The organism is Dyella solisilvae, from assembly GCF_003351225.1.
Classification (GTDB): domain Bacteria; phylum Pseudomonadota; class Gammaproteobacteria; order Xanthomonadales; family Rhodanobacteraceae; genus Dyella; species Dyella solisilvae.
On record NZ_QQSY01000002.1, the window covers coordinates 515,599 to 563,936 of the forward strand.

The 48,338-nt window shown below is 62.8% G+C and carries 47 protein-coding genes (1 of these 47 running past the window's edge); 26 read left to right on the plus strand and 21 right to left on the minus strand.

All coding sequences use genetic code 11. From position 1 onward, the window contains the following. Nucleotides 1–484: the 5' portion of a Vgb family protein gene (locus DVT68_RS09520; RefSeq protein ID WP_114824835.1), read on the minus strand. Its footprint begins 560 nt before the window's first position; the window shows 484 of its 1,044 coding nt (coding positions 1–484); its start codon is at nucleotides 482–484; its stop codon lies beyond the left edge, outside the window. 244 nt (nucleotides 485–728) lie between these two features. On the opposite strand from DVT68_RS09520, the gene DVT68_RS09525 reads away from it, so the two are divergent. From DVT68_RS09525 to DVT68_RS09545, 5 genes are all read left to right on the plus strand, one after another. Then, a complete protein-coding gene (locus DVT68_RS09525; RefSeq protein ID WP_114824836.1) occupies nucleotides 729–1,064 on the plus strand; it encodes an ArsR/SmtB family transcription factor in 336 nt (111 codons plus the stop codon). Further along, nucleotides 1,057–1,533, plus strand: coding sequence for an SRPBCC family protein (locus tag DVT68_RS09530; protein ID WP_114824837.1), 477 nt, complete (start codon nucleotides 1,057–1,059; stop codon nucleotides 1,531–1,533). The genes DVT68_RS09525 and DVT68_RS09530 overlap by 8 nt, the downstream gene beginning before the upstream one ends. Nucleotides 1,534–1,767: 234 nt before the next feature. Further along, nucleotides 1,768–2,343, plus strand: a complete 576-nt coding sequence (locus DVT68_RS09535) for a TetR/AcrR family transcriptional regulator (protein ID WP_114824838.1) — start codon at nucleotides 1,768–1,770, stop codon at nucleotides 2,341–2,343. A 6-nt stretch (nucleotides 2,344–2,349) separates the two neighbouring features. Then, entirely contained in the window at nucleotides 2,350–3,399 is a 1,050-nt protein-coding gene (locus DVT68_RS09540; protein WP_114824839.1) for an NAD-dependent epimerase/dehydratase family protein, read from the plus strand. A 407-nt stretch (nucleotides 3,400–3,806) separates the two neighbouring features. Continuing rightward, nucleotides 3,807–4,655 (plus strand): transporter, encoded by an 849-nt coding sequence (locus tag DVT68_RS09545; protein WP_114824840.1) that lies wholly within the window; start codon nucleotides 3,807–3,809, stop codon nucleotides 4,653–4,655. Between the two features lie 153 nt (nucleotides 4,656–4,808). On the opposite strand, the gene DVT68_RS09550 is transcribed toward DVT68_RS09545, so the two are convergent. Further along, nucleotides 4,809–5,375, minus strand: a complete 567-nt coding sequence (locus DVT68_RS09550) for an RDD family protein (RefSeq protein ID WP_114824841.1) — start codon at nucleotides 5,373–5,375, stop codon at nucleotides 4,809–4,811. Between the two features lie 159 nt (nucleotides 5,376–5,534). Then, nucleotides 5,535–6,404: an energy transducer TonB gene (locus tag DVT68_RS09555; RefSeq protein ID WP_114824842.1), complete on the minus strand. Its 870-nt coding sequence runs from the start codon at nucleotides 6,402–6,404 to the stop codon at nucleotides 5,535–5,537. A gap of 151 nt (nucleotides 6,405–6,555) precedes the next feature. Here DVT68_RS09555 and DVT68_RS09560 point away from each other — a divergent pair, with 151 nt between their 5' ends. Further along, the gene (locus tag DVT68_RS09560) at nucleotides 6,556–7,269 is read left to right on the plus strand and encodes a hypothetical protein (RefSeq protein ID WP_114824843.1); all 714 of its coding nucleotides are present in this window, start codon (nucleotides 6,556–6,558) and stop codon (nucleotides 7,267–7,269) included. Between the two features lie 248 nt (nucleotides 7,270–7,517). Here DVT68_RS09560 and DVT68_RS09565 read toward each other — a convergent pair whose 3' ends face one another. Further along, nucleotides 7,518–8,168, minus strand: coding sequence for a hypothetical protein (locus DVT68_RS09565; protein WP_147281698.1), 651 nt, complete (start codon nucleotides 8,166–8,168; stop codon nucleotides 7,518–7,520). Between the two features lie 363 nt (nucleotides 8,169–8,531). Here DVT68_RS09565 and DVT68_RS09570 point away from each other — a divergent pair, with 363 nt between their 5' ends. Next, on the plus strand, nucleotides 8,532–9,956 hold the full coding sequence (locus DVT68_RS09570) for a M20/M25/M40 family metallo-hydrolase (RefSeq protein WP_114824845.1): 1,425 nt from the start codon (nucleotides 8,532–8,534) through the stop codon (nucleotides 9,954–9,956). A gap of 229 nt (nucleotides 9,957–10,185) precedes the next feature. On the opposite strand, the gene DVT68_RS09575 is transcribed toward DVT68_RS09570, so the two are convergent. Continuing rightward, a complete protein-coding gene (locus DVT68_RS09575) occupies nucleotides 10,186–11,103 on the minus strand; it encodes an alpha/beta fold hydrolase (protein WP_114824846.1) in 918 nt (305 codons plus the stop codon). A gap of 378 nt (nucleotides 11,104–11,481) precedes the next feature. On the opposite strand from DVT68_RS09575, the gene DVT68_RS09580 reads away from it, so the two are divergent. Further along, nucleotides 11,482–12,990 (plus strand): M20/M25/M40 family metallo-hydrolase, encoded by a 1,509-nt coding sequence (locus tag DVT68_RS09580; RefSeq protein WP_158543482.1) that lies wholly within the window; start codon nucleotides 11,482–11,484, stop codon nucleotides 12,988–12,990. Nucleotides 12,991–13,294: 304 nt separating this feature from the next. Here the strand turns inward: DVT68_RS09580 and DVT68_RS09585 are convergent, their stop codons facing one another. Beyond that, the gene (locus DVT68_RS09585; protein WP_233523416.1) at nucleotides 13,295–13,825 is read right to left on the minus strand and encodes an SRPBCC family protein; all 531 of its coding nucleotides are present in this window, start codon (nucleotides 13,823–13,825) and stop codon (nucleotides 13,295–13,297) included. Nucleotides 13,826–13,924: 99 nt separating this feature from the next. On the opposite strand from DVT68_RS09585, the gene DVT68_RS09590 reads away from it, so the two are divergent. After that, nucleotides 13,925–14,200, plus strand: a complete 276-nt coding sequence (locus DVT68_RS09590; RefSeq protein WP_114825323.1) for a hypothetical protein — start codon at nucleotides 13,925–13,927, stop codon at nucleotides 14,198–14,200. A 448-nt stretch (nucleotides 14,201–14,648) separates the two neighbouring features. Here DVT68_RS09590 and DVT68_RS09595 read toward each other — a convergent pair whose 3' ends face one another. Together DVT68_RS09595 and DVT68_RS09600 are read right to left on the minus strand one after the other, a co-directional pair. Beyond that, on the minus strand, nucleotides 14,649–15,497 hold the full coding sequence (locus DVT68_RS09595) for a hypothetical protein (protein ID WP_114825324.1): 849 nt from the start codon (nucleotides 15,495–15,497) through the stop codon (nucleotides 14,649–14,651). A 968-nt stretch (nucleotides 15,498–16,465) separates the two neighbouring features. Further along, nucleotides 16,466–16,816 (minus strand): hypothetical protein, encoded by a 351-nt coding sequence (locus tag DVT68_RS09600; RefSeq protein WP_114824849.1) that lies wholly within the window; start codon nucleotides 16,814–16,816, stop codon nucleotides 16,466–16,468. A 215-nt stretch (nucleotides 16,817–17,031) separates the two neighbouring features. Here DVT68_RS09600 and DVT68_RS09605 point away from each other — a divergent pair, with 215 nt between their 5' ends. Then, nucleotides 17,032–17,340, plus strand: a complete 309-nt coding sequence (locus tag DVT68_RS09605; protein WP_147281699.1) for a hypothetical protein — start codon at nucleotides 17,032–17,034, stop codon at nucleotides 17,338–17,340. Nucleotides 17,341–17,557: 217 nt separating this feature from the next. Here DVT68_RS09605 and DVT68_RS09610 read toward each other — a convergent pair whose 3' ends face one another. Then, a complete protein-coding gene (locus DVT68_RS09610; RefSeq protein WP_114824851.1) occupies nucleotides 17,558–18,124 on the minus strand; it encodes a hypothetical protein in 567 nt (188 codons plus the stop codon). Nucleotides 18,125–18,289: 165 nt separating this feature from the next. Then, on the minus strand, nucleotides 18,290–18,859 hold the full coding sequence (locus tag DVT68_RS09615) for a hypothetical protein (protein ID WP_114824852.1): 570 nt from the start codon (nucleotides 18,857–18,859) through the stop codon (nucleotides 18,290–18,292). A gap of 485 nt (nucleotides 18,860–19,344) precedes the next feature. Here DVT68_RS09615 and DVT68_RS09620 point away from each other — a divergent pair, with 485 nt between their 5' ends. Further along, entirely contained in the window at nucleotides 19,345–19,710 is a 366-nt protein-coding gene (locus DVT68_RS09620) for a hypothetical protein (protein ID WP_114824853.1), read from the plus strand. Nucleotides 19,711–20,225: 515 nt separating this feature from the next. Here DVT68_RS09620 and DVT68_RS09625 read toward each other — a convergent pair. Together DVT68_RS09625 and DVT68_RS09630 are read right to left on the minus strand one after the other, a co-directional pair. Beyond that, nucleotides 20,226–20,840, minus strand: coding sequence for a peroxiredoxin (locus DVT68_RS09625; protein ID WP_114824854.1), 615 nt, complete (start codon nucleotides 20,838–20,840; stop codon nucleotides 20,226–20,228). Nucleotides 20,841–21,319: 479 nt separating this feature from the next. Then, nucleotides 21,320–21,553 carry a hypothetical protein gene (locus tag DVT68_RS09630; RefSeq protein ID WP_147281700.1) on the minus strand — a complete coding sequence of 78 codons (234 nt, stop codon included), beginning with the start codon at nucleotides 21,551–21,553 and terminating at the stop codon, nucleotides 21,320–21,322. 595 nt (nucleotides 21,554–22,148) lie between these two features. Here DVT68_RS09630 and DVT68_RS09635 point away from each other — a divergent pair. From DVT68_RS09635 to DVT68_RS09650, 4 genes are all read left to right on the plus strand, one after another. Then, a complete protein-coding gene (locus tag DVT68_RS09635) occupies nucleotides 22,149–22,598 on the plus strand; it encodes a hypothetical protein (RefSeq protein WP_199536017.1) in 450 nt (149 codons plus the stop codon). Nucleotides 22,599–22,983: 385 nt separating this feature from the next. Continuing rightward, on the plus strand, nucleotides 22,984–24,360 hold the full coding sequence (locus DVT68_RS09640) for an FAD-containing oxidoreductase (RefSeq protein WP_114824856.1): 1,377 nt from the start codon (nucleotides 22,984–22,986) through the stop codon (nucleotides 24,358–24,360). Nucleotides 24,361–24,589: 229 nt separating this feature from the next. After that, a complete protein-coding gene (locus tag DVT68_RS09645) occupies nucleotides 24,590–24,967 on the plus strand; it encodes a nuclear transport factor 2 family protein (protein ID WP_114824857.1) in 378 nt (125 codons plus the stop codon). A gap of 292 nt (nucleotides 24,968–25,259) precedes the next feature. Next, nucleotides 25,260–25,475 (plus strand): hypothetical protein, encoded by a 216-nt coding sequence (locus tag DVT68_RS09650; protein WP_199536018.1) that lies wholly within the window; start codon nucleotides 25,260–25,262, stop codon nucleotides 25,473–25,475. A 244-nt stretch (nucleotides 25,476–25,719) separates the two neighbouring features. Here the strand turns inward: DVT68_RS09650 and DVT68_RS09655 are convergent, their stop codons facing one another. Beyond that, complete coding sequence (locus tag DVT68_RS09655) at nucleotides 25,720–26,115, minus strand: DUF1801 domain-containing protein (protein WP_425477465.1); 396 nt, start codon at nucleotides 26,113–26,115, stop codon at nucleotides 25,720–25,722. 357 nt (nucleotides 26,116–26,472) lie between these two features. On the opposite strand from DVT68_RS09655, the gene DVT68_RS09660 reads away from it, so the two are divergent. Together DVT68_RS09660 and DVT68_RS09665 are read left to right on the plus strand one after the other, a co-directional pair. Continuing rightward, nucleotides 26,473–27,135 carry a methyltransferase domain-containing protein gene (locus tag DVT68_RS09660; protein ID WP_233523417.1) on the plus strand — a complete coding sequence of 221 codons (663 nt, stop codon included), beginning with the start codon at nucleotides 26,473–26,475 and terminating at the stop codon, nucleotides 27,133–27,135. A gap of 1 nt (nucleotide 27,136) precedes the next feature. Next, the gene (locus tag DVT68_RS09665; RefSeq protein WP_114824860.1) at nucleotides 27,137–28,060 is read left to right on the plus strand and encodes a PNPOx family protein; all 924 of its coding nucleotides are present in this window, start codon (nucleotides 27,137–27,139) and stop codon (nucleotides 28,058–28,060) included. Between the two features lie 49 nt (nucleotides 28,061–28,109). Here DVT68_RS09665 and DVT68_RS09670 read toward each other — a convergent pair whose 3' ends face one another. Together DVT68_RS09670 and DVT68_RS09675 are read right to left on the minus strand one after the other, a co-directional pair. After that, complete coding sequence (locus DVT68_RS09670) at nucleotides 28,110–28,595, minus strand: RidA family protein (RefSeq protein WP_114824861.1); 486 nt, start codon at nucleotides 28,593–28,595, stop codon at nucleotides 28,110–28,112. Nucleotides 28,596–28,706: 111 nt separating this feature from the next. After that, nucleotides 28,707–29,630 carry a Dyp-type peroxidase gene (locus DVT68_RS09675; protein WP_114824862.1) on the minus strand — a complete coding sequence of 308 codons (924 nt, stop codon included), beginning with the start codon at nucleotides 29,628–29,630 and terminating at the stop codon, nucleotides 28,707–28,709. A 303-nt stretch (nucleotides 29,631–29,933) separates the two neighbouring features. Between DVT68_RS09675 and DVT68_RS09680 the strand changes: the two genes are divergently transcribed. From DVT68_RS09680 to DVT68_RS09695, 4 genes are read left to right on the plus strand one after another with little or no spacing between them, the layout of a single operon-like run. After that, nucleotides 29,934–30,671 carry a DUF3348 domain-containing protein gene (locus DVT68_RS09680; protein ID WP_114824863.1) on the plus strand — a complete coding sequence of 246 codons (738 nt, stop codon included), beginning with the start codon at nucleotides 29,934–29,936 and terminating at the stop codon, nucleotides 30,669–30,671. Between the two features lie 10 nt (nucleotides 30,672–30,681). Further along, nucleotides 30,682–32,778: a DUF802 domain-containing protein gene (locus tag DVT68_RS09685; RefSeq protein WP_114824864.1), complete on the plus strand. Its 2,097-nt coding sequence runs from the start codon at nucleotides 30,682–30,684 to the stop codon at nucleotides 32,776–32,778. Continuing rightward, complete coding sequence (locus DVT68_RS09690; RefSeq protein WP_114824865.1) at nucleotides 32,775–33,422, plus strand: OmpA family protein; 648 nt, start codon at nucleotides 32,775–32,777, stop codon at nucleotides 33,420–33,422. The genes DVT68_RS09685 and DVT68_RS09690 overlap by 4 nt, the downstream gene beginning before the upstream one ends. Beyond that, nucleotides 33,415–34,047 carry a DUF2894 domain-containing protein gene (locus DVT68_RS09695; RefSeq protein ID WP_114824866.1) on the plus strand — a complete coding sequence of 211 codons (633 nt, stop codon included), beginning with the start codon at nucleotides 33,415–33,417 and terminating at the stop codon, nucleotides 34,045–34,047. The genes DVT68_RS09690 and DVT68_RS09695 overlap by 8 nt, the downstream gene beginning before the upstream one ends. Nucleotides 34,048–34,063: 16 nt before the next feature. Here DVT68_RS09695 and DVT68_RS09700 read toward each other — a convergent pair whose 3' ends face one another. The 3 genes from DVT68_RS09700 to DVT68_RS09710 all read right to left on the minus strand — a co-directional run bounded on the left by DVT68_RS09700 (nucleotide 34,064) and on the right by DVT68_RS09710 (nucleotide 37,889). Further along, on the minus strand, nucleotides 34,064–34,747 hold the full coding sequence (locus DVT68_RS09700; RefSeq protein ID WP_114824867.1) for a c-type cytochrome: 684 nt from the start codon (nucleotides 34,745–34,747) through the stop codon (nucleotides 34,064–34,066). 243 nt (nucleotides 34,748–34,990) lie between these two features. Beyond that, on the minus strand, nucleotides 34,991–37,234 hold the full coding sequence (locus DVT68_RS09705) for a nitric-oxide reductase large subunit (protein WP_199536019.1): 2,244 nt from the start codon (nucleotides 37,232–37,234) through the stop codon (nucleotides 34,991–34,993). Between the two features lie 220 nt (nucleotides 37,235–37,454). Then, nucleotides 37,455–37,889 (minus strand): RrF2 family transcriptional regulator, encoded by a 435-nt coding sequence (locus DVT68_RS09710; protein WP_114824869.1) that lies wholly within the window; start codon nucleotides 37,887–37,889, stop codon nucleotides 37,455–37,457. Between the two features lie 401 nt (nucleotides 37,890–38,290). On the opposite strand from DVT68_RS09710, the gene nadA reads away from it, so the two are divergent. Genes nadA through DVT68_RS09725 form a run of 3 tightly spaced genes read left to right on the plus strand, consistent with a single transcriptional unit; the run spans nucleotide 38,291 to nucleotide 41,476 of the window. After that, the gene (gene nadA / locus DVT68_RS09715; protein ID WP_114824870.1) at nucleotides 38,291–39,316 is read left to right on the plus strand and encodes a quinolinate synthase NadA; all 1,026 of its coding nucleotides are present in this window, start codon (nucleotides 38,291–38,293) and stop codon (nucleotides 39,314–39,316) included. After that, nucleotides 39,316–40,746 carry an L-aspartate oxidase gene (gene nadB, locus DVT68_RS09720; RefSeq protein ID WP_114824871.1) on the plus strand — a complete coding sequence of 477 codons (1,431 nt, stop codon included), beginning with the start codon at nucleotides 39,316–39,318 and terminating at the stop codon, nucleotides 40,744–40,746. The genes nadA and nadB overlap by 1 nt, the downstream gene beginning before the upstream one ends. Before the next feature lie 55 nt (nucleotides 40,747–40,801). Beyond that, a complete protein-coding gene (locus DVT68_RS09725; RefSeq protein ID WP_199536020.1) occupies nucleotides 40,802–41,476 on the plus strand; it encodes a cysteine hydrolase family protein in 675 nt (224 codons plus the stop codon). Between the two features lie 163 nt (nucleotides 41,477–41,639). On the opposite strand, the gene DVT68_RS20425 is transcribed toward DVT68_RS09725, so the two are convergent. Then, complete coding sequence (locus tag DVT68_RS20425; RefSeq protein WP_158543483.1) at nucleotides 41,640–41,798, minus strand: hypothetical protein; 159 nt, start codon at nucleotides 41,796–41,798, stop codon at nucleotides 41,640–41,642. 321 nt (nucleotides 41,799–42,119) lie between these two features. Beyond that, entirely contained in the window at nucleotides 42,120–43,526 is a 1,407-nt protein-coding gene (locus DVT68_RS09730; protein WP_114824872.1) for a MipA/OmpV family protein, read from the minus strand. Nucleotides 43,527–43,962: 436 nt separating this feature from the next. Between DVT68_RS09730 and DVT68_RS09735 the strand changes: the two genes are divergently transcribed. Both DVT68_RS09735 and DVT68_RS09740 read left to right on the plus strand, forming a co-directional pair. Beyond that, entirely contained in the window at nucleotides 43,963–44,400 is a 438-nt protein-coding gene (locus tag DVT68_RS09735; RefSeq protein WP_114824873.1) for an outer membrane lipoprotein, read from the plus strand. Between the two features lie 77 nt (nucleotides 44,401–44,477). Continuing rightward, on the plus strand, nucleotides 44,478–44,966 hold the full coding sequence (locus DVT68_RS09740; RefSeq protein WP_114824874.1) for a DUF6491 family protein: 489 nt from the start codon (nucleotides 44,478–44,480) through the stop codon (nucleotides 44,964–44,966). Between the two features lie 771 nt (nucleotides 44,967–45,737). On the opposite strand, the gene DVT68_RS09745 is transcribed toward DVT68_RS09740, so the two are convergent. Further along, nucleotides 45,738–48,338: TonB-dependent receptor plug domain-containing protein (locus DVT68_RS09745; RefSeq protein WP_114824875.1), on the minus strand; the 2,601-nt coding region annotated here is incomplete at its 5' end.

A 48,338-nucleotide genomic window follows, 5' to 3' on the forward strand; every position in this document is an offset into this window, starting at 1 on the left:
CGTTCTGCCCCGTAAACCACAGGTGTCCCCGCTTGTCGAACACCGCCGTGTTGAGATTCGCGTCCTTGCGGTCGCTCGGCAGCGGGAATCGCTTTACCGCGAGCGTCTTGGGATCGACGCGAACAATCGCGTTGTTGCCACCTTCCGTGATCCATGCTGCGCGATCGGGGCCAATGATCACGCCATGCGGCGCGGCGCCATCGCCGAGCGGAACCCAATCCATCTTGCCGGTGCCCGGATCCAGCCGTCCGATCGCGCCCTTCCTTTGCGCGGTGTACCACACGGTGCCGTCGGGTGATGTCGCAACGTCGTGCGGCCCACTGCCAGCGGGAACGGCAAACGTTTCGAAGGGTGGCGTTTGCGCCTGCACCGCACTGATGCCCAGCACGGCGCTCAGCAAGGCCATCGCCATCCATCGTGCAGGCCCGGATTCGAGAATCCTGGTCGCTATCGCAACAACCTGTTCTCTCGTCATCTTCAGCATGGCCGCCTCCTCGTCACAGGATGAGCCGCAAAGTGCGCAAGGACTTCATTTTGGCACTTATCCCGAGCGATGGACGGCGCCCAACCCACGGCGAATCAGGTTGCCATCCACCTACGTTCAGCCACAACGCGTTTCGCCGCAGCGAACGAGTGAAGTGATCGCGACGGCCGTGGTGGCCGGCACTTGACATGCAAGCTTGTTATTGCATATAAAATAGGCAACTTATCACTTGCCTTTGCGATACATGCCAGAGCGCCTCGACGACACCGACCTGCTCTTCAAGGCGCTCGCCGACCCCAGCCGGCGCAAGCTGCTCGACTTGCTGCACGCCCATGACGGGCAAACGCTCAATGACCTGTGCGAGCACCTCGACATGACCCGGCAGGGCGTGACGCAACACCTTGGCGTGCTGGAGGCGGCAGGCCTGGTGACCGTTGTATGGCGCGGCCGCGAAAAGTTGCACTTTCTCAATCCGGTCCCGCTGCAGGAGATCTACGAACGCTGGATCGCCAAGTTCGAAAAGCGTCGTCTCAAGGCGCTTTCCGATCTGAAGAAACGACTGGAGAAATCCAATGACTAGATCAACCTTTGTCTACGTCACCTACATCCGCACCACACCGGAGAAACTGTGGTCGGCGCTGACCGACCCGGAGTTCATGAAGCAGTACTGGTTCGGCATGCACTGCGAAAGCCAATGGACACCGGGATCCCCGTGGACGCTGGTGTCCGGAGACGGCGAGGTGTTCGACGCCGGCGAGATCGTCGAGGCCGATCCGCCGAGGCGCCTGGTGATTCGCTGGCAGCACCAGAACCGACCCGAGCTCAAGGCCGAAGGCCCCTCGCTATGCACCATGGAACTGGAGCCCAGCAACACAGCAGTGAAGCTCTCCATCACCCACACCATCGAACGCGAACCCTCGAAGCTGATCGAAGCCGTGTCCGGTGGCTGGCCCAAGGTCATCTCCAACCTCAAGTCGTTGCTTGAGACGGGCTCGCCCGCGTTGCAGGAGCCCTACCCCGCCGAGGGCGCCAAGGCTGGCGCGCGGTAACGACGTATAAAAGGGCTCCCGAGGCAACCATCGCGCGGCAAGGCTCTTTCCACATTGGGCTGCGGGGACGTGCCCTGAGGCTCGATGCTTTCGCCCAGCGCCATGACGGCCACCCGCCCGTTCATGGCGGTCGTGGGCCGTTGTCGGGGCCGTCCGTTCTCCTTGCAAACAACGCCCCAGCGTCCGGCTATATCACCGCTATACAAACGACTATATCAGCGCTATAGTCGAGGCATGGATACACGGGCCACCCTGCTTGCTGCGGCGCTGAAGGTTCTCGAGGAAGAAGGCGAGGCGCAGTTTTCTACGCGCGCGGTCTGCTCCCTTGCCGGAGTCACCGCGCCGACGCTTTATCACCACTACGGCAGCGCCGACGGCCTGCTGAGCGCCGCGATGGCGGAGGCGTTCGCGCAGTTCCTTGAAAGCAAGAATGCAGCCGCGCACTCGCCTGATCCCATTTCCGTCCTGCGCGATGGCTGGGACGACTACGTGCGCTTCGCGGCGGCACGACCCAGGCTCTATGCAGCGATGTTGGGACGCGTTCTCCAGGGGGCAGAGATACCGGCTGCCCAGCAAGGATTCGCTTTGCTCATCGAGCGCATTTCCGCCATCGCCGCCGAGGGGCGGCTTGCGCTAGCGGTCGAAGTCGCGGCGGATGTGATGTGGGCGTCGGCCAACGCGGCATCTCTGCTCCATGTCACGGCGCAACTGCGCCACGCGGCGGCGCCCTCGCCCGCCGTTCTCGAGGACATCCGCGAGAACGCCATGCGCGCCATCCTGACAACCCACACAACGGATACGAACGGCTGATCGGCCATGAAAATCCTCGTCACCGGAGGCTCCGGCCTTCTCGGCAGTCGCTTGATCCCCGCACTGACGGCAGCAGGTCATCAGGTCTTTGCGCTTGCGCGCTCGGCGTCGTCCCGTGAAAAGGTGCAGGAGCTGGGCGCCCAACCTGTCGCCGGCGATCTGGAAGACAGCGCGCCGCTGGCACTGCCCGCGCTCGATGCCGTGGTGCATGCGGCGGCCATGTTTCGCTTCTCTGGACCACGTGCGCCTTTCTTTCACGCCAATGTGGATGGCACAGCCAGGTTGCTCGCAGCGGCAGTGCACGCAGGCGCGGCGAGTTTCGTTCACATCAGCGCGGCGGGCATCATCATGGACGAACCCGGTTCGCCCATCCGCCATGCGGACGAAAGCGCTCCTACCTTTGCGCAGCACTTTTCGGCCTATCTGGCGAGCAAGGCGCAGTCCGAGCAAATCGTGCTGGCTGCCAACAACCCGGGGTTTCGCACCATCGCATTGCGCCCGCCGGCACTCTGGGGGCCGGGCGATCCATTCAGCCGCGCGCTACCGCGCGCAATCAACTCAGGCCAGTTCGCCTTCATCGACAGAGGCGACTATGCGTTCTCGACTTGCCATGTGGACAACGCAGTCGAAGCCGTCCAGTGCGCACTGACACGCGGCGCTGGCGGTCGCGCCTATTTCATCACTGATCAGCAGACGCCAACCTTCCGCGAGTTCATCGCATCAATTGCAGGTGTGCAGGGCCTTTCCATCAGCGAACTGCGCTCGATGCCTTATTGGCTGGCCTCAGCCTCAGGGCGATTGATGGATGTTGTATGGGCCACCCTTCGGAAAAACAGCGACCCACCACTGTCTCGCTCCATGGTGCGCATGATCGGGCGGGAGTTCACCGTCAGCGATGCTGCCGCACGCCGCGAGCTGGGCTATATCGGCATGACCTCGCGCGACGATGGCTTGCGGAGCTATGAGGTCGCGATGGAAGAAGACCTCAAAGTTGGTCACTCGCTACGCTGGAATTTCCGCCCCGGAGCAGACAGCTACACGCAAGGAATCGCCTGACTTTCTGCGGCGAACGCCCCAAAACAAAGCGCTTTTTAAATCTCGGATAAAGCATTTTTTTGCGGCCACCCCACCGTGGGTCCCGACGCTCTTTTCTTGCGCTTCATGCTCAGCCAATATCCGCGAGCGAGGCCATCCGGTGAGTTTCTTTTGTTGCATCACCACATGGCAGGTGCGGAGTTCATCTGGTCCCCAGGACGCCTCGACGGAACGTGATTGATCCATCTTCCAGGGGCCAACCATCAAGAAGCAGACGCAGGCGTTTTCCGCGCTGACCGTTGTCATCGGCGTGTGCGCGGGAAGTTAGTTCGTGCCCGTCACCGACGCGCCCGTTTCATCGTCCATTTGAAAAAAACTCGAGGAGGCCCGCAGAGGCTTCCCGCTTTGCCACGCCACAGGGGACCCAAATGATTCTCAGGAAAGCGAGCACGCTTTGCGCCTTCGGCGCCCTCGGCCTGATGGCCCAGTCGGCCCATGCCGATGGTGCGCCCGACAAGGAGGCCACTGGAACCTTCAGTCTGGATGCAGGCCTCTCGTACTCATCAGGCAAATACGGCGCATCGTCGAACACGGACATCGCCGAACTGCCGCTGACGCTTGGCTACGATGTCGGCGATTGGTCATTCAGCGTCGACCTGCCCTACATCTACGTCAGCGGTCCGGACAACGTGATTCCTGGCGTAGGTCAGGTCGAGAACAAGAACCCCAAGCGTCGTGGCCATAAAAAGAAGAATGTTCCGCCGTCGCAGACGCCGCCGGTTTCCGTTGCGTCGGCATCGGGCATGGGCGACATCGACACATCAGCCACCTACACGGCCTTCAGCAACAGCACTAGTGACTTCACCATCGATCTCACGGGTACCGTGAAATTCGGCACCGCCAACGCCAACGAGGGCCTCGGCACAGGGCAGAACGACTACAGCTTCAACGTCGACCTCTACAAGAACTTCGGCAAGCTCACGCTGACCGGCGGCGTGGGTTACACGTGGCTTGGCAGCTCGCCGAACATCCGACTCAATGACGTGTGGACCGCCACGGGTGGCGTCAATTACAGGCTCACCAACAAGAGCAGCTTCGGCGCGTACTACGACTATCAGGAGAAGGCTTCACGCACGAGCTTTGCTCAAAACGAAGTCACTGGTTACTACGCCTACAAGTTTGCGCGCGCGTGGAAGGCCAAGGCCTATGTGTCCAAGGGCTTCACTGCTGGTAGCCCAGACTGGGGTGTTGGTGCGACGGTGTTCTATTCGTTCTGAATGACTTGGAAGAGCTGCCTATTCCTGGGCTGGCGGGCCGCTGAAATATCAGCAATGGCCCGGCCATCTTCCCCTCGTCTGGCCATCCATCGACCTCCGACTTCCGCCACAACCGCTTCGGGCCGGAAGCGGACGTCTAAGGCGCAGTGAAATTCACGCAGTAACGTCCGTTGAAATGAATGGCTTATCTCGAACCCGTTTCACGACGGCCGTGCCCGCAAGGAAATCGTGGCTTGTGCGGCGCTTCTTGTTCGCCAACATGACGATGAGGAGGCTCAGATTCCAGATGCGAAACAGGGCGTCCGCCCAGACGTACCAACCGGGCGACAGACTCAATTGCTCCGCGAAGCGCTGCTGCCAGCCCAGCGAAAGATATTCGGCGTCGGTCATTCTCATCGCGCCGATACTCAACGCCGTCGAGACAAACACCGTAAGCGACAGCTCGACAATGTTACGCAGCACGGCTTCGCGATAGCTAAGTGGCGAACCATCCACCTTCACGATTTGGAGGCCCATCATCAGCTTCCCTGGCGTGCCGCCGAACCGCCTCACAAGGTAGATATAAAACCAGACGTTGATAAGCACTCCGAGCCCGGCGCAAGCGAGGTAGAGATGGCGCCCGTTGCTGCTGATAAGCATTGAGAGCAGCAGAATCGGTACATAGCAGACAGAGTCAAGGAGCAACGCCCCTAAGCGTTGCCAAAATGTCGCGTAGAGCATCTGTTTTCCCCTGTTGAAACCGGCTTCTTGCGCAAAGTGACACTAACGTAGACAGATGCTGACTATCCCCTTTGGGTCGGAGGCGGACCCCATGCGGCGGATGGGAGTCAGAGGTCACTACTGCGCACAGGCACAATTGAACTCTGTCCCCATCTTTGATCAGGCGCCACCGACCGGCGTGGCCAGTTGCATCCGCTGGTCACCTGTTTGGAGGTCGTCCCCGGACATCGCGTCCGGCGACTGGTTCGCCAGCGCCTTGCCGACCCACGGCGCCGTTTGGCGGGGCCCAGGAATATAGGTCTGCCATTTGCCGTACCCCTTCGGCTCCGACGTCCCAGTGCCGTACAGACTAAAAGTGCAAGGGATGCGGGCGACATAGTACGGATCGTCCATCTCCAGCCCCTTCGTCGGTACGTTGAAGGTCCAGTGATGTGCAGCTTGCAGCGACGCGTCAGCAAGCACTTTGCGGAAATGATCCATCTCCGCTTCGGTACCGTACTGGTCAAGATTCACCTGCTCCGCAATGGCTTCCTGCACCGTGCCGTCTCGGCCAATGCGCACCAGGAGATAGACCTTGCCGCTCACACGACCATTGATGGCTTCCCGGGGATACTTCGGCTGAATCTGGTGATTCTTGTAGGAGACCTGCTCGTCACGGTTCCCCGACTCGCCGAAAGATGCTCCTTCGACGGCAACGCTGAATCTGCCATCACCCAGAGGCCTGGCCACCATGCGAAGGCTGATCTTCGTCTTTACCACCTCGGTGGTAGGTGCAGACATGTTGAAGTGCCACGATGACAGTGTTTTGCCGATCACGTCGGTCACGACCGGCTGCAACCTCTCAGGTTGGTCCAGCGTGTAGCTGTGGAGGGACCCATCGGGATTAACCTCAATGGCGCCGGTGACCAGCATGCCACCCTGGGCGGTTTTTCGGACGGCTTCTGCCGTCTTCGCTTCCCCAGCGGTCACAAGCGTGGTCGCACAGACGAGCAACCAGCCGAACATCACGACAGCGAATTGGCGCTTCATGATCGAGTCTTACCCCTGGATTCCCCTGCGCACCGCGGCCGGCGGCGCCCGGACTGCCGGAAGGTAAGACAACTCGGCGAGCTGCGCTAGCATGGATACGGGAACGAGCGGTGGAGCGGTTCTCGCCGGGACCTCAGTGGAGAGGGGCTTCATGGGAATCGGGAAGATCGGGGTGGCCCTGTTGCTGGCATGGGCGAGCGTGCAAGCCGTGGCCCAACCGCCTCAAGCCGCGCCGGCAGGCGGCCTGAACTCGGTCCCCATCTACTTTCGCTCGTCCTGGACCTCCCCTTGCTCGGTTTCAGGAGGCCCCACCAGCATCACCTTTACGTCGGCCGGTGGCGATGCCACGGAGGACGACATGCTGGGGATGGCATCGTGGCCTGATGGTTCGTCGACCAACCTTGGATTGAAGCCGGGCCTCTTTCCGCAGTCCAAAGGATTTGCCAGCCCGGAGGGAGGTTGCGAGGGCCTCGGAGTGACTGTGCCCCGAGAGGGCCAACTGCTCCTTTGGATGGAGCGCGACGATCGACCCTCGGGGCCGCGCCTGGTGTTGGTGCTGCTCGACACGAAAGACCGCCAGGTGCTTGATGTCGTCAACGACGCAGGCAAAGAGATGTGGGGCTTCGAACTCTGCTGGACAAAGTCGCAGCCAGGTCTCTACGAAACAGTGCTGATCGGCGCCTACCAAGATCAGGGCCAGACGGCCGAGCCCCTGGACCTGCCGCGAGTCATGAGAATCCACGTCGTCGACGACCACCTTAAGCTGACATGGGGCGACTGGGTATCAAAGGTGCAGCAAAGAGGTAAGTGCTTTGATTCGGCGTGGTCCAACGATCAGGCTGAGGTGTCGCGGAGTTTGGAATAGAAGAGAACCTCCCATCCGAGTCCTCGGCCAGCACAATCGTTGTCTTCCCCGTAGCGTCCGCTCCGTGTCGGCAGCGGACATAGAAACGGCCGCAAACATCGAATCTTTCGGCCCGAAGTTTCACGAGCCTCGCTTCCGGTCGGCGAGAGGAGTTCATCAATGGCCGAGTCGAACGCTTTGACATATCGCAAGTCACCGCATTCGACTCGGCGCAACCTGATGAATGCCTATAGGACCAGGTAGCCGCCTTAGACTCTCAGAGCCTGCTGCTCCACGTCGCTGACGCAACTGTTGGCGGCCTTGTGAAGAAACTGCTTCAGCAGCGCCGCATGATCCGCGCGAAGGGCATCGTTCGTCGGCGGGTCATTGGGATCGGTGGGATCGATTTTGCACAATTGCTGTGCGACCAATGCACCGGTCTTGCCATCGATCAGGCGAACACGCGCCGCGTAATTGACGTGATACTTGCCCCAATTGGACGGGTAATAGTTGTACATCCAATTGATGGTCTTTACGTCCAGGATGACATCAGCGCCAGGATACATTTTGACCAAGGTAGCCGGATTGTCGTCGGTGGCGATTTGGTGCGACGCAGGAAGAACGGTAGCCGATCGTTTTGCCGCCATATCGTTGGCGAGGTGTTGACTGATCTCGATGGCCGGGTCTTCGATACTCTCCGACTTCACCAGTTCATTGCCTGCGCTGATCATCGCCATGGCTCCAAAGAGGCCAAACGCAGCCTTTCCGGGCGTCATCGCAGAAAAGTCCGGCTTTGCATATTCCGAAACAACAACGCGCTTGCCCTGCAGTGTTGATCCTGCATCCAGCGACTTGGTTGGCGCAGACACACAGCCACTCAAAACGACGGCAATGGCCGCCGCACAGCACACGTTCTTCATGTTTCCCCCAGTTGGAATCCCCCGGCCAAGCGGCCGAGAGAATCCTAGCAATGCGTGCGAATAGCGGTCCAGAGCATTAGCGGTGGCGTGAAAGCGGACATCGGGGAGCGCTCAAAATGGATGGCGGCGCCAAGGGTAGCCCCCTGCGCTACTGCGCCTGTAGCGGCGGCTGGAACCCGGCTTCTGTATCCGGCGCGTGGCATCCGCCTTCCGACCGCTTGCGAAGTTGAGCTCCATCAGCGAAACAATAGGGAAGCGGACGTGCCAGCCGGCAAAACGGGGGGCAGTCAGGCCGCTGCATCACCTGGCATGTCAGAAGCGCCCCATAGTGGCGCCACATTCATCCGAAGGGGGACTCGCTTCATGATCCGTCGCTTTCACGTGCCGCTCCTGGCGCTCGCGCTCAGCGTCACCGCTGCCCAGACTCTGGCGGCGGACGCGCCCGCGCTGCGCCCCGACCAGGTCCAGTTCCGCGCCCTGTACAAGGAGCTGGTTGAAACCAACACGACCTTGTCGTCGGGCAGTTGCACGCTCGCCGCCCAACGCATGGCGGCCAGGCTCAAGGCGGCCGGTTTCGCCGACAAGGAAGTGACGCTGTTCACCGCGCCTGACCACCCCAAGGAAGGCGGCCTGGTGGCCGTCCTCCCGGGCAAGAGCGCCACGGCCAAGCCGATGCTTCTGCTCGCCCATCTCGACGTGGTGGAGGCGAAGCGCGAGGACTGGACGCGCGATCCGTTCACGCTGGTGGAGGAAAACGGCTACTTCTACGCGCGCGGGGCCGCGGACGACAAATCCATGGCGGCGATCTGGACCGACATGCTGGCCCGTTTTCGCCAGAACCATTACCAGCCCAACCGCACGATCAAGATGGCGCTCACTTGCGGTGAGGAGACCACGTGGGCCTTCAACGGAGCTCAGTGGCTTACCAAGAACCGCCCCGACCTGATCTCGGCCGAGTTCGCCCTCAACGAGGGCGGCGGCGGCGACGCCGACGCGAAGGGCAAGCTGATCGACCAAACCATGCAAGTGGGCGAAAAGGTCTCCCAGAATTTCCGGATCGAGACCACCAACGCTGGCGGCCACAGCTCCATCCCCATCCGCGACAACGCCATCTACGAGTTGTCCGACGCGATCCACGCCGTGCGTGACTACGAGTTCCCGGTCCAGATGACCGACGTCACCCGGACCTTCTTCGCCAAGGTCGGCGCCAGCCGCAACGATGACATGGGCCGCGCCATGATGGCTCTCGCCAAGAACCCGACCGACAAGGCGGCCGAGGCGATCGTCAACACCGACCGCACCTATCACTCCATGCTGCGCACTACCTGTGTGGCGACCCTGCTCGAGGGTGGCCACGCCAACAACGCCCTGCCCCAGCGCGCGGCCGCCAACATCAACTGCCGCATTTTCCCCGGGAACACGGTGGACGCGACGCAGGCCGCGCTCACCAAAGCGATCAACGACCCCAAGGCCAAGATCACTCCCGTCCCGCCGATTCGTCCGGTGGCTGTCCCGCCACCGCTCGACGCCAAGGTCATGGGTCCGGCCGAGCAGCTATCGGCCAAGTATTTCCCGGGTGTGCCCGTGATCCCGACCATGTCCACCGGCGCCACGGATGGCCTCTTTCTGGAAGCAGCCGGCATTCCGACCTACGGTGTTCCCGGCCTGTGGGGTGGCCCTGATGGCGACGGCGTCCACGGCCTCAATGAGCGCATCTGGGTCAAGTCGCTCTACGTCGGTCGCGACTACCTGACTGATCTGGTCAAGGCCTACGCCGAGACAATGTAAGCGAGGCCGCAAGCCGGATATGCCCGGCTGACGTCACGATGGGTCTCTGATAACAGGCCGCTCCAAACGGGGCGGCCTTTTTTTGTTTCGACAACTAGCGTCGAAAGCGCGCCCGCCGCTCCTACTCGAAGCCTCGACCAAGCAGATGCCCATCGGCTTCCGAAGCGGAAGTCCAGGCTCACTTTCCTCCTCAAGACAAAGTCCACGCTGCTCCAGCCGTTTTGTTACCTCAGGTGGATGCGTTCCGTTCCACCCGATGGCGGAACGCCAAATACGCGGCCAAGACGGCGTCTGGCGCCTCGATTTGCGGGTAGTGGCCGACGTTCTCCAATAGCGTGACGTCAGGTTGCGGAATCAATTCCTCATAGCGGGCCGCCATGTGTTGGCCCGACACGGGGTCAGCCACGCCGTTGATGAGCTTGAGTGGAATTTGGGCATGCTGCATGGCGCCAACCCAACGCTCGCGATGCTCGCGACGTTCAACGATGTAGCGAATCAGCTTGGGTGCAACCGCAAGGCCATTGTTGTGTGTCATCAACTGCCAGAAAGCATCAATGAGTGCTTCATCCGGTTGAGTCATGGGCCCAAAGATCCTGCGCATGTTCTCGGCCACTTTCGCGCGCGTCGTCAGCCGGGTCACGAGGGGCCCAAGCGGGGAAAGCAACAGTTTCTGGACCAACACGGGCCGATGCGTCTCGGGGAATAGTCCGCCGTTCAAGAATGCGACGCTGAGCAGCGTGGGACGAGCGCCTGGCTCCTGCTGGCGCGCCAACAACTCTTGCGCCACCGTGTCGCCATAGTCATGGGCCAGCAAGTGGAACCTTGCCACGCCTTCGGCGGACAGGAACGACTCCACGAGCGTCGCTTGATCCATCAACGAGTACGTATAGCCCGCAGGTTTCGCCGAGAGGCCAAAACCGATCATGTCCAGCGTGTACACGCGAAATCGCTGGGTCAGCGCTGGCCACAGCGCCTCCCAATCCCAGGAGGCCGTGGGAAAGCCATGGATCAACACGAGAGGCTCAGCCCCTGGCGCTCCGGCATCCCGTACGAATATCGAGTGCCCTCGATAATCGATCATGCGTCCGGCTTTGGCCCATTCCTCTACCGACCGGCGATGCGATTGAGCGACGCTGCCATCCTGCATGACGAGGGACCCCTGGCCCGGTTTACACGCCACATGATGCCCCTGCCTGTTATTAGAAACCACGTGGTGCGAATCCTATGGGCTGCCATCGGCCCTGCTCCAGGCGCTGGGGGATAGTCACTGGGGCGCGCGTACGATTCCATCGGCCAGCGGCCTGCCGCAGTAGCCCGGGACGTTTATCATCGGCGAAGGCTTGAGCTGCCGATGCCGGCCCCACTCGCACCACTGAGTCTCCGGTACGGCAAGGGCCTCTCAATCACGTCGTCAGGGGCAACCGGTCACTTGTTTTATGGCATGTTCGTGCGTGCCGCGGAGTGGCTGCGGCTCCATGGACTAGTCGAAACTGCGCAACGTTTCCGTTTGGCGGGAGACATGGCAATGCTGAAAGAAATCGTCCTTTCCATCGTTTGCGGCATCGCCTGCATGACGGCAAATGCCGATGACAGCCTGATCGGACAGGTCCGCCAGTGGCGCATGGAATATGAGCCGGTCGTCGTGCGGCAGCTTTCCGACTTCACGGCGATTCCCAGCATCGCCGCGGATGCCTCCGGCCTCGGGACAATGGCCAATCGCCTGAAGACCGAGCTGTCACAGCGCGGCTTCAAGGCGCAGCTACTTCAAGGCGGCCAAGGCGTTCCCGCGATCGTCTATGGCGAACTCAACACACCCGGCGCCAGGCGGACAGTCGTGTTCTATGCGCACTACGACGGCCAGCCCGTCGACCGCGCCGAGTGGGAGACGGATCCATTTGCGCCGGTACTGCGCAGCGAAGCGAGCCCGAAAGCGCCAGCTCTCGATTGGAGCCATCTTCGCCCACCTTTCAATCCAGAGTGGCGACTGTTCGGTCGCGCCGTCAGCGACGACAAGTCCTCGATCGTCGCGTTCCTCCAGGCTTTTGACGCGCTGAAGGCAGTGGGGCGAGCACCTTCCGTCAACGTCAGGGTGTTCTGGGAGGGTGAGGAGGAGCGAGGCTCACCGCATCTGGCCGACCTGCTTCGCCAGAATCGATCACTGCTCGCTGCCGACCTGTGGTTGATCGGCGATGGGCCCATGCACCAATCGCGGCGGCGCACCCTCTACTTCGGCGCGCGGGGCTCGCTTGACCTGAAGGCCACCATCTACGGGCCGCTCCGGCCGCTGCACAGCGGCCATTACGGCAACTGGGCGCCCAACCCGGCTTACCAGGCGGCTGAGCTGGTCATGGATTTACGCGCACCCGACGGCAGCATCCGCATCCCTGGCTTTGATCGCGATGTGCGTCCGCTGACAACGGCCGAGCGAGCGGCCATCGCGGCGCTGCCATCCGTTGAGCCGTCGCTCAAGCGGGAATTCGGCATCGCCCGTGGTGAGAGCGACGACGGTCTCACCGCAAGCACCATGCGCCCTGCGCTCAATGTGGTCGACCTGAAAGCGGGCGGCCCCGCCCGCGCGATCCCGGCAACCGCGGAGGTGGGGTTGGATTTCCGGCTTGTTCCCGACCAGACACCAGAACACGTGCGCGAACTGGTGGAAAAACGGCTGCAAGACCTCGGCTGGACAGTGCTCCATGCAGAACCCGATGAGCCTACGCGTAGCACCAGATCCAAGCTTCTAAGGCTCGATTGGAGCGACGGTTACCCCGGCTACCGCGTCGATATGACCAACCCCGCTTCGCGCGCCGTGCTGGCCACGGCAGAGCGCGCCGGCGGGCCCGTCGCCGTGCTTCCCATGATGGGAGGAAGCGTTCCGATCTACCTCTTCACCAAGATACTGGACGTTCCGGCGATCGGCCTGGCCATCGCCAACCATGACAACAACCAGCACGCCGCCAATGAAAACGCCCGACTGCAGAATCTGTGGGACGGCATAGAAACCTATGCCGCCATGCTCGCCGAACTCAACTGGTAGAACACGAGCGAGGGGCCCTCTCGCACTGAGCCGTTAACGCCAGGTAAGCGGGCGCACGCGAATGCTTGATTGACGCACATCTCTCTGGCCGCGCTGAATCAGAGCAGAGTCTTCGCCCATCTGTGCGCATTGGTCGGGTCCGCGATGGCTCGCCGAAATACAAAACGAACTCTTCGTTGGCCTCTAAAGTTTTGTTGCGACGTTTTGGCGCCCCGGCGCCCAGGTGCAGCATCAAGTCCATCGCCTGGACCGTCCGCATATCACCCATGCGCCTGAGATCACCGAAGCCAACGCGCCCTAGGCTTCAGGGCTTTGCCGCAAGCGCCTTCATCAGCGCGTGATGCCATTCGTCGATCATGGCGGCGTAATGCGCATCCGAAGTGAAAGTTGTTGCGAATGCCTCGCCTTTGGGGCCCAACCCCGTCAGCGTGTAGGTCACGTCAATGGCGCTGCCGTTGCCATCCTTTGTGCATCGCACGTCGACCAGCCCGATGTTGGAGCCTTCTGCAAGACGCGCATAACTGACACGACCTGCGACAGGGTCGTATTCCGCAACGATCCACGTGGTGACCTGGCCGTCGGGATGGCGCGTCTGAAACGCACTGCCGCGATGCTCGCTCCCACTCAACTGCTTCGGATCCCACCCATCCGCCCATTCCTTTTCGCCAACGGCGGTGAAAAGCGGAAATACACGCGCGCACGAGGCGTCCAGGTGAAAGCTGCGCGTATTGGTATGAGGTTCTGAGGCGATGGCGCCACCATTGACGGTTAATGCCAGTCCCAAGATGCAACTGACCTGTGCGAGGCAGGCTTTTTTGGCAGGTATTCGTAGCATGGCGGCGCGCACCCTACGTTGGTATATTGGTACCAACCTACCAACATCCAGTCATCGGGGCAAGTCGATACTCAGGCACTGCCATAGATGGAGCACCTCATGCCTTCCGTAAAAAAATCTGCTACCCATTCGCCCACTCACCAGGTGGAACGCATCCAGACGGGCGTCCGCTTGGAAAAGCGCCTACTAAAGGTGCTGAAAGGTCTTGCCGAATCGCTCGACTTGTCCTTGGGTGACTTGCTGGAAGGTATTGCACTGCACGCTTTAGAGAACAAGCCGCCTTTTTCAGCAGCTACGTTAAAGAAGGTCACCGATCTCAAACGTATCTACGATCTCGACCTCACCGCTGCTGACAGCCATAAGTTGCGCGAATGACCAGTGTCGCACGATGACGCAGCCATCGCGTTACGACTAGATTCGGGCCGTGAACGGGCCGGGACGGCGATCGACACGATCGCTTCGCAAAAGCAAACCTTCACACCATGAACGGCGCGAACAGTCCGCTTTGGATCGGAAGCGGACGCTTCGTTCAATACAAAACTCCTGGTTTCCATGCCGACGAACCTGAGTACGCTCGGCGTCTGAGCATGCATGCGCATGAAACAACGCCCGAAGGAAGTGGACTCCATGGCAGCCGTTCCGCACTGCTGCCTATAGCTATCCCACACTTCCGTTCCGTTCGGCGAGCAGCAGTCAACCTTCTCGCCGCGGAACGGTCGCCGCGGCGAGGTGGCGTCAAGCGTCAAGATCGCCCAATCATGCCCGAGGGCAACAACCCGGCACAGCGGAGCACTCAGGCCCCGCCGTGCCGTGTCATCGCAACTCAGTGTGCAAAGTTCAGGTTGCTCTGAACATTCACGCTCTGCTGCACCAGGGCGGCCGCGCCACTGTTCTGCGCCAGGATCGAAATCCCGGCCGCCGCAGCGGCTGAACCGTTCATCTGGTTGGACATGTCGAAGGAGCCGCCATCGGCATAGGCCGTGCCGCCGTTGCCACCCGCGGCACCCGCGCCGCCCGCGCCACTGCCGCCAGTGCCCGCGCCACCCGTGCCACCGGCGCCTCCAGCGCCTCCGGTCGCCGTGCCGCTGGCCCCCGTGGCTCCGCCCGTAGCGGACGACGTGCCGGTGGAAGCGGCAGCCGTGTTGGACGCACTGAAACCACCGGCCGAGCTGCTGTTGCCCGAGGTGGCTGTGCCGTCGTTCCCATTGTAGCCACCCTCGCTTGCGGCGCCCGAATGCGAGTGCGCACCTGCACCGGACGAGCGGCTACCGGCCAGAGCGTCGCCGCTGGCGGAGTCAGCTGAACCGCCGGCGCCGCTGCTCGAGCTGGCGTCGCCGCCGATGCTACCCGATGCTGCCTTACCGCCATGGCCATCACCACCATAGCCGCCGCCACCGTGGCCACCGCGGCCGCCATTCGCGTTGCCGTTGTTGGTCACGTCATTGCCGATACTCCATACGCCCACGTTGCTCACTGAACCCGACAAGGTGCTGTTGGATTCGGCGACGTTGTTATTGAACGAGTCGGTGTTGGTGTAGCTCTCGGTGTTGGCGCTGGCGTTGACGATGACACTGAAGTCGCCAGCTGAGTTGCTGGTGTTGGTGCCCGCCATGGCAGGGAGTGCCAACCCCATTCCCAGCATGATCGCGGTTGCAAGAAGAGTCTTACGCATGGTCATTGCTCCAGAAGCGATGCGAGGCCCCCTGGGATGCTGGTGCTCAACGCCCAGCGCGATGTTTTGGCAACTTGCATGCCAGCCCCAGGTATGACTCACGGGTGCGCGCGATAGCCTTCAAATCAGTCGCTTGCGCCAACTATTGATGGGCGAGTCTGGCTTTGCGTTGGCTACACCGTGCGAAAGCGATTCAAGGTTGTTACACGCCTCCGACGACGATCTCTGGAACACACATGGATAGCCCGGCAGCATGCGCTTCACATTCAATACATTGCCCGAATACTTGAACGCGGCGAGTTCACTGAGACGCAGGTGTATCAGAGCCGTTACATCGCCGAACACAAGCCGATTGCGTCCAACGTCGCGCAGTCGAATTGGCAACGTTGCCCGATCGCGGGGGCATATGAATAATCCCGTTGTCGATCGTGGGCGCCGCTCATCAATCAAGTGTGTCCGCTTTGCCATTGACGAGTGAACCGCAACTCCAGCCTGGCCCCATGGATGACGGGGCCGGGGGGATCCATCTCATGGCTTCCGGCCGGAAGCAGAACCAGGGCTGGCGTCGCACGACTCAGCAGAAGCACGTCGTCACGCCTGACGCGGACCGCATTCCGCCCGGGTCAGTGGCGCAACGCACTTACAGCGCCGGCGGGCATCCCTGACGAGGCTTGCCACACTTCGCGCTGACTCTTCCGCCTTATGCCTTGTCGCACAGGCACGAGTCGTCCGATCCTGAGCGATCTCTATGCCTTGATGCCGTACTCGATAACAGCCAACGAACCGACCGTCCGGCGCCTCTTCGGACCAGATCGAAACGGCGTCCCGTGACATGCTCAACCGCCCCATTCCCCGGTGCACGTCGTGGCCTGATTCAAAATGGGGCGCAATGATTTTAGGGCCGCTTCGGTTCGGAAGCAGACCTTGCGCTGCAGACTGCCAAGCATCCGAATCGGCAGACATAGCTGTTAGCGAAAATCGCCCTTGATGGCAGCCAAGGAGTAGCGCGGAATGGCTACGGCCTTCCGAAGCGCGGTGCCGCTCACATCGTCCGACGCATAGATCGCATTGAAGAGCATCACGATTTGCTCCCGGTAGAGCAACAACCCCACCACCAATTGCAGCTCCAGCAGAGCCAAGAATGCCTCGACGCCAACGGAGTCTATGTAGAGCGCAGTGGGAAGAGCTTCCGGGTGGCAAGAAAGGAGCAAGACCACGACTGTGGTGACTACGCCGAACAACCAGGCGCGTATGTCCTTTCTCGCCCACTCCGCCTTGAGCGACTCAAGTGTGAGCCAGCGCAGATCAAACCACGGCATCAGGGTTCCCCTTTTGATTATTTGCAGGCCTCCCCCGAGGCCGATGCGATTATGTCCGCGCTGGGTCGGAAGCAGACGTATCCAGTATAGAACTGGAAACGCTCTGCCACTGGCCGCCCAGACGGCAGGACTTCGTGTGTGGCTACGGCAACCTACAGTGGCATGATTGGGCGGCCGGCAATGGGTGCCGGCCGCTTCTCTTCGGGGGCAGGATCATGGAAATGATTGCCAGAGCAATTCGCGGCTTCTTCAATGTGACCGCATCGGGCGTGTTGTTGCTGCTTGGTGTTGGGCTTTTCTTCGGCACCATGGGCGTACCTTCCGACAGTCCGTCTTGGAAGGCCAATGGGCCCGGTGGCGCGGCGGTCGTCTTGTTTCTAGCGCTGTTTAGTGCCTTCCTGGCTTACGCCTTTCGGAAGCAAGCCAACGAGAGACGCACATGGGCCGCATCATTCATCATCAACGTCCTCTCAACCGTGGCATTCCTCAGCGTGTTCGTCATGTGGGCAATTCACCACTTCTAAGGCAACGCTGATAGCGCCTCCGCCACCTGCGGTCATTGCTGCACACACTGGTGATGGCGGAACACTGTTTGGGACGCTCAGAGCAGGGCGCTGGTATTGGGCGCCCTGCTTCTGTTGCTCAACTTTGACTGCCACGAAAGGCCGCTTTGGATCAGAAGCGGACGGACCCAACACAGAAAGCTCCACTGCACGGACATGAAAAAGCCCTTGCTACGCCCTACCGGTCCGATATCCGGTACGTTGGGTCAAGGTTGGCGATAAGCGCACCCACTACGGTCTGAATGTATCCGTTGGCAGTGTCATTGGGATTAGCCGTAATCTCATGATGGACAGGAAACTCCTGAAGGATCGCACCTGTCCTCGCATCTACAACGTAGACAGTCCCTCGGTAGCCGACCCGGGGTGGATAGTAGCCGCCGATGGGATAGGTACCGCCCCTGAGCTGGAAGAAGCTGGGCGCCAGCAGTGTGTTGATTTGGATGGCAAGGCGGTAAGGTTCACTCACCGCCTTACTCGACGAGACGGCTACGCCTTTGAAGATAGTGTCGTCAGGCTCTATAAGGTGAAGCGTGATCTGTCGCTTATTCGCCCATTCTGAGAAGAGCTTGTTCACCGTGGCGCAGCTTTCGTCTTCGCTTGTACAAGACAAATACGCAGTGAAACGTGGACTGGCGTCTTCACCGAACAACTTCATCGCTTTTAGCGATTGCTGTTCAGTCCTACTGAGTACTGCCGGTGTTTCTGCGCATCCCTGCAGCGCGAGAGCCACCAGAACCGCCGCCATCCCCGTTGGTATCCGCATGAGCGTGGTTCCCCTGATTGGTCTTTTCCCTAGACAACGCTTTTGAACTTCAGCCCGGCAAACAAGGGGGCGATGAAGATACATACGGCGCCCCTCGCCACAAAAACTCAAAGTTTGTTCCGGGTCGGAAACGGACATTGGGTGCTATCAGCCGCCACCCATCGTTGACTGAGTATCGCCTTTCACCCCAAGCGTCCGTACGTCGACTTGCTTCTGGTCGGGCGTAGCGGCCATAACCTGCAATGTTCCACCTGCATCGGCAGACTTCATCATGACAACGGGAATGCCTTGATTGTCCGCAACAGCAAACATGACGTGGCCCTTCGCGTCCACCATCATGCCAACACGATCTGACTCCTTACCGTCAGGCACATTGGGCGCGTCTAAACCGAGAGCCACGCGGCCGTTGTCCATGGTCGCCATGCCGCCGCGCTCGTGGCCCGTCTTGTCATAAAGAACGACACCGGCGGCGCGACTGGCTCGCTTGGTGTCCTGCGTGTCCTGCCCAAGCCTGATACGCACGGCTCCGGAGTCGTCGACCACCACGACGCGCTTGGCCGTGATCTGGCGCTGCGCTATGCCGCCGCCCCCGTACCAGGAGAGGCCGAGCGCAATGACAGCTATCAACAGGCCAAGGACGGTCCATTGCGTGCGGCGCAGTGAATGCTCCAAGCGTTCGATACGGCTTTCATAAACTGCCTGGCTCGTCGAATCCATCGGGACTCCTCAACAGTTTGTGGAGATGGCAACGTATCAAGCGCCATCAATTCTGGGCAACGCCCGCTAGCTCAGAAACCGGTCGCGGGCCGTCGATACATCTTGCGAAGGCAAGCTTTGGGGAAGATCCGCCCTGGGTCGGGAGCGGACATTGCGGAAGATGCCAGCTCTGACCGCATGCCTTCAACCGGGCGCACCCGAAACCACGCCCAAAGTGGCCCATCGCTTACTCGCGATCACACGGTCCGCATTCGCCCGCCCGTTCTCCCCGATGCTGCAGGCGCGCTACGATCCAGCTTGCGAAGCGCAACGCGTCGCCATGCTCAATCGCTGGATGTGAGCGCTCGGCAACAGTGCAGCACGAACGACAAAGGGAGAATGTGCAGTCAGGAGAACATTCATTCCCCTCTCATCGGCTAGCCGCTCAATGCGATTACCCGATGGCATGACCCGATACCTACCGCCAAGCCTCGTAAGGAAACCCTGTGACGCACAAGAAGCTCGCCATACTTGCCTCTGCCCTACTCGCCGGCTGCGCCAGCTCCGGCACGAAAGTGGATCCCCATGTCGTCAGCACGTTCCAGCCTGGCATAACGACCATCGCCCAGGTTGAGGCCGAGCTTGGCAAGCCGAACGCCTCGACCCGGCTGCCCGATGGAAGCATCCAGATCATCTACGCCTACACGCATTCGCAAGGCAGCGGCAGCTGGATCCCGTTTGTCGGCGTGTTCCGTGGCCATGCCGACGCAAACACGGTGACCGAGTCCCTCACGTTCGATAAGACCGGCCTGTTCGTCCAGGCCACCTCGTCGAACTCGCAAGCTCAGTCGGACACGCTGTCCAGCAACTGACTGGAAGCGAGACCCAGCCCGCAAAGCCCGCCATCCGGCGGGCCTTTTTTGTGGCTGGTGGAATCCGGTGCAACACAATTTTTGGCATTCCATTGCCATGGAAATCATGCCTTTGCGTTATTGACTGAGGCAAGGGGAAGGGGCACGCACGGATGGTGTGCACACCTAACAAGAGCGCTTAACTCTGCACGGCCTGAATCGCCACGGCGTCGCGGACACTCAGGGCGGCAAGAGAACGAAGAAGGACGCGAGCGGGCGCAAAACGAATGCGATGGCGGCGCTTTATAACCACAAAGCGCCGCTTGCCCAGCACGACCATCATGAAACCATTGGCGCCAAGGCCCGCTCTGGATTGCCATTTCAGCCGGTCAACGCAACACATTGCCGGAATCGTTCGGCCGGTGACTCAAAGCTCAACGTCTGTCGAGGCCGCTCGTTCAACCGCCGGGCCACGGCGTCGACAGCGTTCGCGCGAGCCGTCTGACCGACACTCGCGCGAACGCACAGCCTCTCACTCAGGGAGCTTTCTTGCCCTGCAGCTGTTCAACAGTGGCGAGTGACTTGGCGACATGCTCCTGCGGATGGAGGTGATCGGCCTCTGAAGAGAAGACCGCTGCAATCTTCCCATCGCGGTCGATCACGAACGTCGTGCGCGAGATGAACCCGTGGTCGATGACGTCGCCGCGCACATCCTTGGCGCCCGGCACTGCCGCCTGCATTTTCAGGTCATAGGACGCGGCGATCTTTCCCTCGGGATCGGACGCGATGGGGAACTTGCCTGCGCAGAAGTTCGGGTCCGCGGAGAACGCATTGAGCCGCTGGATACTGTCTGCCGACACACCGATGATCGTGGCGCCTGCTGCCTCGAACTTTGCGGCTTCGGTGGCGAAAGCATGCGCCTCGATATCGCAGCCCCCTGTATAGGCCGAGGGAAAGAAGTACACGACGACCGGCCCGTTCTTGAGGGCGCTTGCCAGTGAAATCTCAAAGGCCTTGCCGTCCTTGCTTGCCTGGGCGGTGAAGGCGGGAGCGGCCGTGCCTTGGCTCAGCGCGGCGAACGCGGGCGGAGCCGCGAGCGCTCCGGCGACCAGGACACCTGCGACCAGGGACAACACAAGACGCTTATTCATGGCGTAACCCTCGGCATGCTTATGGAAAAGAACTTCGCGAAAGCTTCATCCGGGTCGCCCCAGCCCTCGACTTGGCCATTGTATCGGCCTGTTGGGGGCGAAGGGTCGAAGCGGCGCGCAGATAATGGATCACCGGATTCAAGGTAAGTGTCGTCGGCAGCTTCATCGGTTGCATTCCCGATTTCAGGAGCCCGGACCTGAAGACTTCATGCTTCACAACAGGTGCATGAAAGACCCGGAGTCGCCCAATGGCAAGGGGCGCGGCAGCGTTGGATTTACAGGCCGTTCCGTATCGCCAGGCTTGGAACTCTGAACCCCATACCGGCCGCCGCGATGACGATGGCCATGGCGCTCACCGCATGGGATGGCAAGCGCGCGTTGCCTGGCTCCAGTCCCGGTCCAGGGCCTGGCTCGCCTCTCGCTGCTACAGGCGGAAGCGGGCATGCCCAACTCCGCCATGGGTTTGCTGCAAGGCGGAGCTAACTCAGCGCGATGGTTCCGGCCGTCATGGCGCTCAGGCCGATCAACCATAAGCCAATCACGGGCCGATAGTAGGCATGTTCCCTGATCCCGAGGAACAGATAGCCAGGAACGACAAGCGACGCCAGACCTTTCGCTGGGCTGAGGCTAAAGCAAAGGCAGGCCGCGACTAGCTGTGCGACCGCTGCGGCCCCCAACCCAAGCACTGCGACCATGCCCCACACGCCTTCCATGCCGCCCCCTATGGCTTCCCGGTTTACTTGCGACTCCCGGCGCATCCTCTCCGAACGCAGGCGACCAGGCAAACCGCATCGTCTGTGCGCCGATCCAGAAGGCATCTCCATGCCCGAAATCCGCCCTGCGTCAAAGGGGTAACACCCTGTGGCGCTTGAGCGCCCGCCATGCTTTTCAACGTGCCAGAGCCAATGGGTCAACGCTGCAGGCGCAAACCGAATAGGAGCCTTACCCATGGGACTCAAAGCCTGGTCCTTGACCGATGAGCCGGCGACCGACGGTCTATGTCATTGGTTAGAGCATCGTAAGTCGTGTTCTTTTGCCGGCGAAAGCGGCGGTAGATTCAGCCGTCCAGAACGTCAAGCGCGCCGAATAACACATCAGAACCTTCGGCTGGCGCGTGGCGACGCCTCTGTCGCGGAGGCAAAAACAACGCAAGAAAATCGGCATTTGTGCAACTACTTCCGCCGGCGCCGAGCTGGCGAGCCGTGCAAGGCGAGCGGGTATTGCTTCGTCTCGCATCAGTCGCTTTGCGATGGCAAGCCGGCGCCCGTGCGGAAGGTCACAGAAGCCCATTCAACCGAGGAGAACCCCATGACTGACAATCCCCGTAGCCGCGCCTGGTTCCGTGTGGCGGTCGTTTACTTTGTCGTCGCCGTTGCATTGGGCCTGGTCATGGGTGCTTCCGGTGACCACTCGCTGATGGCCGTGCACGCCCATCTCAACTTGCTTGGCTGGGTCTCCATGACGCTGTTCGGCCTGATCGGCCTGGCCTATCCCGCCATCACCGAAGGGCGAATCGCCAGCTTGCATTTCTGGCTCTACAACATCGGCATGCCGGCGATGCTCGCCGCGCTGGCTGCCCAGCTCAAAAACGTCCCCGGGTTTGATCCGGTGCTCGGCATCGGCTCGGCAGTGACCGGTATCAGCGTCGCACTGTTTGCGTGGCTGGTCATCACGCGCATCGCAACACGCCCCTTCCTCGATCAGTCGAAAGAGCACAAAGATCGACCAGATCAATCAGCTCAATCAGGAGCGGCTTGATAGCGGCGCGACTGAGTCTTCGCTTCGACCTTGCCGTTCGTACAACGACCCACATTCACGCCGACTGCACATGGTCCGCTTCGGGTCAGCCGCGGACGTCGCCGTTTAGCACCATGTGCTCGCGACATGGTGCTCACCTGCCGTGGGCCATGATCGCGGGCGGCGGATCGCGGTTGATCCCGTTCTTGGTTATCGGGCGCACGAGCCCATGATGGCGCCCTTCGTGGCATCTGTTCTGGCCGGACCGATACGACCTATACCTCACCCGGGAGCGTACGCGTAACGGGCCACCCTGGTGAGGGGACGGCCCGAATGAAGGCCATCAACATCACGATAACCGACGCGCCACGGCAGCGATGGGCGACACCAAAGCGGAGAGACGCGCATGGCTGGAAAATTCGACGCCATCGTCATTGGCACCGGCCAGGCAGGGCCGTCCATGGCGGGGCGACTGACTGATGCCGGCATGACGGTCGCCGTTGTGGAACGGCATCTGATCGGCGGAACGTGCGTCAACACTGGCTGCAAGCCGACCAAGACACTGGTCGCCAGCGCCTATGCCGCCCATCACGCCCGGCGCAGCGCCGACTACGGCGTGATCACCGGGCCGATCGGCATCGACATGGCGCGCGTCCACGCACGCTCGCAAAAGATCTCTGTCGACTCGCGCAACGGCAACGAAACCTGGCTGCGTAGCATGAAGGGTTGCACCCTCATTCGTGGCCATGCCCGTTTCGAGAGCGCCAAGACAGTGCGAGTGGGCGACGAACTGCTGGAGGCGGAGCGCATCTTCATCAATGTCGGCGGACGCGCCCTGGTGCCGGATATGCCGGGGGTTGGCGAAGTACCTTTCTTCACCAACAGCTCGCTGCTCGATACCGATCTGCTTCCCGATCATCTGGTGGTGGTCGGCGGCAGCTATATCGGTCTCGAGTTTGCACAGATCTACGCGCGTTTTGGATCGAGGGTGACCGTCGTCGAGAAAGGACCGCGGCTGATCGGCCGCGAGGATGCCGAGATATCGGACGCCGTCCGTTCGATCCTCGAAGCCGAGGGCATCCAGATCCGCACGGGCGCCGAGTGCATCCGTTTTGCCCGCCACCCGGATGGCGTCGCGGTCGGCCTCGACTGCAGCGAGGGCGTGCCAGAAACCATTGGCAGCCATCTCCTGCTCGCCGTCGGGCGGCGTCCCAATACCGATGATCTGGGTTTGGAAATGGCCGGCATCGAGACGGACAAGCGCGGCTATATCCAGGTCAACGACCGGCTGGAGACGAATGTTCCGGGCATCTGGGCGCTGGGTGACTGCAACGGCCGTGGCGCCTTTACTCATACTGCCTACAACGACTTCGAGATCGTGGCGCAAAACCTGCTCGACGGCGCCAACCGCAAAGTCACCGACCGCATTGCCTGTTACGCGCTCTATGTCGATCCGCCGCTGGGTCGGGTCGGCATGACCGAAACGGAGGCCCGCGCCACGGGAAGCCGGATCCTCGTCGGCCGGCGTCCGATGAGGCGCGTTGGCCGCGCTGTCGAGAAGGACGAACAGCTAGGTTTCATGAAGATCGTGGTGGATGCCGATACCGACGCCATCCTGGGGGCTGCAATCCTTGGCACGAGTGGCGATGAGGCGATCCACACCGTGCTGGACATCATGGCGGCCGGCGGCAATGCCGCCACACTTAGGCACACGATGCACATTCACCCGACCGTGTCCGAACTGGTGCCGACCATCGCGGGCGAGCTTCGCCCCGTTTCCTAATGGATCTCCTTGACGCAATGGAGGCGCCGGCTTCGCAAGCTGTCGGGGCCTGGTATCACGATGAACGCGAAGTTTTCTCGGCCACCGCTCCAAGAGGTGTGGCACACCGACCACTTCGCCGCTGATCACCGACCGGCGCTGGCCTGCGCGAAGACAAATCAGCATCAGCAACCAGCCGAGCAACCTGTTTGTTTCCTCAACACACGCAGAATCACCATGGAGGACGCCGATGCAAGCGCAGAAGATCCGCGAGGCCATCGATCAACACTGGACTGCTTCCGCCGCGGGCGATCAAGAGGTCGAGCACGACATCTATCACGATGACGCTGTGTGCGAGTACCCCCAATCGGGCGAGATCATTCGTGGTCGGCGTAATCTGCAAGCGCTACGCAGCCATCACCCGGGTAAACCATCGGGATTCGCGGTGCGTCGCATCGTTGGAGAAGGCAATCTCTGGGTTAGCGAGTATGTGATTACCTATGAGGGCAAGCCAACCTACACCGTGAGCATCATGGAGTTTCGGGATGGAAAGGTCTCGCATGAGGCCCAGTACTTCGCCGATCCGTTTGCAGCTCCCGGTTGGCGCTCTCAGTGGGTCGAAACGTGAGGAAGCAGTGGAGATGCCGCAGCAAGGAAGATGTCGGCATGCGAATACAAGGCCGGAGTCCACTTTCTCGGCGACGAGCGGCCGATGGAGAGGATTGGTTTGAACTGCAACATCCATGCACTTTGGCCGAAGTGGACCTGACAACTCTCGTCGAAACAGGGATGCCTCCGCGTGGACCGGCTGCACGTTTCACCGTAGCGGCCTTTGGACCAACAACGGACGCATCATGCCTTGCGTCTGCAAGCACGTCGTAAGGCTGGGCACCCATGTCGAAGCAACCTACACCGTCCCCATGAATGGTTACGTGGTCGTCGCTTTCATCGGAGCAACGCCCGCCGAAGTCGCTCAGGCCCAACGTCTGGCGAAGAACTGGGAAGCTCAGCGTCACCTGATGCTCAAACCGCAATCGATGAAGGCAGTTGCGATCCGCCAGTCGCCTACCGTCGCCCTGACGCAGGCTGAGCTTCGCAGCGACCTCGTCTCTGCCGCATTGGCGGAACCGCCCTGAAATTGCGTCAGCCGACTGCCGCGATGACGCGTATCACGATCCGTAAGCACTGGGCGGCAAGGTTGTTGACTGGCTCGACAATTTGACGGGTGAGGAATCCCACGCGGGCCCACCGATGTGAGGCACTGATGCCCGAACACCACGTCGGCTGGGCATCGCCCCTTCAAGACCCTTGGGAGCGACAAGCTAGAGGGTGCGACTTGAGCACGCCCCGCCCGGACCGACTTCACGCGGAGCGACTGCTTCACGGCTCTTTTGTTCTTTTTGTCGCCTTCGGTCGCGCGCCTGCCGGCGCCTTCTTCGTGGATTTCGCCTGGTTATAGGCAATGGCAGTGCGGATGAGTCGCTTCAGCGCGGACGAGTTGACCTTGTCGCCTTCGAGGAAATCGATCGCCCGCCACGTGCCGCCGCCAAGGCCAGCGTTGAAGAGCTGGTCCGGATCGGCGAGCTTTGCCCCGTGCGAAAAAGTGAGCTTCACCTTGCCCTTGTGGGCGTTGCCTACGGCAATGATGCCGTCGCGATACCACACCGGGCTGCCCATCCACTTCCATTCCTCGACGATCTGCGGATCGGCCGCCAGGATGGCCTTGCGCACGCTTGCAAAGGTCTTGCCGCGCCAGTCCGTCAGTCCTTCGATCAACTGGTCAATGCGCTCCGAAGGTTCCATGGGTTCGTCTCCTTGCCATGCAAGCCGCGTTCCGGGGACCACCATGGTAGCTGGCCGCCATGGGACCGACGTGAGGCCAAGGTCAGCCATTCAGGTCGCCGCATCGAGCAAGCCATCCACCACTGAGGTGCGCAGACCGGAGGTTTCCGCTTCCGAATGGCGCCCGCTGCCAGGATGCGCGGCGCCCACCGTCCGCTGCAACCTTTCACGAGGCCACCGGCACACATGGGCGACAAGCCGAGGTGGGCCTGCACCGATGCTGGCTCGCCGCGGCGTAAAGCGCGAGGCGTCACCGTGACGATGAACACGGCGTGTCGACGGCCAACAACCATGAGCGGACCTGCCAGCACGGAAGGCATCCCTATGCATACCGGCGAGCAGTACCACGCGTTCATGCTTGGCTCGCAGCGAGACCGGGCGGTGCGCGAGCGGTTCCAGAAGTTGGCGCTCGGTCTGATGCCCGCCGGCGCGGGCCTACTCGATTTCGGCGCAGGCACAGGCATCGATGCCAAGGCTTATGCCGCCAGCGGACATCCCACATTCGTCTATGAGCCTTCCGAACCGATGCGAGCCTGCCTGGCCCGTTACTGCCGCGATGAAATCGCCCGAGAGACCGTTGTCACCCTCACCTCGCCCCTCGCCTGCAAGGTGCAGGCAGTCACCGCAGACTTCGCCGTCCTCAACCACATCGAGGATCACGCCGCGCTCTTTGAAGAGCTGTCGCACGTGGTGCAGGCCGGCGGTTTTGTCCTGGCCAGCATGCTCAATCCCTATTACCTGGGCGACGCACGCTACGACTGGTGGAGAGCCAACCTGGTGAATCTCGTGCGTCATGGTCATTACGCCATTCCCAGCGAAAGCCGTATCCATCGCTTTTCGCCAGGGTTCATGGCGCGCGCGGCGGCCCCGTATTTCCACCTGGAGCGGCGCACGCCGCGCGGTTGGGGCACGGTCACCGAGCTCTACATGTTCCTGCTGTTCCGGCGCGACTGACATGTGGAAGGACTGGATAAGGCCATGGGTTCGCCCGCTGCCGCAATGGTCGACAATCGCCGTTGCGCCTCCCCAGCGGGTGGTCAGCGCCACCTTGCATTGGGATGGCCATTCGGTCGATGTCACGACCGATCACACGGTGGCCTCACTGAAGCCTCTGTCGATCGCAACCAGTATCGATGCTGGCCAACGTCCGACACTCGAATACCGCGACAGCGCCACCGGCAGGCCGTTGGGCTTCCTGCACCTGGCAAAGGCAGCGGGCGTCGCCACCAACGGGGCAGCGCTTGCCGTCTATCACGTCGCGTCCGGCGAACACCGTTGCCTCGACTGGCCCCGTCGGCCCTGGAATACGTGGTTGCAGAATCGCCTGATGCGGAAGACGCCGTCGTCGCATCACGGACTGATGCAGCCGGCCGCCGTACAGCAACTGATGATTGCCTATCTGTGCCCGCGACCCGTCGTGCTTGTATCAGTCGCGACGGCTGGCCACTGCAACATATTCCCGATGGACCTGATCGGCCCTCTGGGCGCCAGCGGGCTGTATTCGCTGGCGTTGCGCAGCACCAATGTGTCGGCGCACGTTATGCGGGAGGTGCGCCAGGTGGTGCTGTCCAACGTCCCCGCGACGATGAAGGCGCAGGTGTACCAGCTCAGCCAGCATCACAAGACGCCCCTCACGGACTGGGCTGCCCTGCCATTTCCGGTGCGACCATCGAAGGCGTTTGGCATTCCCGCTGTCTCCGATGCGCTGCGAATTCAGGAGCTGACCATCGTGGATAGCCAGGAGCTCGGTTCGCACATATTTTTCCTGTGCCACGTCGAAACCGACCAACCCGCCGTGGATGGCGCCCAGCTGCATCACACGCCCGGATTTCACCAGGCCTATCGCCGTCGACGGCATATGCCTTTCACCGAGATCTGATCCACGCGCCGTGACGTGTGCGCGGTGCTCCGCGGGCCATCGTTCGATGCTAGGCGCGCAGGGACAGTTCGCCTTCGATCTCCACCGGCATGTTGAAGGGCAGCTCCGCCACGCCGATGGCGCTGCGCGTATGCGTGCCCCGCTGCGGGCCGTACAGCTCCAGGATGAGGTCGGAGAATCCGTTGATGACCTGCGGCTGCTGCGTGAACCCGGGCGCTGAGTTGACCATGCCGAAAACCCGATGCCAGCGATCGACCCGATCGAGGTCGCCGATGGCGCGCTTGAGGCTGGCGAGCATGGAAAGCGCGACGAGTCGCGCCGCCTGGTAGCCCTCGCTGACGGACAGGTCCGCGCCCACCTTGCCGAAGGGCCCGGCCAACGTGCCATCCGCGGCTTGCGGCCCGTGCCCCGAGAGGAGCACCCGGACGCCACACACCTGGGCGAACTCGAACGGGAGGCGCAGGTCGCTGGGCACGGGAAAAGCTGGCGGCAAGGCCAACCCCAGCGCGGTCAGACGGGACTCGATCTCGCTCATGGGCACTCTCCGGTCACGCACGATGGGTTGACGGTCGACTTACCCGCGCAACTTACCTCATGCCGGCCCGAGAGGCGCGCCCTCCGCGTGCGCTGCATCAACGAGGATGGGTTAGTGCGAACCCACGCTTTCCAGCAACGCCGCCGATGGCACGAAGAACAGCGTGCCGGTTACGGCCTTGCTGAAGTCCAGCAAGCGATCGTAATTGCCTGGCGGCTTGCCGACGAACATGTTGGTGAGCATCTGCTCGATGCGCGTCGGTGAGCGCGCATAGCCGATGAAGTAGGTACCGAACTCGCCCTTGCCGGCCTCACCGAACGGCATGTTGTCGCGCAGGATCTCGAGCTCTTCGCCATCCTCTTCGATGCTGGTGAGCACGTTGTGGGCATAGGAAGGTTTGGCTGCTTCGTCCAGCTCCACGTCGGAGAGCTTCTTCCTTCCGACGATTCCTTCCTGCTGCTCGACCGGCACCGCGTTCCACGCCTTCAGGTCATGCAGGTATTTCTGCACGATGACGTAGCTGCCGCCGGCGAAGGCCGGATCTTCGTCGCCGATCGTGGTGGCGTCGACGGCTGCCTGATCCACGGGATTCTCGGTGCCATCGACAAAGCCAAGCAAGTCGCGCTCATCGAAGTACTTGAAGCCGTGCACCTCATCGACAGCTGTGACGACATCACCGATGCGCGACATGATCTGGGTGGCCAGCTCGAAGCACAGGTCCATGTGCGTGGCGCGGATATGGAAGAGCAAGTCTCCCGGCGTGGCGACGGCGTGGTGCACGCCCTTGATCTCGCGGAAGGGATGAAGCTCGGCGGGCCGCGGCGTACCGAACAGTCGATCCCAGGCCGCCGATCCGATGCCCACCACGCATGACAGGCGCCGCTCCGGCTGCCGGAAACCCACCGCGCGGACCAGCGACGCGATATCGCTCCAAAGCGCGCGGGCTGCCGCGTTGCCAGCCGGGTCGGGGTCAAGCGTCGCGACCATGAAAATCGCCGCTCGCGTCAGCGGCGCCGTTATCGCTTGCGTATTCATGGTGGGCGCCCCGCGCTGCTATTCGTCCGAGCATGCAGCATGGGGGGATCCCGATGAAGCAGCCGTGCAAGCTTGTTATCCCCTCGGTCGTTCGCACCGCACCGAACCACCGAGGGAGCCAGGCTCCCCCGGCCGAGCGCCGCGTGGCCCGGATCGCCCCCCCACAACTGCGGGGTTCATGCTCGGCGCGCTAGCTGCCAGGCTCAATTCGGGCTCATTGGCGCGCGGGACCCGGTCGCACCGGCCACAGCTAGCCGATCGCCCCCCTTTACCGTGTAAAATGGTTAATTTTTAGCCAGCAGTATGGTGCAAGCAGCTCAACGGGCGTCGGTCCGTGGCCCGACGTTCATCCGCCTACTTGCGCGCATGACCGACGTTGGCGTCACACCTACCCAGCAGTCGCTGTCGCAGCGGCTCAGCCAGTGGCTCGACTGGACGCATTCGATCGCCCTCTCCACGGCGCTTGACGGCAGGCCTGCCGCGGCCGATGGCGCCGCCTCGTCGTCGGTCAGCGCCGAGGAAGAGGAGTGCGCGCATGCGCGCGCCACCCTGACCGCGACGATTACGGGCGACGGGATCGGCGTGTCCGCTTCTGCATCCGGGCAGATCCCAGCGATTGAAGCGGGCGCCGATGGCACGGTCGACTACGCCCCCTTTCGTCAGCGCTACCTCAGCATGCAGCGCTCGATGCAGTCGGCCACGGGCAGGCTGCGCGGTCGCCTGCGCGACAGGCTCGCCGAGGGAACCGCCGACATGGCCCGCCTTGCCGCCGTGGATGCCGTCATGGAACGCGCCTTGAGCCCACGCGAGCACACGCTGTTGGCCACCGTGCCGACCGTGCTCGGCGAGCACTTCGAGCGACTGCGCCAAGCCGGCGACAACACCGTCGCCGACGCGCCCGCATCGCCGGACACACCGGCGGCCGCGTCTCGCGCGTGGCTGGACGTGTTTCGCCGAGACATGCAGAGCGTGCTGCTCGCCGAACTGGATCTTCGCTTTCAACCGGTCGACGGGCTGCTTGCAGCGCTTCGCACCCGCTAACGGGAACATCATGTTCAGACATCTCCTCCAATTCACCGTGTTGCTCGTGGGTCTCGCCGCTGTCTGCTGGATCGGCGCGGGCTACGTCGGCTCCAATCCGCTGGGCGAAGCCGTCGCGCTGATGATCGGCGCCTGCTACCTGGCCGGCGCCTACGAGCTGCATCGCTACCGGCAGGCGACTGCCACGCTGCAGCAAGCCGTTGCCGGCTTGTCGGTCGCGCCGGCGAACCTCGGTGACTGGCTCGATCGCCTGCATCCCAGCCTCCGCAACGCCACGCGCCTGCGCATCGAGGGTGGGCGCGTCGTGCTGCCCGCGCCGGTGCTGACGCCGTACCTCGTCGGCCTGCTGGTGCTGCTGGGCATGCTGGGCACCCTGCTGGGCATGATGGCGACCCTGCGCGGCACCGGCCTGGCGCTGGAAAGCGCGACGGATCTTCAAGCCATCCGTGGCTCGCTCGCCGCGCCGGTCAAGGGCCTCGGGTTCGCGTTCGGCACCTCGATCGCCGGCGTGGCCAGCTCGGCGATGCTCGGGCTGCTCTCCGCCCTGTGCCGACGCGAACGGCTCCAAGCTGTGCAGTCGCTCGATGCGAAGATCGCCACGACCTTGCGCGTGCATTCGCAGGCCCATCAACGCGAGGAAGCGTTCAAGCTGCTGCAGCAGCAGACGGCCCTGATGCCGGCCCTGGTCGACCGTCTGCAAGCCATGATGGCAAGCATCGAACAGCAGAACCTGGCCGCCCAGGAGCGGCAGATCGCCAGTCATGAGGCCTTTCATGCCAAGACCGAGACTGTCTACGTCAATCTCGCCTCCTCGGTGGAGCAGACGCTGAAGGACAGCGTCGCCCAGGGCGCCCGCGCTGGCGCATCGGCCCTGCAGCCGGTGGTGGACTCCACCATGGCAGGCCTCGCGCAGCAGGCAACCCAGCTGCACGGCACGATCACGCAGTCCGTGGAGCAACAACTGCAAGCACTGACCACCAGCGTCGAGACCAGCACCACCACCGTGGCGCAGATCTGGAACGCGGCCGTGGCGGAGCAGCGCGAGGCCAACACGGCGCTGACCCAGGACCTGCGCGGGTCGCTGGCGCAGTTCACCGACACCTTCGACCAGCGCTCGGCCCATCTGCTGGAATGCGTGGCGTCGCGACTCGATGCCAGCGCGAACCACGCGACCGAGGCCTGGAACAACGCGCTGTCGCGGCAGCAGGCCGCGAATGATGACCTGGCGGCCCGCAACGAGCGGGCCCTGTCAGCGGCTGGCGCGATCTTCGAGGAACACGCGTCCTCGCTGGTCAGCGTCGTGCGCGATTCGCACACCGAGCTGCAGGCGACGCTGGAATCGCGCGACCAGCAGCGCCTGGAGGCTTGGTCGGAGGCGCTCGGGGCGATGACGTCGTCGCTGGGCCAGCAGTGGGAGCAGGCCGGCGAGCACGCCGCGACCCGTCAGCAGGAGATCTGCGACACGCTCGCTCGCACCGCCAGCGACATCTCGGCCCAGGCGCAGTCGCACGCCAGCGCGACGATCGCCGAGATTTCCCGCCTCGTGCAGGCCGCCTCGGAAGCGCCGAAGGTGGCCGCCGAAGTTGTCGCCGAATTGCGCCAGAAACTGTCTGACAGCATGGTCCGCGATACCGCGATGCTCGAAGAACGCAGCCGCCTGCTGGCGACGCTGGAAACCCTGCTCGATGCGGTCAACCACGCATCCACCGAGCAACGCACCGCGGTCGACGCGCTGGTCAGCACCTCGGCCGGCCTGCTCGAACGCGTCGGCGCCCGTTTCATCGAGCATGTCGAAGCCGAAACCGGCAAGCTTGACTGCGTCGCCGCGCAGATCACCGGAAGCGCGGTCGAAGTGGCCAGTCTGGGCGAAGCCTTCGGCGTGGCCGTGCAGCTGTACGGCCAGTCGAACGAGGCGTTGATGGAACGCCTGCAGGTCATTGCCGACGCGCTGGACAAGTCGCTGGTTCGCAGCGATGAACAGCTCGCCTATTACGTCATGCAGGCCAGGGAAGTGGTCGACCTCAGCATGCTGTCGCAAAAGCAGATCATCGAGGAACTGCAGCAGATCGGCAGTCAGCGCGCGCTGGCCGAAACGGAGACCGCATGACCGACGACATGGAGCTCGAATCCGATTCGGGCACGCCCATCTGGGCCGCCTTCGGCGACCTCATGTCGGTGCTGCTCGGCGCGTTCGTGCTGATTCTGGTCGGCGTGATCGGCGTGCAGCTGCAGCTGTCGCACCGGCTCGACGAGGAGGTCAAGCAACGACAGGCCGAGGCGCAACGCCGCATGAGTCTCGAGCAAGCGCTGGCGGCGCCGCTCGCCGCCGGCCGCGTCACACTGGTCAACGGTCGCATCGGCATTCGTGGCAGCGTGCTGTTCGCGTTGAACTCCGATCAGCTCCAGCCGGAAGGCGACGAGCTGCTGAAGAGCCTGGCCGGCCCGCTGTCCGACTACCTCAAGTCCCGCGACGAAATCCTGATGGTGAGCGGCTTCACCGATGACCGTCAGGTGCTCGACGGCAATCGCCGCTTTGCGGACAACTGGGAACTGTCGGCCGAGCGTGCGCTTACCGTGACGCGCGCGCTGATCGCCCACGGCGTGCCCGCTTCCTCGGTGTTCGCCGCCGCGTTTGGCGCCGAGCAGCCGGTCAGCTCAAACGCCGACGACGAGGGACGCGCGAGAAACCGTCGCGTCGAAATCGCCCCCGTGCCGAAGCCATCGGCGACGACCGCTGCGTCCCATGACTGACAGCGCGACGCACGCTCGCGCCCGGCTCGACGCGTGGCGCGAACAAGGCGCCGATCGCGTCGATCCCTTGCGCTTCCATGTCATGGAGGCGCTGGAGCGGCGTGCCGCCGATCACCACGGCGAAGCCCGGCGTTTGCTGGACCAGCGGCTTTCCGCGCTGCTTGATGCCTACGAGGCCGACCTCGGGCGCGCGCGGCGCCGCGAACCGGGAATCGACTGCACGGCCGAAAATGGCGCGGAGGCGCGTGGCGGCTTGGGGACCTTGGTCGACCACGTGGCGGCGGGGGATGCCGATGCCCGCCTGCATGCGTTCGCGGCGCCGGAAGCGCTGGAAGGCATTCGCAAGCTGTGGGCCAAGCTGCGTACCGACAGCCAGATGCGGCAGTCCCTTCAGCAGGCGCCAACCAATGCCGGCCCGCTCAACTCGAGCGCCCTGGTGCACCGGGCGATCACCCTGATGCGCGAAGTCTCGCCGGGGTATCTCCAGCATTTCCTGGGCTACGTCGACGACCTGACCTGGCTGGAGCAGATGAACGTGGCCGCGCCTCCGGTGGCGCAAGACGCGCCGCCGGCGGCGACCACGAAGAAGCGCGCGCCCAGAAAACCACGCAAGCCGCAGGCCTGAGCGCGCCCGCCAAGAGCTACGGCCCGTTTGCACCCCTGTTCAACACGCACCACCCGGGCAATGGCGGTTCAGCGGCGTGCGCCGTTTCGGCAGCGACGGCGCCGCCATGCGAAGCGAGCCACGCAACGGCGGCGCGTTGGTCGGATTCGCTCATGCGTATCGCCACCACCGCCATGCAATAAGGTTTCTCGGCGGCGCGCGACTGGCCCTTCCACAGCGCGAACTGCGCATTCATGTAGTCGTACGAAAGCTCGGTCAGGCCAGGGATCAGGTTGTCCCTGCCGGTCAACCGCTGGCCGTGGCAGTCGGTGCAGGCCGGGATGCCGCGACTCGCATCGCCACGACGCACCAGCTCTTCGCCCCTGCTCATCAGCGCATCGGTCAGTGCCGGTGCGGGCGTCGATACATAAGGCGCCTGCTGGCTGGAGAAATACGCGGCGATCTCCTTGATGTACGCCGGGCTCAACTGACGGGTGAGAAATTCCATCTCCGCGTTCTTGCGCTCGCCGCTGCGGAAATATTCGAGCTGCAACGCGAGGTAGGCAGCGGGTTGTCCTGCCAGGCGCGGAATGTCCGGGTGGCCAGGATCTCCGGCGCCATGGGGTCCGTGACAGGCGGCGCAGGCGACCAGGCGCTGCTCCAGCGTGTCGGGTATCGGTGCGTTGGTTGATGCCGCCACACCGGAAGCCAGGCTTGCCATCGATGCCAGCCAGCAAGCGACAAGTACGGCGACCTTGGGCCAGGTCCACGCCCACGGTGGGCGATGCTTTTCATGTTTTCGTGACATGGGAATGATCAAAAGCCTGAGCGGGTCGAGGCCGGCGAAGCGACGCTTTGCAATGCGACCGTTGACCGGGTCGGTGCGCGCGTCGCGCGACTGCGGAGGAAACGCAAAACGGCAGGCGTATTCACGCCTGCCGCCTTGCGCTACGGACGATGTGACTTACGGCGCCTGCGAACGAGCCGGCTGTGCCGCGATCACCGGAGCGGACTCCTTGCCACGGCCGAGCAGCTTCAGTGCAAAGGCCGCCAGGAACACGATGCCGAAAGCAAACACCAGGTCACCAGGCACACGCAGCCATACCATCGCCTGCATGAAGGCCGAGTGCACGACTTCCGGCGAGCGTGCGTACCACAGGCCGTACTCGACGCTGGTCCAGGCCTGGTAGATGCCGGACGGCACCAGCGCGAGGAACACCATCATGGCCAGGCCGATGTTGAGGCACCAGAACATGCGCTTGAGCAGGACATCCGACCAGTTGGCGCGCGGGGCCAGGCCACGCAGGCAGAACAGGGTCAGGCCGATGCCGAGCATGCCGTACACACCGAACAGTGCCGCGTGACCGTGCGCCGGCGTCAGGTTGAGGCCCTGCACGTAGTACAGCGAGATCGGCGGGTTGATGGCGAAGCCCAGCAGGCCGGCGCCCACGGTGTTCCAGAAGCCCACCGCGATGAAGCACAGGATGATCCACTTGTAATTGGCCACCCACGGCGCGGACTTCATGCGCTGGTAGTTCTTGTAGCCCTCGAAGCCCACCATCGCCAGCGGCACCACTTCCAGCGCCGAGAACATGGCGCCCACGGCGATCACCGAAGTCGGCGAACCCGTGAAGTACAGGTGGTGCAGCGTGCCCAGGATGCCGCCGAAGAGGAACACGATGGTCTCGAGCACGATCGCGATGTTGGCGGTCGAGGCGCGGATCAGGCCAAGGCGGGAGAAGATCAGCGCAATCACGGCCGTGGCGAACACTTCGAAGAAGCCTTCCACCCACAGGTGGACCAGCCACCAGCGCCAGTATTCGATCATCGAGTAGTGCGTGTGCTGACCCCAGACAAGCGAGGTGGCGTAGAACAGGCCGATGCAGGTGGCGGCGATGAACACCATGGCGATCAGGCCACGGCTCTCCGACGGACGCATCAGTGCCGGCCACAGAGCGCGACCCATCAGCAGCAGCCAGAACATCAGGCCGATGAACAGCAGGATCTGCCAGATGCGGCCCATGCTGGTGTATTCCAGGCCCTGGTTGCCGATCCAGAAGTTGAAGTTGAAGCCCATCTTCTGCAGCGTGCCCAGCCAGCCGCAGACCAGCGAGCCGACCACGACCACCACCAGCGCGACCAGCAGCGCGTTGACGCCGAGCGCCTGGTACTTGGGTTCGCGACCCGACAACGCCGGACCGATATACAAGCCGGTGGCGAGCCAGGCCGTGGCGATCCACAGCACCGCCAACTGCGTGTGTATGGTTCGACTTGCCACCCACGGAAGGACAGTGGCGAGCGGGATGCCGAAGAAGCTGTTGCCCTCGACCGAGTAGTGCGCGGTGATCACACCCATGATCACTTGCAGGCCCATCAGCGCGATCACCACGTAGAAGTACTTCATGGTGGCGCGCATGGACGCGGTCGGAACCAGGTTGAACAGCGGGTCCGACTTCGGCGCCGCCGGATCCGATTCATCATGCTGGGTCGCATGGAACCAGATCATCGCCGCGATGCCTGCGATCAGGCCGACGAAGCTGGCGATCGACCACATGCCATTGGCGGTGGTCGGCACGTTGTCCACGATCGGCTCGTGCGGCCAGTTGCTGGTGTAGGACAGGTGGGTCTCACCCGGCCGGTCGGTCGCGGCCGCCCAGGCGGACCAGAAGAAGAACGCCGGCAGCGCGTCGAGATCCTGCTTGTCCGGCAGCGAGCCGGGCATCATGGCGTACTGTTCGCGCAGCTTGTCGAGCGACGGGTCGGTTCCGAACAGGCCCTTGTAGTGGTCCGCCACCTGCGCCATCGCGGCAGCGCGATCGTTGTCCACGGTGATCGTGTCGGACGCCGCGTCATAGGTGTTGGTGCGGAGCGTCGACTTCACCTGCGCGTCGACCGAAGCCGTTGCGTCAGCGCCGATCTCGGCATAGGGGCGCCCATAGTGTTCCTCGGCCAGGCGTTCGCGCAGCGCGAGGGCCTCACGATGCAGCCAGTCGGCCGACCAGTCCGGCGCGACGTAGCTGCCGTGGCCCCAAACGGTGCCCAGCTGCTGGCCGCCGGCCTGCAGCCAGGCCTCCTGGCCACGCTGGATCTGTTCGCCCGTGTAGATCACCTGGCCGTTGGCCGCGACGACGTCCTTGGGAATCGGTGGTGCGGCGAGATAGATCTCGCGGCCCAGCCATCCGAGGACGGCGAAGGACGCGAAAAACATGATGGCGAGCCACCGCCATAGTTTCCGTGAAGATTGCATCTGAGGGCTCCCAGTCAATGAAGCGCGTGCACTGCACGCCTAAACAGGTATTTCAGATGCAACTTACATTGGGGGTGCGTTTAACCGCCTTGCTCCAAGTCAAAACAGTTTCAAAGTGACTTCCCATTGGGCCCACCGCGTCAATTCGACTCACTTGATCACAGGGGCATCGCGTTACGGATCATACGATGCGCAGCAACGTGGCGAGTTGCCTTGGCTTGGCCACCAGGTCGGCGAGCGTGTAGCGGTCGAGTGACTGGTACATGGCCTCCACGGCTTCGGCTAGGATGCCCCGAAGGCGGCAGGACGGTCGCAGGCGGCAGCTGCCGTGTTCCGGCTCGAAGCACTCCACCACCGGCTTGGGTGACTCACTGGCGCGGACCAGTTCGCCCACGTTGATGCCTGCCGGCTTGCGGGCCAGTTGCATGCCGCCGCCCTTGCCGCGCTGGGTCTCGATGTAGCCCTGGCGGGCCAGCCAGTTCACCACCTTCATCAGGTGGTTCTCGGAAATGTCATAGGCCTCCGCAATGTCACTACGCGTGGCCAGGCCATCACCGTTCACCGCCAGGTACATCAGCGTGCGCAGGCAATAGTCAGTGAACGTGCTGAGTCGCATGGCGAAAACCGGTAAACATATATGCGGAATACCCATTCTATGGACGGCGCGTCGCAACCACCATGACCCGACCACGGAGTCCCGCGCGCGCCCGGCGTTCTAGCCCCGCACCCTGACCTCAATCAAGGCGACGTCACCACTCGCCTTCCACACTTGCGGCCTGGACCAAGCCGGACAAGGCGCACGCGTCATCGCCGATGCCAATCGCCCATCGAGGCGCCTGCATGGCGAGACCGGGCACAAGGGGAGGCCCACTGCGCACCAAAGCCTTGTCCATCAGCTTCTCTGCGGCGGGATGCCACCACTGACCACCAACCGCGGCCAGGCGCGCGCATGGCGTGCTTCGTCCCCCGGCCGTCGAACCTTTTGTCAAACCGCCCAATGACCGGATCAATCCACCCATGAATAGTCTCGACGACCTGCCGGTACCCGTCTGGCGCGACGAACTCGAACACGAGTATGCCGAGCTGAAGGCGTCCCTCGAGACCGTGATTCCCTGCATCGAGGCCTCGATGCATCTGCCGTGGATCGATGCGATCCGTCGTCTGAAGAAACTTCGCGGCGCCGTGATCATGGCGCACAGCTACCAGACGCCCGAGATCTTCCAGGGCGTGGCCGATATCACCGGCGACTCGCTCGGCCTCGCACAGGCCGCAGCCGATTGCGATGCCGACCTGATCGTGATGTGCGGCGTGCACTTCATGGCGGAGAGCGCCAAGATCCTCGCCCCGAACAAGACCGTGCTGATTCCAGACTTGGAGGCCGGCTGCTCGCTGGCTTCGTCGATCACCGCCGAAGATGTGCTGGCGCTGCGCGCCCGCCATCCCGGTGTGCCGGTGGTCAGCTACGCCAATACCTCGGCGGCGGTAAAAGCGGAATCCGATGCAATCTGCACCTCGGCCAACGCGGTGCAGGTGGTGGAGTCGATGGGCTCGCCCAAGGTGATCTTCCTGCCCGACCAGTACCTCGGCCGCCACGTCGCATCGCAGACAAAGGTGGAGTTGGTGCTGTGGGACGGCCGCTGCGAAGTGCACGAGAAATTCACCGCACAACAGGCGCGCCACGCGCGCGAGCAATTCAACGCTCGCCTCGCCGCCCATCCCGAATGCGCGCCCGAGGTGCTCGCAGAGGCCGACTTCGTCGGTTCGACCACGGCCATGGGTAAATGGCTGGAACGCGAGCAACCGTCGCGCGTCGCGCTCATCACCGAGTGCTCGATGGCCGACAACTTGCGCAAGCAGTTCCCGGCCACCGAGTTCATCAAGCCCTGCCACCTGTGCCCGCACATGCAGCGGATCACCCTGCCCGGCATCTACGAAGCCCTGCGTGATCTCAAGCATGTGGTCGACGTGCCGCCCGGCGTCGCCGCCCGTGCGCGCCGGGCCCTGCAGCGCATGCTGGATGTCGGTCGGCGCGAGTCCGTCTGATGTCCGGCGAACTCCCCATCGTCATCGTGGGCGGTGGCGTGGCGGGACTGGCGACGGCGCTGGCAGTGGCGCCGTTGCCGGTCCTACTGTTGTGCCGCAACGCGGATGGCGGCGACAGCGCCAGCACGCTTGCCCAGGGTGGCATCGCCGCGGCGATTGGCGACGGCGATGATGTTGCCGCCCACGTGGCCGACACCCTGGCCGCCGGCGCAGGCCACAACGACCTGGTGATGGTGCGCTGGCTGTGCCGGAACGCATCCGGCGCGGTCGAATGGTTGACCTCGTTGGGCGTGCCCTTCGACCGCGACTCCGGGGGCCAGCTCGCGCTCGGCCGCGAGGGAGGACATCGCGCCGCGCGCATCGTGCATGCCGGTGGCGACGCGAGTGGCGCGGCGGTGGTTCGATCCATGCACGCGCAGGCGCGCGCGGCGACGCATATCGACTGGCGCAGCGACGTCGATGTCGACGCCTTGCTGCTGCGCGACGGGCGCGTTTGTGGCGTTCGAGCCCGGGACATCAACGGCCGACAGGAAGAGATTCAGGCGGCCGCAGTGGTGCTCGCCACCGGCGGCATGGGCGCGCTGTTCGCGCGCACGAGCAATCCCCCGGGCGCAATCGGCAGCGGCCTGGTGCTCGGCATGGCGGCCGGCGCCGCCACGCGCGACCTGGAATTCATGCAGTTCCATCCGACTGCGCTCGACGTGGCCGATGGCCATTGCCTGCCCCTGGTCACCGAGGCCTTGCGCGGCGCCGGCGCGCGACTGCGCCGCATCGACGGCTCGCCACTGATGGACAAGCTGCACGCCATGGGCGATCTGGCGCCACGGGATATCGTGGCCAGGCAGGTTTGGCGCGCCCTGCGCGACGACGGCCGGGTCTGGCTCGACACTAGCGGTGTCGAAGGCGACCTGGCGAGCCGTTTTCCCACCGTGCATGCCTCGTGCCTGGCGCACGGCATCGATCCGCGCCATGCGCCGATCCCTGTTACACCCGCTGCGCATTTCCACATGGGTGGGCTCTCGGTGGACCTGGAGGGGCGCACCACCGTCCGCGGCCTCTACGCGGTGGGCGAGGTAGCCTGCAATGGCGTGCACGGCGCCAATCGCCTCGCCAGCAACTCGCTGCTGGAGGGCCTGCTTTGTGGCCGGCGAACCGGCCAGCACCTGTCGAGGCTGCCGACCACACCAGCGCGTGGCCAGCACCAGTGGCGTCAACGCGGCGAATCCCTAGCGTTACCGGCGCTGGTTGAGCTGCGCCGAAGCCTTTGGGATGCCGCTGGCCCGGTGCGCGTGGAGTCCACGCTGCAGCACGCACTGGACGGGGAACTGCTGCGCAATCCGACCGGCTGGCAGGCACGGCTGGCGAAGCAACTCATCGCGGCTGCCCTGGGGCGCCGAACTAGCCTAGGATCGCACTATCGCGAGGACTGAACCGGCCCGGTGTCCGATGGGTTCCTCGCATGTCCGTGCGAGAGCGAGGTGACCCTTGGAACAAATCCGCCTTGCCTGCGAGAACGGCCGCAGCATTGAATGCGATCCGGCGCGCACCGCGCTGGCATGCATCGACTTCCAGGCAGATTTCGTCCTTCCTGAAGGCCGCGCGGGCGCGTTGGGCCTGCCGATCAGCCATCTGCTGGCCAGCCTGCCGGCCGCGCAGCGCGCGCTGTCCGCAGCGCGACAGGCCGGTCTATTCGTGTTCTTCACCCGCGAGTGCTACGCACCCGATCTGTCGGACCTCAATACCTTCCGCAGGCAATACGATCTCGCCGTTGGCTCCCACGGACCACTGGGTCGCTTCCTCGTGAAGGGCGAAGCTGGTACCGAGATCATTCCGGCAATGCGCCCCGCCGAAGGCGAGCCCGTGATCGACAAGGCGGGATTCAGCGCCTTCCACCAAACCACGCTGGACACGGTCCTGCGTGTTCGGGGCATCGATACGCTGCTGCTGATGGGCTACACGACGCAGTGCTGCGTGGCGTCGACACTGCGCTCCGCGGTGGATCTCGGCTACGCATGCGTCCTTCTGAAAGACGCCTGTGCGGCATACGACCCGGCCGACCACGAGTCCACGGTGCGCGTCATGTATAGCGAAGGCGACAACTTCGGTTGGGTGAGTGATTCCGAGCGCCTTGCTGGCGCCCTGCAGCAGTTGGTGACCTGAGCCGACTTGGTTCTTCTTGTTGTTGCGGCCGATCCAACGCGGGCGCTTCGGCCCCGGCGAAGGCAATTTTTCTGAGTTGAATCCGTTCCGCTAAAGGAGGCCGGAGGTTATCGATGGGATAACCGTCTTCGACCTCCTTTCCTGGGGTTCCATGGCTGTCGGATCATCCATGGATGGCGGCGTGCGCAGCGACGTTGGCCTGGCTGGCGACGGAGGTGGTTGCGGGTGACGGCTTGTCAACGATCATGGCGCCGACGGTCAGCAGGCAGATCGCGAAGCAGGCGGCGTACAGGCTATGCAGGATCAGATTTTCGAATTTCATGATGGCTCTCCTGAACGGGTGGGTTACTGCTCTCACTGGAGATAGAGCAATCGCCGTGCCAACGCCGAACGTCGGTGGAAAAGCGCATCACTGGGCCATTCTCTTCAAACATGATTCGACGCATGATCTGTCCGCGGACGCTGTCCGGACAGCCGGGCGAACAAACGAACACATGGGTCATGTCCGCAACCCGATTGGCGGCTGCGTGCCAGCCAAATGGCTGGCGTGGCGCCTTCGACAGCCCGAGTCTGCAGGGAATACGCAAAGCAAATTCGGCGAATCAAGTGATCCGCCGGTCTCGCTTTGGAAGAAGTCGGGTCGCTACAACGCCGTCTCGATATACGTGTAGATGTAGTTCGATCCGCCATCGACGTTACCCAACAGCCGCGACGACGCAAAGATGCCGGATCGGTGCGACACGCCGAAACCAAAATAGGTTCGACGCAAGGCGTTGGACCGGAAGATGTCGCCGATATTGACGTCGATGCTCGGGTCGAGATAGTTCAGCAGGCGCGAGGTTTCACGCTCGCGTCGCGCCTGGCTGCTGATCTCGGTATAAGGCACGTTTGCCGCATAGGACACGCCGTAGCCAAGGCCAAGGCGGGTTTCGACCCAGCGGTTCCACGGAAATCCGTAGAAGAACGCCTTCATGTAGATGTCCACTTGCGGACCGCTCGTCGCGAGCCCGCGATCATCGTGGTAGGTCAAGCCAAGATAGCCGGTGAAATCCAGCGGCCAGTCAAGGAAGCGCCGGATGAAGGGCTTGCCGATCTGGAAGCCGGCGATGTCGGTAGGATTCTCGTTATCCAGGGAAACGCAACTGAGCGCCATGATCTTCACCAGATGGCAACCCGGACCCGCCGAACGACCATAGAAGAATTTCAGATACGTGGGCGAGCCTTCGTCGGAGAGCGCGACGTCGTGATAGCTCCCGAAGTCGTAAACCGCACCGAGATAGATGGCCGGCTGGATGCCATCGCGAACGATCGGGCTCTTGCGGATCCCACTGTCCAGGTACGTTGCCGACACGCCCGTGATCAGCCGCGAGTTCTGCGTCATGGCATAGGTGGCGTAGAGGCCGAGCGTGGCGTTGACGCCGGCGCCGGGCTCATAGAAGGGGCGATCAGGCGTGACCTCGGACTCCTTCACGCCATAGTAGTAGTTGTTCAAGTTGGCGTCGCGCCAGGACACGGTGAAGTCGGGTCGAAGCACCCATCGCGTGAATCGCCAGTCGTACGTGTACCCGAGGCGCACTTCCGTTCCGTGCGAGATGCCGGTGATGTCGTGCAATACGGCGCCGCGCAGCGTTCCCCAGGAAAACTGGCGTGCGTAGGCCATGGCCAGGTCACCCGTGGTGGTGCGCGTCTCCATGCCTTCCAGCGCATGGGTGCGCTCCTCATCGGGAAAACCTTCGAGCCGCTGGGTGATGTAGAGGTCCCAGCGCTGCTCATCATCGTTGTAGAGCTTGATGCCGAGCCGGTCGGCGCTCAGGAAGAAATGCTGCCCCTCGTACAGGTACAACGGCAGCAGGTCGCTTCGCGTACCGCCGTCCTTATAGGGCGAAGTCTCGGTACGAATGACGAAACCGAGGCCGGCGCCGCCTGGCTGGTCAATGAGGTCATTGATGTGATCGGTGCTCGTTTGCGCCAACGTCGAGAAAGAAGCCGACAGGCCGGCAAGCACCAGGAGATAAGCGATGCGATGAACAAGACGAGAGCCGCGTGTCATTTGCCTCTCCCTACCATCGCGCTGATGACTTCAGGCGCGATGGAATGACATCCAGCGATTGCCACAGACCCATGCAAAGCAAAGCACGAAGGACGTCGAGCACGAATGTTGAAAGACGGCTTGATGGCGCGCCACGCGGGCCGTCCATCCACGCCGTCGTTTGGACCGCAACACGTTCACGGCCATCCATCTTGCAATGGCATCAGCAAGGACTTGCCGCAAGATACAAAACCGCATGGATGGCTGGATGGGATATCCGTTCCTCCCAAGCGTTGACCAACGAACACCATTCACCCGACTTCGCCGTCAATTTCACAGCCGCTTCATGAAGCGCGGGAACATCATTGCTGCCTGGGGTGTAGCAACATCGATGCGCCGGTGTGCTTGTACGGTACCACTCCAACGGAGAAGGCGAGTGAAGACCTCAACATGGGCCATGGGCATGCTGGTCGCCAGCATGGCGGCGCTTTCGGGCTGCGCAACTCACACCACTCCCGGAACATTCAACCGATCCGAGGTTGGCGTCGCTCGCAACGTTCAATGGGGGACCGTGCGTGGCCTCAGGGACGTGACCATCCAGAGTGACCAGCGCAATGTGGGCACGGCCACCGGCGCCGCCATCGGCGGCATCGCCGGCAGCACGCTTGGTAGCGGCACCCGCGCAAATACCGTTGGCGCCATTGCAGGCGCGGTCGCCGGCGGAGCTGCGGGCAATGCGATCACTCGTGGTGCGCGCGCAGGCGTCGAAGTCACGGTAGATCTGGACGCTGGGCGCACCATCGCCGTCACGCAGGACGGAAACTCCGGTCAGTTTCGCGTCGGAGACCGCGTTCAGGTCTCTTCAGGCGGCGGCACCACTCGCGTCACTCATTGACGTTCCCCCGATCACCTGTTGCCTTTCACCGCGGTGATGGGCCTGGTGTCCCAGAGATCCCTCATGAGGCTAGCCCCATGCGCCAGGCCCTACTTGCTTCGCTGATGGTTGGCGCCCTGATGGGCTGCAGCTCGGCCCCGACGTTGACCACGCAGCAGCGCCTTGACTTGTACCGGCAGCATGCGGGCGCGCCAGTCATGTCATTCCGGCTGGATAATTTCATGGGAGCCCAGAGCTGGACGCCGCTTGGTGATTCAGCCCTTGCGCTGTGGGCCGGCGGCAGGGAATACCTGATCGAGCTGCGCGGCACCTGCACTGGCCTGTCGACGTCAGGGCGCATTTCAATCACCAATTCGGCGAATCAGCTCGTGACCCGCTTTGATCGGGTCGTGCCTCGCACGGCGGCGCCACCCATGGGGATGAATGCGTGCCGCATCAGCTCCATACGACCCGTCGACAGCAGCGCCCTGCGAGAGACGAAAGCCGAGCTACGCAATGCAGACCTGATTGACCGCGCTTCACTCCAGTCAGAGCCCGACGACGAAAATCCGTCGGCCCATCAGTGACGGGGTGATCCAGCCATCATGGCGCCCTTCGTTGGTCGCTTCGCATGGATGGCGGGCGCCGTGCCCGACGCCGGCACTTCAGCGATGATCGCTGCGCTTATTTTTCTTCGCCCTTCGACCGACGCACAGCGGATCCGCCAGCCTTCCCAAGCCGCCCAAGCGCGTTCGCCCTGTTAGCCACCTTGAGGCGACCAGGGGTAGTGATGGCGACTTCAATCGCGCCGTCGGACACCCGCGAAACTGTCAGCTTCACACTGGCTGCCACTGCGGTTTGCCGCTTCCGGCAAGCTACTTTGAGCATATGGACCCCTATCGGTCGGCGCTAAAGCACCTGAGCATAGGGAGAGCGCTCGCCCACGCCCTTGACCTGGATCCAATCCGGCCTTGGGGCAGCGTGCATTGAATGGAAGCAGCGCGGTGGGACAACACACTCCGCACTCGCTTCGTCGTGGGTCGGCTGTTTTTCAGTCGCTGGGTCAGCGTCCCAGCTGACCTGGCCCTCGATTTGAATGATTCAAGAGACCAGGGCGCCGGCATCGGCTCACTCGCGATCAGAAAGCCAGGAACGACGGCTATGTCTGCATCGAGAGCTTTCCATGAGGATCACTACGAGCGCGCCTGTGGTCCTCTTTGAGCTGCGCGCTTCTTCCGGTGGTCGCCACGAGATAGGCGCTTCATGCGACCCATCGCTTTGCACCCTGTACAAAAGAAGGCCGGGGCCCCTTGCGGAGCCCCGGCAATGTACAGCTCGGTGGGTGTTGCTTGTGTTGCTTAGAACTGCTGGTTGTACTGCAGGTAGAAGTAACGATCGAGGTCCAGGTTCGGATCAACCGAGCTCACGGAGTTGTTGCCAAACGTGGTGGCGCTGATCGTGTTCGGCGGCTGCTTCTTGAAGATGTTGCGGATGCCGAATGCGATCTGTGCCTTCCACGGCAGCGAGTAGCGGGCCTGTGCGTCGTTCATCACCACGGCGCCCATACGGTTGGCGCCCGGGCCATAGGCCCAGTTCACGCTGGTGTAGTTGGGCATGTTGCAGTGAATGACCGGATCGCTCTGGCTCCAGCACTGGTCGATGAACGCACCGTAGTAGCGCATATCCCAGGTGGCGCCCCAGTTGCCGTAGGTGTAGTCCACGCCCAGGTTGGCGCGCCACTTCGGCGTGCCGTACTGGCCGGCGTAGTTGATGACCGGCGCGCCGCTGGCGCTCTGCTGGTTCCAGTTCTGCAGGTAGTTGGCGTTCATGTTGATCACGAACTTGCCGAACGAGAACTGCGGCAGGCGATAGACGATGCCCGTGTTGTAGCCCTTGGTCTCGATGAAGCCCAGGTTTTCGTTGCCACGCTTGAGGTTCACCACCTGGCCGGTGGTGGCATCACGCTGGAACGCGTCGCAGAACGACTGCACCGAGTACTGGTAGCACTGGTTCAGCACGTAGTCCGCACTGACCGGCGTGATCACGTTGGTGATCTTGATGTCGTAGTAGTCGACCGTGATGTCAAACCCGTCGATGTAGCTCGGGCTGTACACCAGGCCCAGCGTACGGGTCGTGCTGTGTTCCGGCTGCAGGTTGGCGTTGCCGTAGCCAGTCTCGAACGGCGTCACGCCCTGAGTTTCCGGGGCCGAGACCGGCGCGCCAGCGGAGTTGAGCTGGCGGAAGGTCGGCGGCAGGCCCGCAGCCTTACACGCGGCGGCCACCGTCGGGTTGCCCGTCATGCCGAAGCGGGCATCGCAGGGGTCGGTGTAGTAGTCGAAGGTCTGCGAACCGCCACCGAACAGGTCACCCAGCGTCGGCGCGCGGAAGCCCTTGGCGTAAGTGCCGCGGACCAGCAGGTCGTGGAACGGCGACCAGGTGAAGCTGTACTTGTTGTTGGTGGTGCTGCCGAAGTTGCTGTAGTTCGAGTAGCGGCTGGCGATGTCGATGTTCAGCGACTGCGCGCCCGGCAGATCCTTGAGGATCGGCGCGTTGATTTCGACGTAGGCTTCGTTGACGGTGTACGAACCCGTGGTCGGACCGGCGGCAAGGTCGGTGGTGTAACCGGAGCTGGCCAGCTCGTCCGGCTGGTAGTAGCCGCTCATGTTGCGATGCTCGAGGCCCGCAGCGGCGCTGAGGGTGCCGGCCGGAAGTTCGAACAGGCCGCCGGTGATATTGGCGGTGAAGTCCTTCTGAATGCTCTGCGTCGAGGACTGTTCGCGCGCCACGATGTAGTTCAGCGCCTGCTGGGTCGAGGCGCTCGGACCGCCCAGGATGTTGAACGGCACGCACTGGCTCAGCGCGATCGGGGCGGCAGCCGTACCGCACTGCACGACGCCCTGGGCGTTGAGGAACGACGGGCCCAGCGCCTGCTTCAGGTTCAGCAGGTTGATGTTGCCCGTGCCCTTGGTGTCGACGTCGTACTTGTTGTAGTCGAAGCCGGCGTCCCAGTTCCACGCATGGTCAAGGAACTGGAAGTTGCCTTCAAAGCCGGCGTCGAAGTGCAGCGACTTGGCGCTTTCGTCGGTGACGCGCGGCAGCTCGACAATGCGGCGGTAGAACGGCAGGTTGGCGCCCGGGACCGGGTTGAAGTAGCTGGCGCCGCTCACGTACACCGGGAACAGCGGCTGGCTGGTGCTGTTGAGCGGATAACCGGCGACCTGCGTCGACGAGTCGCGCTCGGCGTACATGCCGGTCGCCTTGAACGTCACGTTGTCGCTGAGGTTGTAGCTGCCCTCGGTGAAGATGGACTTCAGCTCGGTCGGCAGCTGCTGCATCATCTGCTGGGCAGAGTTGAAGTAGTCGTTGGGCTGCACGCCGACGTGATAGTTGGCGAGGTTGGTCGCATCCGCACCCACGCCGATGTTGTTCGGATCGCCGGTGTGGTTGAGCACGTAGGTCGTGCCGTTGTACTTGAAGCGACCCCACGGACCGGTGCCGCTGTAACCAGCCGACGGATCCCACGGGTAGTAGGTGGACGCCGTGAAGTCACGCGTCTTCGCCCACACCGGCTCGGTCTTGTTGTAGGTCGCGGCGAACACCAGCGAGGACTTGTCCGTCGTCGAGCCCACCGTGAACGAATAAGCCTGCTGGCTACCGTCATTCTTCTCGTTCTCACCCACCTGACCACTGACGGAAGCACCGTTCATGTGGTCCTTGAGGATGATGTTCACCACGCCGGCGATGGCGTCGGAGCCGTAGATCGAGGAGGCGCCATCCTTGAGGATTTCGATGCGCTCGATCAGCGCTGCCGGAATGGTGGAAAGATCGGTGTAGCCATCGAGGCTGGTCATCCAGCGCTTGCCGTTGACCAGCACCAGCGTGCGGTTTTCACCGAGGTTGTAGAGGTTGACGTACTGGCCGCCTTCCTCGGTGTTGCTGACGAGCACGGCCGACTTGCT

Coding starts and splice junctions, on each gene's coding strand:
- DVT68_RS09525 (WP_114824836.1), top strand. CDS start 729: ATGCCAGAGCGCCTCGACGACACCGACCTGCTCTTCAAGGCGCTCGCC.
- DVT68_RS09530 (WP_114824837.1), top strand. CDS start 1,057: ATGACTAGATCAACCTTTGTCTACGTCACCTACATCCGCACCACACCG.
- DVT68_RS09535 (WP_114824838.1), top strand. CDS start 1,768: ATGGATACACGGGCCACCCTGCTTGCTGCGGCGCTGAAGGTTCTCGAG.
- DVT68_RS09540 (WP_114824839.1), top strand. CDS start 2,350: ATGAAAATCCTCGTCACCGGAGGCTCCGGCCTTCTCGGCAGTCGCTTG.
- DVT68_RS09545 (WP_114824840.1), top strand. CDS start 3,807: ATGATTCTCAGGAAAGCGAGCACGCTTTGCGCCTTCGGCGCCCTCGGC.
- DVT68_RS09550 (WP_114824841.1), bottom strand. CDS start 5,375: ATGCTCTACGCGACATTTTGGCAACGCTTAGGGGCGTTGCTCCTTGAC.
- DVT68_RS09555 (WP_114824842.1), bottom strand. CDS start 6,404: ATGAAGCGCCAATTCGCTGTCGTGATGTTCGGCTGGTTGCTCGTCTGT.
- DVT68_RS09560 (WP_114824843.1), top strand. CDS start 6,556: ATGGGAATCGGGAAGATCGGGGTGGCCCTGTTGCTGGCATGGGCGAGC.
- DVT68_RS09565 (WP_147281698.1), bottom strand. CDS start 8,168: ATGAAGAACGTGTGCTGTGCGGCGGCCATTGCCGTCGTTTTGAGTGGC.
- DVT68_RS09570 (WP_114824845.1), top strand. CDS start 8,532: ATGATCCGTCGCTTTCACGTGCCGCTCCTGGCGCTCGCGCTCAGCGTC.
- DVT68_RS09575 (WP_114824846.1), bottom strand. CDS start 11,103: ATGCAGGATGGCAGCGTCGCTCAATCGCATCGCCGGTCGGTAGAGGAA.
- DVT68_RS09580 (WP_158543482.1), top strand. CDS start 11,482: ATGCTGAAAGAAATCGTCCTTTCCATCGTTTGCGGCATCGCCTGCATG.
- DVT68_RS09585 (WP_233523416.1), bottom strand. CDS start 13,825: ATGCTACGAATACCTGCCAAAAAAGCCTGCCTCGCACAGGTCAGTTGC.
- DVT68_RS09590 (WP_114825323.1), top strand. CDS start 13,925: ATGCCTTCCGTAAAAAAATCTGCTACCCATTCGCCCACTCACCAGGTG.
- DVT68_RS09595 (WP_114825324.1), bottom strand. CDS start 15,497: ATGCGTAAGACTCTTCTTGCAACCGCGATCATGCTGGGAATGGGGTTG.
- DVT68_RS09600 (WP_114824849.1), bottom strand. CDS start 16,816: ATGCCGTGGTTTGATCTGCGCTGGCTCACACTTGAGTCGCTCAAGGCG.
- DVT68_RS09605 (WP_147281699.1), top strand. CDS start 17,032: ATGGAAATGATTGCCAGAGCAATTCGCGGCTTCTTCAATGTGACCGCA.
- DVT68_RS09610 (WP_114824851.1), bottom strand. CDS start 18,124: ATGGCGGCGGTTCTGGTGGCTCTCGCGCTGCAGGGATGCGCAGAAACA.
- DVT68_RS09615 (WP_114824852.1), bottom strand. CDS start 18,859: ATGGATTCGACGAGCCAGGCAGTTTATGAAAGCCGTATCGAACGCTTG.
- DVT68_RS09625 (WP_114824854.1), bottom strand. CDS start 20,840: ATGAATAAGCGTCTTGTGTTGTCCCTGGTCGCAGGTGTCCTGGTCGCC.
- DVT68_RS09630 (WP_147281700.1), bottom strand. CDS start 21,553: ATGGAAGGCGTGTGGGGCATGGTCGCAGTGCTTGGGTTGGGGGCCGCA.
- DVT68_RS09635 (WP_199536017.1), top strand. CDS start 22,149: ATGACTGACAATCCCCGTAGCCGCGCCTGGTTCCGTGTGGCGGTCGTT.
- DVT68_RS09640 (WP_114824856.1), top strand. CDS start 22,984: ATGGCTGGAAAATTCGACGCCATCGTCATTGGCACCGGCCAGGCAGGG.
- DVT68_RS09645 (WP_114824857.1), top strand. CDS start 24,590: ATGCAAGCGCAGAAGATCCGCGAGGCCATCGATCAACACTGGACTGCT.
- DVT68_RS09650 (WP_199536018.1), top strand. CDS start 25,260: ATGAATGGTTACGTGGTCGTCGCTTTCATCGGAGCAACGCCCGCCGAA.
- DVT68_RS09660 (WP_233523417.1), top strand. CDS start 26,473: ATGAGCGGACCTGCCAGCACGGAAGGCATCCCTATGCATACCGGCGAG.
- DVT68_RS09665 (WP_114824860.1), top strand. CDS start 27,137: ATGTGGAAGGACTGGATAAGGCCATGGGTTCGCCCGCTGCCGCAATGG.
- DVT68_RS09670 (WP_114824861.1), bottom strand. CDS start 28,595: ATGAGCGAGATCGAGTCCCGTCTGACCGCGCTGGGGTTGGCCTTGCCG.
- DVT68_RS09675 (WP_114824862.1), bottom strand. CDS start 29,630: ATGAATACGCAAGCGATAACGGCGCCGCTGACGCGAGCGGCGATTTTC.
- DVT68_RS09680 (WP_114824863.1), top strand. CDS start 29,934: ATGGTGCAAGCAGCTCAACGGGCGTCGGTCCGTGGCCCGACGTTCATC.
- DVT68_RS09685 (WP_114824864.1), top strand. CDS start 30,682: ATGTTCAGACATCTCCTCCAATTCACCGTGTTGCTCGTGGGTCTCGCC.
- DVT68_RS09690 (WP_114824865.1), top strand. CDS start 32,775: ATGACCGACGACATGGAGCTCGAATCCGATTCGGGCACGCCCATCTGG.
- DVT68_RS09695 (WP_114824866.1), top strand. CDS start 33,415: ATGACTGACAGCGCGACGCACGCTCGCGCCCGGCTCGACGCGTGGCGC.
- DVT68_RS09700 (WP_114824867.1), bottom strand. CDS start 34,747: ATGGCAAGCCTGGCTTCCGGTGTGGCGGCATCAACCAACGCACCGATA.
- DVT68_RS09705 (WP_199536019.1), bottom strand. CDS start 37,234: ATGTTTTTCGCGTCCTTCGCCGTCCTCGGATGGCTGGGCCGCGAGATC.
- DVT68_RS09710 (WP_114824869.1), bottom strand. CDS start 37,889: ATGCGACTCAGCACGTTCACTGACTATTGCCTGCGCACGCTGATGTAC.
- nadA (WP_114824870.1), top strand. CDS start 38,291: ATGAATAGTCTCGACGACCTGCCGGTACCCGTCTGGCGCGACGAACTC.
- nadB (WP_114824871.1), top strand. CDS start 39,316: ATGTCCGGCGAACTCCCCATCGTCATCGTGGGCGGTGGCGTGGCGGGA.
- DVT68_RS20425 (WP_158543483.1), bottom strand. CDS start 41,798: ATGAAATTCGAAAATCTGATCCTGCATAGCCTGTACGCCGCCTGCTTC.
- DVT68_RS09730 (WP_114824872.1), bottom strand. CDS start 43,526: ATGACACGCGGCTCTCGTCTTGTTCATCGCATCGCTTATCTCCTGGTG.
- DVT68_RS09735 (WP_114824873.1), top strand. CDS start 43,963: ATGGGCATGCTGGTCGCCAGCATGGCGGCGCTTTCGGGCTGCGCAACT.
- DVT68_RS09740 (WP_114824874.1), top strand. CDS start 44,478: ATGCGCCAGGCCCTACTTGCTTCGCTGATGGTTGGCGCCCTGATGGGC.